This is a genomic window from Flavobacterium sp. (assembly GCF_044377315.1).
Classification (GTDB): Bacteria; Bacteroidota; Bacteroidia; order Flavobacteriales; family Flavobacteriaceae; genus Flavobacterium.
In genome coordinates this window covers 1-57,617 of sequence record NZ_JBILJG010000018.1, presented here as the reverse complement: position 1 = coordinate 57,617, position 57,617 = coordinate 1, and the positions used below count along the sequence as shown (strand labels likewise).

Genomic DNA, 57,617 nt, shown 5'->3' with positions numbered 1-57,617 from the left:
AAACTCTTAAACTCTTAAACTCTTAAACTCTTAAACTCTTAAACTCTTAAACTCTTAAACTCTTAAACTCTTAAACTCTTAAACTCTTAAACTCTTAAACTCTTAAACTAAAAAAATGAAAGCATACATATTTCCAGGTCAAGGTGCACAATTCTCAGGAATGGGCAAAGACTTATATGAAAATTCAGCAGTAGCAAAAGAACTTTTCGAAAAAGCTAATGAAATATTAGGTTTTAGAATTACTGATATTATGTTTGAAGGAACAGCTGAAGAACTGAAAGAAACCAAAGTAACGCAACCTGCAGTCTTTTTACATTCGGTAATTTTAGCTAAAACATTAGAAGATTTTTGTCCAGAAATGGTTGCTGGACATTCATTAGGTGAATTTTCTGCTCTTGTAGCTAATGGAGCTTTATCTTTTGAGGACGGGTTGAGATTGGTTTCACAACGAGCTATTGCTATGCAAAAAGCTTGCGAAATTAAACCTTCAACCATGGCCGCTGTTTTAAATTTAGAAGATAAAATCGTAGAAGATATTTGCGGTTCTATTGATGGTGTTGTGGTGGCTGCCAATTATAACTGCCCAGGTCAATTAGTAATTTCGGGAGAATATAAAGCGGTAGAATTAGCCTGTGAAAAAATGAAAGAAGCCGGAGCAAAACGTGCTTTGATTTTACCTGTTGGTGGAGCTTTTCACTCGCCAATGATGGAGCCAGCAAGAGAAGAATTAGCTGCCGCTATTGAAGCAACCACTTTTTCAACTCCAATTTGTCCGGTTTATCAAAATGTAACAGCAAGCGCAGTCTCGTCACCAGACGAGATTAAGAAAAACCTAATCATTCAATTGACTGCTCCTGTAAAATGGACACAATCGGTTCGACAAATGATTAATGACGGAGCAACAAGTTTTACAGAAGTTGGTCCAGGAAAAGTGTTGGTTGGATTAGTAAATAAAATTGATAAAGAAGTTGAGACGATTTCGGCTTAAATATTGAAGTTATTATTAAAATTTAAAATTTTATTATGAAAAAAATAATCTTATCATTAGCAATTGTCTCTTTACTAATTTCTTGCAAAGAAGAAACTACCGAAAAAGTAAAAGAAGCAACAAAAGCAGTGAGCGCAGACCTAAAACAAGCAACTGATTCTGCAAAAGTAAAAGCAAAAAAAGTCTTAGATTCTACAAAAATGGGTGAAAAAGCAAAAGTTCTCATTATAAAAGGTGCAGAACAAGTTGAAAAAGGCGCTAAAAAAGTACAAGAGACTGTTAAAAAATAATTTTCTTCTAACAGAAACAAAGCCCAAACTCTAGAAGTTTGGGTTTTTTATTTGGAATATAGCATCTATTTCTTTTTGTAATTGATTATAAAAACTCCCAAAATAATCAAAGCTGTTGCAATTATAAAATCAAATGTAATAATTTCATCTAGTACAAGCCATCCTAAAAAGACAGCTATTACTATGTTTATATAATTTAAAATTGAAACTTGAAGAACAGTAACTCTTTTTAGAGCATAGTAATAACAAAAAAAAGCCAAAACCGAACCAAAAACAGCTAGATACAAAACCGCTGAAATACTTCGTAAACTCCAAGTATTAACATCTGTATCAGAAGAAAAAATAAAAGCTAAAACAAATTGAATTAGAGAAGAAATCGAAAATTGGTAAAACAAATTCAGGGCAATATTAGTAGTTTTATGCGTATGTTTTTTGGAATAAACCGTTCCAGCCGACCAACTCAAAATGGCAATACTTAAAAACAACATTCCTGTTTTATAGTTTGGATCTAAAATAGCGTCTAATCCATTTCTGAAAATGAAGACAACTCCAAGAAAACCTAATAAAACGCCAATAAATCCTTTTAATCTAGGTTTTTCAATTCCAAAAAAAATACCTCCAATAAAAATAATCACAGGTGAAAGTGCGCTCATTATTGAAGTCAAACCGCTTGGTAAAGTTTGTTCGGCAATAGTGGTAAAACCGTTAGCAATAACAATCATCAACAAAGAAGGAATCAGTTGGATTTTTAAATTATTCCAACCAATCCAAGACAATTGTTTTTTGTAAAGTAAAATCCCAAGAACAAGCAAGGCTGCAATTCCTTGACGAATAGAAGTAATAAACCAAGGCGGAATGCTCTCAACCGCAACACGAATGCCTAAATAAGTTGTTCCCCAAACTATCCCGACAATTACTAAGGAAAAAATTAATTTTAAATCGGGTTTTTGGTTGGTCATTTAATGATAACTATTTATGAGATTCCTCCGGAATGACAAACTGTTTGCGAATGATTAGAAATAAATACTGACAACTGCGACTGAATAATGAATACTGAAAACTAACATCTAATCTTCTGTTCCCATTTCCAAGCACTTGCCAAACTATCTTCTAATGTTGATTGCGCTTTCCATCCTAATACGTTGTTTGCTTTATCGGTATTGGCATAAGCCGAAGTTATATCGCCTTCTCTTCTACCCACAATTTGGTAATTCAGTTTTTGTTCCGAAACTTTTTCAAAAGCAGTAATCACTTCCAAAACCGAACTTCCTGTTCCAGTTCCAAGATTGAAGGTTTCTACTTTTTCTATGTTTTGCTTATTCAACAAACGTTGCATAGCAATAACATGGGCTTTCGCCAAATCAACAACGTGTATATAATCACGAATTGCGGTTCCGTCTGGAGTTGGATAATCATCTCCATAAACCGAAAGTTTCTCGCGTATTCCAATAGCAGTTTGTGTAATAAAAGGCACTAAATTCTGAGGAATGCCAAGCGGCAATTCTCCAATTTCAGCACTAGGATGAGATCCAATTGGATTAAAATATCTTAATAAAATAGAATTGATATTGGTAACTTTTGCAACATCTTTAATAATTTCTTCGCCTATTTGTTTGGTGTTTCCATATGGTGAAGCTGCAGGTTGCACTGATGCATCTTCTGTAATAGGCATTTTTTCAGCTTGACCGTAAACCGTACATGATGAACTAAAGATAAAATTCGGGTTAGACAATTCTTTCAATTCCTGAAGTACATAAACCAATGCGTTAATATTGTTTTCGTAGTACAATAAAGGATTTTCTACACTTTCTCCAACAGCTTTTGAGGCAGCAAAGTGAATAATTCCAGCAACATCATTATGTTTTTTAAAGAAATTTTGAACCGACGCTTTATCACGTAAATCCATTTTCTCGAAAATTGGTTTTTTACCAGTAATTTTCTCAATTCCATCCAAAACACTTTCAGAAGAATTCGACAAATTATCAATCGCTACTACTTCAAAACCTTCATTTTGCAATTCAACAACGGTATGCGAACCTATAAAACCTAAACCTCCTGTTACTACTATTTTCATATTTATTTAGTTGACAGTCGCAGTCGCAGTTAACAGTTCTGAGACTGAAAACTAAGACTGAAAACTATTAAACGTATTCTAAAACCGAATCTGTTATAAATTTAATTTGCTCATCATCTAATTCGGTGTGCATTGGCAAAGCAATTACTTCTTTGCATAATTGATTGGTTACAGGAAAATCTTCTTCTTTATATCTCGAATCCGCATACGCTTTTTGACTATGCAACGGAATTGGATAATAAATTGCACATGGAATTCCTTTTTCTTGTAAATGTGCTAACAATCCGTCACGCTTACCATTCAAAATTCTGATAACATATTGATGAAAAACATGGCAATCGCAAGTTTCACAAATAGTTGGTGCCCAAATATTTGGATTTATACTTAAAGCCAAACTGTATTTTCTTGCTGCGTCTTGACGTGCCTTGTTGTAAGTATCTAAATGTGGTAATTTAGCTTTCAAAACACCAGCCTGAATACTATCCAAACGCGAGTTCACACCTACTACATCATGGTGGTATCTTTCATACATTCCGTGATTCACAATTCCTCTTAAAATATGAGCTAATTTATCGTCATTGGTAAAAATTGCTCCGCCATCACCATAACAACCTAAATTTTTAGAAGGAAAAAATGATGTTGCACCAACGTGACCAATTGTTCCAACTTTCACTTTAGAGCCATCTTTTGAAGTATAATCCGCTCCAATTGCTTGGGCATTATCTTCAATTACATACAAATTATGTTCGTTTGCAATTTCCATAATTGCATCCATATTGGCAGCACGACCAAACAAATGAACGGGAACAATAGCTTTAGTTCTTGGTGTAATAGCTTTGCGAATTCCTTCCAACGAAATGTTCATATTATTCATATCAACATCTACCAAAACCGGAGTTAATTGCAACAACGCAATCACTTCAACAGTTGCTGCAAAAGTAAAATCAGCAGTAATCACCTCGTCGCCAGGTTTCAAATCCAATCCCATCATGGCAATTTGCAACGCATCGGTTCCATTTGCACACGGAATTACGTGTTTTACACCCAAATATTTTTCTAAATCAGCCTGAAATTGATGAACTAATGGTCCATTTATATAAGTATTATTATCTAAAACTTCCTGAATAGAAATATTTACTTCGTCTTTTATTTTTTCGTATTGACCTTTCAAGTCAACCATTTGTAGTTTTTTCATAAATGTGATATTTCATTTTTTAGTGGTCATTTATGGAATCGCCTTTTATTTAAAGGTGTTTGTTTACAACAAACTTTGTGTTAGTGGCGATTTCATTCTAAAAAAATTTGAGTTACAAAAGTAAACTTTTTCTAGTTATTTGGAGCGAATGGTTCATGATTTTTTGGTTTCCCTTTTCCTGCTTTTCGCTCTACTTCGGTGCCGCTGCAATCAGGGCTAGATAGTTATTGTCTTTTGTAAAATCAGTTTTTCAAAACAACACAATAGCAAAATCTGTAAATATTCGTTCAATCTGTTGCAAAAAATCTTATTTTTACACAACTAAATTTCAACAATGCTTTTTCTATACAATTTAATTATAATTCTCGCTTCACAAGTAATAAAACTATTGGCACTTTTTAGTCCGAAAATGAAACTTTTTGTCAATGGAAGAAAAGAAGTTTTAACAATTTTACAAAGCAAAATCAATCCAAACGACAAAACCATTTGGTTTCATGCAGCATCACTAGGCGAATACGAGCAAGGTTTACCCGTTATTAAAAAAATAAAAGTTCAATATCCAAATCATAAAATTGTTGTAACATTCTTCTCGCCATCGGGTTATGAAGTTCGAAAAAACAACACAGTTGCCGATGCTACGGTTTATTTGCCATTAGACACAAAATCAAATGCAAAAAAATTCATCAAAACCATAAATCCAGAACTCGTTTTCTTTATTAAATATGAATATTGGCCTAATTATTTGAACGAACTGAAAAAACTTCAAATAAAAACCTATTTAATTTCAGGAATTTTCAGAGAAAAACAAGCCTTTTTCAAATGGTATGGCAGATTTTACAGAAACGCTCTTAAAACATTCGACTACTTTTTTGTACAAAACGAAAGCTCCAAAAATCTGATTCAAAGCATAGGATTTACTAATGTAAAAGTTTCAGGCGACACCCGTTTTGACAGAGTAGTTTCCATTTTAGAAAGAGACAATTCATTAGATTTTATTGACCAATTCAAAAATAATAAAACCACCATCGTAATTGGTAGTTCGTGGCCAAAAGACGAAAATTTATTGGTCGATTACATTAATAAATCATCTGACGAAATTAAATTCATCATCGCGCCACACAACATAAAAGCAGAGCAAATTGCAAATCTAAAATCACAAATCACAAAATCAACCGTTTTATTTTCTGAAAAAGAGGAGATTCTGAAACAAGTTCAGAATGACAAATTAGAGGATTTTCAAGTTTTTATCATCGACACCATTGGGATTCTTACCAAAATTTATTCCTATGCCGATATTGCCTACGTTGGTGGCGGATTTGGAAATCCAGGTGTTCATAACATTTTAGAACCAGCAACATTTGGCGTTCCGATTGTAATTGGACCAAATTATTCTCATTTTGCAGAAGCAACTGCTTTGGTTCATCAAGAAGGTTGTATATCAATTACAAACCAAAACGAACTGAATGAAGCATTTGACAATTTAATTTTCAACGAAGACATTCGACACGAAAAAGGGCATATTTGTTCCACTTTTGTTCAAATGAATAAAGGTGCGACGGAAGTTATTTTGAAACATATTTTATAATGACAACCTTCAAACCACTAGATATTAGAGACATTTCAATCATCACTTCTATGATGCAAGATTTCTATGCCATTGACAATTATCCTATCGACATTGAAGTTTCTAAAAAATTATTTCAAGAATTTATTTCCGATGAAAATCTTGGTAAAGCTTTCCTTATTTGTCATTCTGACGAAGGAAGAACCTCAGAATTGGTTGGTTACGTAATTCTAATTTATGTTTTTAGTTTTGAATACAAAGGAAGAATTGCATTTTTAGATGAATTGTACATAAAAGAAAGTTATTGCGGAAAAGGAATTGGAAAACAAACAATTGATTTTATAAAAGAGCAAGCATTAAATCAAAATGTTAAATTGATTTATCTCGAAGTGGAAAACCATAATCAAAACGCACAAAAATTGTATCTTGCCAACGATTTTGAAGTTCACAATCGCAAATTATTAAAACACAAACTATCCTAAAATATGAAATTTATTAAATTACTACTATTACTATTCGTCATTCAAATCCAGGCACAACAAGGCGGCATGTGGATTCCATCGTTACTAAAAGGAATGAACGAAAACGAGATGAAAACACTTGGCATGAAACTTACTGCCGAGCAAATTTATTCTGTAAACAAATCGAGTTTGAAAGATGCCGTTCCACAATTTGATGGCGGTTGTACAGCCGAAGTGATTTCAGACAAAGGTTTGATTTTGACTAATCACCATTGTGGTTATGACAATATTCAAAGCCATTCAACTGTTGAGCACGATTACCTAACCGATGGTTTTTGGGCTTATAAAATGGAAGATGAATTACCAAACAAAGGCGTTGTAGTGAGTTTTGTTGTTCGTATTGAAGATGTTACAACAAAAGTTTTAGAGGGAGTTGCAACCCTAACATCAGAAGCTGAAAAACAAAAGAAAATTCAAGAAAACATTTCTAATTTAAACAAAATACTTCCAAAAGAAGTTTGGCAAGAAAATAGTATTCGTACTTTTTACGATGGAAATCAATATATCCTTTTTGTAACCGAAACATTCAAAGATATCCGATTGGTTGGCGCGCCACCAAGTTCAATTGGAAAATTTGGATCGGATACTGACAATTGGGTTTGGCCAAGGCACACAGGTGATTTCTCTTTGTTTAGAATTTATGCTGATAAAAACAATCGCCCAGCAGAATATTCGACAGAAAACGTTCCTTATAAACCAAAACATTTCTTTCCAATTTCTGCAAAAGGTGTTAAAGAAAATGATTTTACCATGGTAATGGGCTACCCTGGAAGAACGCAAGAATATTTGCCCTCATATGCTGTTGAACAAATTGTAAACGATTTAAATCCAGCTAAAATTGAAGTTCGTGATGCCGCTTTAAAAGTGCAAGATGGTTTTATGCGAAAAGACAACGCTATCAAAATTCAATATGCTTCCAAATATGCTGGAATTGCCAATTATTGGAAAAAATGGATTGGAGAAACTAAAGGTTTGAAAAAATCGAATGCAGTTGCCATCAAACAAAAATTTGAAAAAGACTTCCAAGAAAAAGTCATAAAAGCTGGTAAACAAGCTGAATATGGAAACTTGCTTGCTGATTTTCAAAAAAATTATACAGAAATAAATGACTACGCATTAGCAAGAGATTTGTTTTCAGAAATTGCGTTACGTAACACCGAATTACTTTCAGTTGGATACAAACTATACCAATTAGAGCAAATTTTAACCAACAAAGGCGAACAAGCATTTTGGGACAGAAAAAACAATTTAATAAACGGATTAGGAGATTTTTACAAAGATTTCAGCGCAACAGTTGACGAAAAAGTCTTTGAACAATTAATTGGAATTTACTCTAAAAAATATCCAAAACAATTTTTACCAAGTAATCTAGAAAACGTAGATGCAAAAACTTTAGCAACAAACGTTTATGCCACTTCTAAATTGGTTAGTTATGATAAAATCAAAGAGCTTCTGACTGGTGAAACCAAAGCCGTTTTAGAAAAAATGAATAACGATCCAGGTTTTCAAGTGGTAAAAATGTTGGCTGATAGTTTTACCAAAAATGTAGCTCCAAAATATGACGAAATCAATTTGAAAAATATCGCAACACAAAGAACCTACATGAAAGGAATTTTAGAGTTAAGTCCAAAATCGGCTCGAATTTTTCCTGATGCAAACAGCACTTTACGAGTAACTTATGGAAAAGTAAAAGGTTACAAGCCAAATGATGCAGTGGTATATGAACCAATTACTTACCTAGATGGTGTTATAGAAAAATATATTCCTGGCGATTATGAATTTGATGTTCCTAAAAAACTGATTGATTTGTATAACGCTAAAGATTTTGGAAAATATGCCGATAAAAATGGGAAAATGCCCGTTGCTTTTATAGCTACAAACCACACAACAGGTGGAAACTCAGGAAGTCCAGCTTTAGACGCAAATGGAAATTTAATTGGCTTGAATTTTGATAGAGTTTGGGAGGGTACTATGAGTGATATTTACTATTCTCCAGAAATTTGTAGAAACATTATGGTTGATGCACGTTACATACTGTTTGTAATAGATAAATATGCTGGAGCAAAAAACATCATTAACGAATTGAAAATCATTTACCCAGCCGAAAAGAAAATAATTTCAAAGAAAAAATAAGTTTGGCACGAAGTTTGTAAAGTTTATTTTTGGAATTCAGAGAGAAAAATTTAAAAAAAGTTTAACTAAAAGTTTTTCCGATTAAAAAAATTTATATCTTTGCTCCGAATTAATAATTAACCTTTTATATTAAATTAAGATGAAAAAAGTATTTTTAAGTTTAGCTGTTATCGCTGCATTAACTGTAGTATCTTGTAAACAAGCAGAAGAAGCTCCTGCTGAAGAAGTTGTAACTGAAGAAGTTGCTCCAGTTGCTGAAGAAGTTGTTGCTGATTCTACTACTGTAGTTGCTGACTCTACTGCTACTGCTGCTCCTGCTGCTGAAGAAAAAAAATAATTAGAAATTAATTTCTACTATTTTAAAAACCCTTCCAATTGCGAAGGGTTTTTTTATGTTTAAAACTTTTATTTCTCAATCCAAGCGTTTACTTTTTTCTCCAAAAGCGCTAGTGGCATCACACCTGATTCTAAAACAATTTGATGAAATTTTTTGATGTCAAATTTAGAACCCATTTTTGTTTCAGCTTTTTTACGAAGTTCTAAAATTTTAAGTTGCCCAATTTTATAAGACAACGCTTGCCCAGGAATTGCCATGTAACGTTCAATTTCAGCAATAATACTCAACTCGCTTTCGGCTTCATTATCTAACGAATATTGAATCGCTTGTTCTCTTGTCCAGTTTTTAGAATGTAAACCAGTATCAACAACCAAACGTATTGCACGATGCATTTCGCTCCCTAACATCCCAAAATATTGGTAGGGATCGTTGTATAATCCTAATTCTTTTCCAAGACTTTCTGTATATAATGCCCAACCTTCGCCATAAGCTCCAAACCAATTAAATTTTCTAAAATCAGGTAACGCTTGATTTTCTTGTTGCAACGACATTTGAAAATGATGTCCAGGAATAGCTTCGTGCAAAAACAAATCTTCATCTGCATAAAAATTGTATTTAGTCACATCAGGAATTGGAACATAAAAAGTACCTGGTCGCGAACCATCAGCAGCACCTTGAACATACTCGGCACTTGCCGTTTTTTCTCTAAAAGCTTCCGTTCTTTTTATTTGAAATGCTGTTTTTGGTTGAAGTGAGAAAAGCTTGTCAACATTAGGTTTTATAATTTTATGAATTTTTTCAAAATTGGCGATTGCTTCTTCTGGTTTAGTGAAAGGCATTAACTCTTTTTTATTTCTAACATGGTCAAAAAACTCTTTAATAGTTCCGGTAAAACCAACTTGAGTTTTCACATTTTCCATTTCGGCTTTTAATCTTGCAACTTCTTTCAATCCGAGTTTGTGAATTTCTTCAGATGTCATTTCGGTGGTTGTCCATTGTTTTACATAAGCGGCATATAATTCATTTCCGATAGTCAAACTTCCTATTCCACTTGAGGTTCTTGATGCCGGAATGTATTCTGATTTCAAAAATGCACTCATTTCTTTAAACTTTGGAACTAATTTTTCATTGATAGTCGTAGCATAACTCTTTTTTATTGCTTCTTTTTGCGCTTCAGAAAAAGTTTTAGGCATTGTTTTTATTGAAGAATAAAACAGATTATCTTCAACTTTAGAAGTTACCATGTCGTCAAATTGTGGTGGCAATTTTATAGATAACGATTTTGGTAAAACGATTCCTTTCGCCATTCCTTTTTTCATGTAAACCATTGCAGAATCTATCCAAGTTGCATATAAATTCATTCTTTTTTGGAAATCTTGATAGTCTTTTTCGGTTTTGAATGGTTGTGCACTTTCGCCTGAAGCAAATTGTCCCATGGTAAGGTGTGTTCCCCAAAACTGTTGAATTGGCATTAAGTTAGAAGGTGAATTAAGCAATTGTTTCCCAACAGCTACTTCCCATTTGATAATGTCAAAGCTATTTTTTTCTTCATCTGATAACGTTTCATAATCAACTTTGGAAAGTTCTGTTTCATATTTATCAAAAAATGTAGCTTGTTCTTTTCTGAAACTATCGGTCATTTCAAAAACTAACTGCGCATTGTAATCACTTTGTCCATTAAGCGTTGCATCTAGTGGATTTAAAAGATTTTTTTTGTGAAAATAGGTTTTTGTTAAAGTTGTAAAATCGTTGCTTTTTGATTCTGATTTACATTGAATAAAGAAAAAACTCAAAGAAATTAGAATTCCAAATAAGGTTATTTTTTTCATATTGTTTCTATTTTGAATTATAAAAGTATTGAAATTATCCGTGATAAACTCTTGAAAATACAATTTTACCATCTTTTATTTCTAAAACTTCGGCAACAAGCATGTCTTCCTCGCTTTCAACTTTACGAATATATTCCATAAAAACACGATTTTCATTACCGGTTAATGATGTAACTTTATAATTTAATGTTGGTAATCTATCAAAAGCATCTTGCCACCAATCTCTTAAAGCATTTTTACCCTTTATAAGTCCGTCGGTCTCGGGTTTTCTTATTTTTAATTTTGGACTAAAATGTTCAGCATTATCGTCGTATAATGCAAGTAATTGCTCTAAATTGTGAGCGTTGAAAGCATCAAACCATCGATGCGCGATAAAAAGATTTTTGTTAACTGGCATTTATTTTTTTTTCAAAGAAACAATTATAATGAAAAGCAAAATAGATAAAAATCATAAATTTAAGTTAAGGAAAGAAAAATAGAATCATATTGTTTATTTTTACATATAAAACCACCAAATTATGAACGCAAATAAACTACTTCAACTAGTTGTTATACTTTTTTTTACAATGAATACAAATGCGCAAGAACTGAAAAAATCTTTTTCTACCAATCCTTTTTTTAATTCCTACAATACGCCTTATGACTTGCCCCCTTTTGACTTGATAAAAAACGAGCATTATAAACCCGCGTTTTTAGAAGGGATTAAAGCTAGCGAAATAGAAATCAATGTAATAGCAAGCGATAAAACCAAACCAACTTTTAAAAACACAATTTTAGCACTCGAAAATAGTGGTGAATTACTATCCAAAGTTTCAAGAGTTTTTCACAATTTGAACTCAGCCAATACAAATGATGAAATTCAAAAAATTGCTAAAGAAATTGCTCCTACTACATCAGCACATAACGATAATATCAATTTGAATGAAAAATTATTTGCCAGAGTTAAATCAGTTTGGGATAATCAAAAAACACTCAAATTAAATCAAGAAGATTCCAAGCTTTTGGAAAAAACATATAAAAGATTTGTGCGAAGTGGTGCAAATTTAAATAAAACTGAAAAAGAAAAGCTAAGAGAAATTAACAGCGAGTTATCAAGTTTGACATTAAAATTTGGTCAAAATCTTTTAGCTGAAACCAATAGCTATGAGTTGGTATTATCTGATAAATCTGATTTAAAAGGCTTACCGTCTGAAATTATTGAGCAAGCGGCATCAACTGCAAAAAGCAAAAATAAAGAAGGTAAATGGATTTTCACCTTATCTAATTCGAGTGTTATGCCTTTTTTACAATACAATGATAATAGAGCGTTGAGAGAAGAAATTTGGAGAGCTTATACCAGTCGTTGTAGTAATAAAAATGAATTTGACAATAATGAAATAGCTATTAAAATTGCCAATTTGAGAATGTCAAAAGCGCAATTACTTGGTTATAAATCTCATGCAGAATATGTTCTAGAAGAGTCTATGGCAAAAACACCAGGAAAAGTAATTGATTTTCTAAACCGATTATGGATTCCTGCTTTAGAAAAAGCCAAAGAAGAAGAAGCCGAAATAAAAAAGATTATGGTTGCCGAGGGAATTGCAAACGATGTAAGACCTTCTGATTGGCGATATTATAGCGAAAAAATTAAAAAGGCAAAATTTGATCTTGACGAACAAGAATTGAAGCCTTACTTTAGTCTTGATAATGTTACGCAAGGTGTTTTTATGGTTTGTGATAAATTATATGGTTTACAATTCAAAAAACTTGGGAATGTTCCTGTTTACCATCAAGATGTTACCGCTTGGCAAGTTCTAGAAAAAGACGGCACCTTTTTAGGAATTATTTATATGGATTTTCACCCAAGAGCTTCTAAACGAGGTGGTGCTTGGATGACTTCGTATAAATCGCAAGAAACGGTAAATGAAAAAAGAATTAGTCCGATTGTTTCTATAACATGTAATTTTTCAAAACCAACTGCAACCGCTCCAGCTTTGTTTACCTTTGATGAAGTGCAAACTTATTTTCATGAATTTGGTCATGCCTTGCATGGATTACTGTCAAATGTAACCTACAAAAGCCTTTCTGGCACAAGTGTTCCAAGAGATTTTGTTGAATTACCATCGCAAGTTATGGAAAACTGGGCAGCCGACTCAGAAGTATTAAAAATGTATGCCAAACATTATGTAACAGGCGAACCAATTCCAGATGCATTAATTGCCAAACTTGAAAAAGCTGGAACTTTTGGACAAGGTTTTGAAACTGTTGAATATCTTTCTTCATCTTTATTAGATATGGAATATCATAACGCAACAACTGCTCATTCAGGTTTAGCAGAAGAATTTGAAAAACAAGTGATGCAAAAAATCGGAATGCCTAATTCGATTGTTGCCAGACATAAATCAAATTATTTTAGTCATGTTTTTTCTGGTGGTTATTCGGCTGGATATTATAGTTATATTTGGTCTGGAGTTTTAGATACCGATGCTTTTGATCAGTTTAAGAAAACAAGTTTATTTAATTCCGAAAAATCTAATTCGTTCAGAAAAAATGTACTTGAAAAAGGCGGCACGGAAGATCCAATGGAATTATACAAACGATTTAGAGGAAGCGAACCAAGTATTGAACCGCTATTGAAAAAAAGAGGTTTGGATAAGAAATCCTAGATAAAATAAAATCCCGTTTACATCTCTTGTGAACGGGATTTTTAGATTTTACATATTCTTCAAATTGATAATTTCTTGTTCTGTTAGCAAACGCCAGTTACCACGTGGAAGATTTTTCTTGGTTAAACCTGCAAATGAAACACGGTCAATTTTTAAAACGTCATAATTGAAGTGTTCAAAAATGGAACGTACTACTTTGACATTAGAAGTTCTTAATTTGATTCCGATTTCGGTTTTGGGTTCTTTTTCTATATAACTCACTTCTTCCACTGCAAGTCTGTGATTGTCGATGGTTACGCCACCCGAAATTTTTTCTAAATCTTCGTATTTTAGATTTTTATCTAAAGAAACTTGATAGATTTTAGCCGACTTTTGATTGGGAAGACTAAATTTTCTAATCATATCGGTGTCGTTGGTAAACAACAGCAAACCCGTTGTGTTTTTATCCATACGCCCAACTGGAGCTATTTTAGCATTGGTTGAACCTTTAACTAATTCAAAAACATTTCGGTTTTCACCAAATTCGTCTTCGGCAGTTGTGAAACCTTTTGGTTTGTTTAGCAAAATATATACTTTCTTTTCTGGCGTAATGGTTACACCGTCAAAGTTGACAACATCGGTTAGTTTTACTAGATATCCCATTTCTGTAACAGGAACACCATTTACCTTTACATTTCCTGATTGGATGTAAATATCGGCATCACGACGTGAACACACGCCAGAATTTGCGATGTACTTATTTAGACGGATTTCGTCTTTTTCTTTTAAACGTTTTGGTGCTTGGTTAGGTTTTTTCTCCTTTTTAGCTTCAACTTCTAACTCTGCTTTCGTTTTTGGTTTTGCTTTTTTTGGACCTTGAGCACGTTTTGCCATTGCAGGCTTAGGCTTGTTGGAACTTGGTCTGGAACCACCACGTTTGTTTCCTCCTGAATTATTCATATGTAGAAAATATTTTTTTATTAATGGAATATGGAATATCCATGTGAAATTAAATCATTAAATTGAAACATACAAAACATGGATATTTCATAATACTTAATTTAACTTCTCAATTGAAAAATTTCAATGAGTTTGCAAAGATAGGTTTTATTGTTGAAAGTTGCTTGGTTATTCGACTGCCCTAGCCCAGATAGGAACGGCATCCTTTTCTTGCCTTCTTTAGGCAAGGAAAGATATAGTGGATAGCGGGACACAAGCTCCTAAAGAGCGAACTGACGAAGTAAATAGCTTCAGATTATTACATAATGACACTATAGTCGATAAAGTAACTTTTCGCCATTCCAAAGTACGGATGGATCGATTAGGATTATGCAAAAAACGCCTGCTACGATAATGATTTTGAGTAAATTGTGAAGCTGGTTGTATTCTTCTTTAGTGTTTGATTTTGAGAGTTTTACACCAAATAAAATTAGTAGAATTAGACAGATATAAAAATAAATATCCATGTAACCAACATCGAAAAGATTGACTAAAAAATAGACTGGAATTAGAGTTGAAATTGCTAAAATAATGATGATTTTTTTAGAAACTGATTCGCCGTAAACAATTGGAATTGTGGAATATCCGTTGGCTAAATCACCTTTTAGATTTTCTAAATCTTTTATCATTTCGCGAATGAGAATGATGATAAAAAGAAAAGTTGCATGGGCAAAAATAACTTCGTAAAAGTTTTTATAATACAACAAAATGGCAAAAAATGGCAAAACAGCTAAAAAAGAAGCCATTAGATTTCCAACAAAAGGTTGTTTTTTTATTTTGTGTGAGTAAAACCAAATTAAGAAAATATAAACTGAGAAAAACAGAACGGCTCGCCAAGAAACCAAAAAGGCAATGAAAAATACAATAAAATTTAGGGTAAAATAGACTTGTAATTTGGTTTTTTGGCTAACTAAACGGTCTAATTTGGATTTGTTTGGGCGATTAATTAAATCTTTTTTGCTGTCGTAAAAATTGTTAATGATATAACCAGAAGCAATGGTTAGACTTGAGGCCAAGACGATTATAAAAAGATTAAAATCGAGGATTACGCTAAGTGCTCTTTTTTCGGGCGCTAAGATAAAAATAGCCGATAAGTACTGCGCCAATGCAATTATAGGAATATTGTAGCCTCTAACCACAGAAAACATACTGATAATTTTCAGTAAAGTAAGTTTGGCTTGTCGGTTGAGCATAACGATTTAATTAGAATTGGTAAACAACCTCTAATTTGTAATCTTTGAGTGATTTTTTAGCTTTTTCTAAATCTTCAGTAAAACCTAAAATATAGCCACCGCCACCAGAACCACATAATTTCAAGTAGTAATCGTTAGAATCTATACCTTCTTGCCAAATTCCGTGAAATTGTTCTGGAATCATTGGTTTGAAGTTATTTAGCACTACTTTAGAAAGCTTTTTGGTGTTTGAAAAAAGAGATTTCATATCGCCACCAAGGAAGTTTTCAACACAAGCATCTGTATATTTAATGAATTGTGATTTTAGCATGGTACGGAAACCTTGATCTTTCAAATTTTCCATAAAAATATTGACCATTGGAGCGGTTTCACCAACAATTCCTGAGTCTAACAAGAAAACGGCGCCTTTTCCGTTGGCGCTTTGAGATGGAATTCCGGTTGCTTCGATATTATCTTTTGAATTGATAAGAATTGGAATACTCAAATAACTGTTTAGCGGATCAAGACCAGAACTTTTTCCGTGGAAAAAAGATTCCATTTGAGAGAAAATGGTTTTTAGTTGTAATAATTTTTCTCTTGTAAGATTTTCTAAAACAGTGATTTTATCTTGAGCATATTTATCGTAAATTGCTGCAACTAATGCGCCACTACTACCAACACCATAGCCTTGAGGAATGCTGGAATCGAAATACATTCCGCGTTCAACATCACTTTTTAAAAGCTCTAAATTGAATGTTACTAAAGTTGGTTGTTCGGTTTGTAATTGCTCTAAATAAGCAACAAATCTTCGTAAACTTTGATTTGATTTTATAGCTTCATCAGATGGATTTTCATCAACCTTTAATGCGCCATTGTAAAAATTATAAGGAATAGATAAGCCTTTAGAATCTTTGATAATTCCGTATTCTCCGAAGAGTAATATTTTTGAGTAAAATAATGGTCCTTTCATATATTGTGAACTTATTTTATTTTAGTGACTTTGTTTGGGTTTTGTCTGGTGTCGAAAACCATCAAAACCTTAATTTCATAGTTATCAAAAGTATAAAACAATGATGATTGTTTCGAGATGATACATTTTCTTATTCTATTATTGATTTCAGATTTCGGAAAAAGTTCAGGATTGAACGCTATTAAATTTAAATTTTTATTTAATTTATTTGAAAACTTCATTCTTGAACTTTCACCCCATTTTGCTTCAATAAATTCTAAAACATTTTTAGTATCTTCTTTGGCTAGTGAAGTAATAACAAGTTTTCTCATGATTAAAGATAAGGCTCAATAAATTCTTTAAAATCATGAACATCACCTTCATCTGCTTGTTTTAAAGAAGCCTCTAGAAATTCTTTTTGTTCATTAGTTAATTCTTCCCAAAAATCCGCTTTTTGAGAATTAAAAATTGCTTTTACTTTTTTAATAATCGTAACATCTTCTGTTTGAAGCAATAACTGCGTAAGTGCTATTTTTTCGGCTTGAATATCCATAGTTCAAAATTAGGTTAAAATTTGACTTCCATTCCCTATTTCGTCACAAATATACTGACCATTTTGACAATAGCCAACTAATTCGTTCTTAATAAATTGGAAAACTTTCTCTATTTCGTTTTCGGGATATAAAATATGTACGTTGGCACCAGCATCTAGCGTGAAGCAAACTGGTGTTTTGGTCTCGTTTCTGAACTTCCAAATTTTATTGATTATCTCCAATGTATTGGGTTTCATTAGAATAAAATAAGGCATTGACGTCATCATCATGGCGTGTAATGTCAAGGCTTCACTTTCGACAATTGCGATGAATTCATCTAAATTTCCAGATGCTAAAACGGTTTTTAATTTTGATAAATTTTCATGCGCTTGAGTAAATCGCCTTTCAGCATAAGGATGATTGTGCATTAAATCGTGTCCAACTGTGCTTGAAACTTGTTTTTCGCCTTTGTCAACTAACAAAATGGTATCTTGATAATTCTTGAAATTTGAATGTATAGCTGATGTAAATTCGACTCCAAACAAATCAGAACTTCCTGAAATTTCTTCATGATTTCCCCAAACTACTACGTTTCCTTTTACACTTCTACAAGCACTTCCCGAACCTAATCTTGCCAAAAAAGAGGCTTTTTGATAAAAATAAGCATCGGTCATTTCAGGATATAGTAGCTTTTCTAAACTCATAATACTCATTGCCAAAGCCGCCATTCCAGAAGCAGAAGATGCAATTCCGGAGCTATGCGGAAATGTATTAGACGTATCAATTGTAAAATGATAATCGTTTATGTAGCTGCAATATTTTTCGATACGAAGAAAAAAATGATTGATTTTAGGCACAAATTCTTTTTTATATTCGCCTTCATACAAAATATCGAAAGTAAAATTACCGTCAATAGTTTTCTTGAAATCTACTTTAGTTGTTGTTTTACAATTATTTAAAGTAAAACTTATAGAAGGATTTGCTGGAATTTGGTTTTCTTTTTTGCCCCAATATTTTACAAGAGCAATATTACTTGGCGCGCTCCATTCAAAACTTCCCTTTTCGATAGAAGTTGAGGATAAGTTGGCTATAAAATCTTTTTCTAAAAACATCGATTTGAAAATTTATACAAATATACTTTTTTTGATGGACATGATGTTTACGTTAATTTGTATCTTTGAGAATAATTTAACACTTGTCTATGGAACTTACTAAATATACAAAAATTATCGTAATGGTTGCCACTTGTTTAGCGGTTGGCTATTTTTCGAGCATGGCAACTATGTCGAGTGTAAAAACTTGGTTTCCAACTTTGGTTAAACCTATTTTCAATCCGCCAAGTTGGGTGTTTGCACCTGTTTGGAGTATGTTATATAGTATGATGGCAGTCGCAGCAGGATTGGTTTGGAATCGCTTTGAACATCAAAAAGAAGATGTTAGAAAAGCATTGATTTTCTTTGCTATTCAACTTGCTTTGAATGCTTTGTGGTCTATTTTGTTTTTCGGTTTACGAAATCCATTTTTGGCACTGATAGAAATTGTTTTATTATGGTTGATGATTTATGAAACCTATCTAAAATTTGCTAAAATTGATAAAATTGCAGGTTATTTATTTATTCCTTACATTGCTTGGGTAAGTTTTGCAATGGTACTCAATGGAAGTATTTGGTGGTTGAATAGGTAAGAAATTACAATTGCAAAATTCAATTTCAATTTCAATTTCAATAAAAAAAATTATAAAGAATTCGCCACAATAAATCCACCAGTCCAAGCATTTTGAAAATTAAATCCGCCGGTTATTGCATCAATATTTAAAATTTCACCTGCGAAATATAGATTTTGATGCCGTTTACTTTCCATAGTTTTGAAATTGATTTCTTTTAAATCTATTCCGCCAGCTGTTACAAATTCTTCTTTGAAAGTGCTTTTTCCGTTGACTTGGAATTCGCCATTTGTTAATTGATTTGCTAAAATTGTTAATTGATTTTTAGATAAATCTGCCCATTTAGTTTCTTCCGAAATTTCAGACGCTAAAACTAAACTTTCCCAAAGTCTGTTTGGTAATTCAAAAGAAGATTTTTTAGAAACTGCTTTTTTAGAATGTTCTTGTTTTAGTTCTTTTAGTTTTTCGATTGTTTCTTCAAAAGTTAAATCGTTTAACCAATTGACTTGCAAAACAAATTGATAGTTTTTATCGAATAATTCTCTTGCGCCCCAAGCCGAAAGTCTAAGAATTCCTGGTCCAGACATTCCCCAATGGGTTATCAATAAAGGTCCTGAAGCAGAAAGTTTGGTGTTTTTAACTTTGACAGAAGCCAATGCCGACAAACCCATTAAATCTTTAATACGTTTGTCTTTGATGTTAAAAGTGAACAACGAAGGAACAGCCGGAACAATAGAATGTCCGATTTCAGTAAGCATTTCCCAAATTTTTGGATTACTTCCTGTTGTCATAACTATTTTTTGACAAGAATACGTTTCGTTAGTAGTTTCAACTTTCCAATAATTTTCTCCTTTATATAAAGATTGTACACTTTGACCAGTTAGAATGTCAATTCCTAATTTTTGAGTTGCTATCAAAAAACAATCAATAATGGTTTGCGATGAATCAGAAATGGGAAACATTCTTCCATCTTCTTCAATTTTTAGTTCAACGCCATGTTTTTGAAACCATTCAATTGTATCGCCAGAGCAAAATTGATGGAAAGGTCCACGAAGTTCTTTTTCGCCACGAGGATAAAATTTGACTAAATCATTTGGAATAAAACACGCATGTGTCACATTGCATCGTCCACCACCTGAAATACGAACTTTCTCTAAAACCGATTTACCTCGTTCAAGAATAGCGACTTTAAATTTTGGATTTTTTTCAACAATATTTATTGCCGTAAAAAAACCTGCAGCGCCACCACCAACAATTATAATATCGTATTTTGAATTCATTTTTGTTTTTTAAACCATTAGTTTTTAACCACTATGATATTAAGAATAATTATAAAGATTCTCAACTTTCTTAATGGTTTAAAAAAATTAAATCCTATCTGGAAAATCAGAAATTATTCCATCAACATTTAAAGATTTTACAAAGGTAATGTCTTCTTCCGAATTTACTGTCCAAGGATAAATTTTAAATCCATTTTGATGCATCGCTAGCACATTTTCATCATTCAATAATTTGAAATAGGGATTTATGGAAAAAGCGTTTATTTTTTTAGCGAAGGCTATAGCATTATCTAGAGAATCTTCTGTCAGAACGCCCAAAGCTATTGGTCTGTTCATGGTAGAAATGAATTCTAAAAGTTTCCAATCAAAACTAGATATTTGAAAATGTTCGTACAACCAATTTTTTTCAAAAACATATTTATCAATTAAATAAACCACATTATAAACTAAATGGTCTTTAAGTTCAATGTTTAGTATAACTTGCTTAAAAGCCAAATTTATAACATCTTCAAGTAAAGGAATTCCAAGTTTTTGTAATTCACTTGCTTTATATTGATTAACAAAACCCTTTTTTGTTGTTGTTCTATCAACTGTTTCATCGTGAATTACCATTATTTTATCATCTAAACTCAAATGAACATCGAGTTCGATTATGTCAACTCCTAATTCAATTGCTTTTTGAAACGAAGCTAATGTATTTTCGGCAACATATCCTTTTGCGCCACGATGACCAATTTTTAGCATGTAACAGATTTAAAAAATATTACTTCTTTTTTTCTAACAACAATAGGCTATAATCAGTTTCTATTTGAAGCATTCCATTAACAACTTCACCTGTAGCACCTGAATAAGCATCATATAAAACTGTCCCATTTTCAAAAATAGTTCTCACAGGAATTTGTTTTTTACCAACAGTTGCCTCTAAAACAACTACTACTTCATCTACAAATTCATCTTTTGTATAAGTACGGCTAAAAATATAAGGGTTTGTCGCTACTTGTTTGTGAACTCCTGCTCCAATTGCTGGATGTTTTGCTCTAAATTGACCTAATCTTTGCCAATGATTTAAGAGTTTAAAAGTCGTTTTATTGGTTTTCAAATCCTCCCAATTCATAAACGAACGTAATGTTGCATCGCCTTGAGTTTCTTCAATATCTAGAGAACGAGCCAATTCATCACCGTAATACACTTGCGAAATTCCGGGTGCAAGTAGCAATTTGGTTGCAGATTCAAATGTTTTTTCACGTTTTTTGTCAAATGGCCAACCATCATCATGCGAAGATACATAGTTCATGACTGTTTTACCTTTTAAATCGGCGTTTAAAATATCATGATATTTAGAAAATAAAGGTTCATAATATAACTTAGCTTCATTTCTAAAATCAAAATTGATTAATGCTGTAAAACCATTGTCAAAATAATCTACTTTTTTATCGCCAAAATCATAAATTCTTTTATTTCCAATATTGTAACCATATACTTCACCAACTGTAAAAAATGGGTTATTATCCAATACTTTTTGTGGGTTTTCTGTTTTAAATTCAGCAAAAGCAGCGTCACAAACTTTTTTAAAATCTGCCCAAACATCTTCTGTTGTGTGTTTTGCAGTATCAACGCGGTAACCGTCAATTCCGTAGTCCAAAATATAATCTGAAAGCCATTTCATGATATAATATTTTGGAGCTCTAGGATAACCTGTTTTTTTAAAAAAAGTATCTAGTTCAGCAATTTCTTCTTCATATCGTCCTTCATTTTTCCATTTTTCGATTAAAAAAGGTGGCAACTCAACAGCTTGATTACTTTCGGTTTTTATGTCAGGAAGATTTTCTACCAATGTACAAGCAATCGTATTTTCGTAATTACTGTATTGACATTTTGGTGAAGTCCTAACCCAATCACTAGGATAAACTGCGTCTTCAAGTGTAACTGGCCCAGTATGATTGATTACGGCATCAAGCATAATTCTTATTCCTTTGGCGTGCGCTTTTACAACTAATTCGGCTAAATCTTTTTTGGTTCCAAAATTAGGGTCAAGTGCGCTCCAATCTCTTGTCCAATAGCCGTGAAATCCATAAGAGAAACCGGTTCCTTCGTCAACACCATCGTGAATTTGTTCCACAATTGGTGTCATCCAAATTACATTGATTCCTAAATCGGTAAAATAACCTTCGTCTAATTTTTGAATAACGCCTCGGATATCACCCCCCTCAAAACCACGTAACTTACCAGTCGGTTTGTTTCTGTTGTAGTTGAAATCGTTGGTTTTGTCACCATTGTTAAAACGGTCTGTCAATAGAAAATACACATTAGCACTTTCCCAAACGAAAGGCGTTTTGGTTTGTTTTGAAGCAACTTCTTTAGTTGATTTACAACTTGCGAATAATGCTGTAATTGAAATAATGAATACTAGTTTTTTAATCATGTCTTTACTGTTTTTTTAATTTGGATATTGTTGATTTCATAATGTTTTATTTTCCAAACATAAATTCAATAGGAATATTTATTCGTTTTTGCCAAGATGCTTCAGAATGATTTTCTCCTTCAAACTCAAGGTTTTTATAATTTTCTATTGTGTAACCTTTTGATTTTAAAACCTCATCAACTCTATATTCATACTTTAAATAACTGGCATCAAGTGTTTCTGTTCCGTAATCAAAATAGATTTTGTGATTTTTTGGATCAGGTAAATTTTGCTGCATATAAGTAAAGAAACTTTCAGGAATAGGATTGTTTTCAAAATCACGAAACCCAACCCAATGTGTCGATAAGCATGCAGCTCTTCCAAAAACCTTTGGATATTCACAAATAGCATAGATAGAAATTAATCCGCCCATACTCGAGCCCATAATTCCTGTATGTTTTACATCGGTATAAACCGAATAATTTTTATCAATAAAAGTTTTTAAATCTTTGACTATAAATTTGAGATAATTATCAGAGTTTATTTTTTTGCCATCAAATTGGAATTGAGATTTTTTGGCTTCCAATAGTATTTTTTCTTTTATTTCTTTGGAAAGTGATTCGAAGGGTTTCTTTGGATACAAATCCATTCGACGCAGGTTTGGAATATTCCAGATAGCAACCACAATAATATCTTCAATTTTATTTTCGAAATTTAATTTTGTAATTACTTCATCAACCATCCATTCTTGTTTATTCCAAGTCGTTTTAGCATCGAAAAGCATTTGTCCATCATGCATGTATAAAACGCTGTATTTTTTGTCTTTTGAATAATTAGACGGCAACCAAACATCAACAGTTCTTGGTACAATAAATTTTGTTGGAAAGTTATCAATTCGATTAATAATTCCCTCAAATTTTTCTTTGTCTATGATTTGATAAGTTTCAATTTTGCCTTGCGCAAATGAATATGTTGTAAGCAATAATATGAAAAGTATTCGCTTCATTTTATTTCAATTCCAAAATTAAAACTGATTTTCCTTCAATTTCAATGTCATTTTTTAAATCAAATGATTTGTCAGTAAGGACATCTTTTCCTGATTTATAGTTTTTGATATTTTCTTGAAATCTATTTGTTTTAAATGTTATTAAATCTGGATTGTTGTTAATTACAACCATAACACTTTCAGAATCATTGTGTCTGAAATAAACGTACACATTATTTTCTGGAATGTAGTGGGTAGTTTTTCCTGAATGAATTACTGATTTGGTTTTTCTCCAAGTAAACAATTTTGATGAAAAATCGAAAAATTTCGCTTGTTCTGCAGTTCTTCCTGCTTTTGTGAATGCGTTATTTGCATCGCCATTCCATCCGCCAGGAAAATCTTTTCTAATATCCGCATCGCCCAATTTTTCTTTGTTTCCTGCCATTCCAATTTCTGAACCATAATAAATTTGGGGAATCCCGCGAACAGTTGCAATTAAGGTCATTGCCATTTGGTATTTTTTAAAATCATTTTTATAAATTTCGTTGAAACGTTGCGTGTCGTGATTTTCTGCAAAGACTACTAATTTATTCGGATTAGGATACAAAAAATCGTTGGCAAAATTCTCATAAGCTTTTATCATTCCTTTATCCCAAGAACCACTATCTTCATTAAAAATTGAACTTATGGCGTCATGCAAAGTAAAATCCATAACGCTTGGTAAATAGGAATTGTAGTTTTGAATCGCTCCAATTTTACTATCTTTTTGCCAATAGGCCATTTGCGCTTGATTGTGCATCCAAACTTCACCAACGATGTTAAAATTTGGGTATTCGTCTGTAATAGCTTTGGTCCATTTAGAGATTCCTTCTTTGTCGTTGTATGAATAAGTATCAACTCTAAACCCATCTAAATCAGCATATTCTATCCACCAAATTGCGTTTTGAATTAGGTACTTTAAAACCAAAGGATTCGACTGATTCAAATCTGGCATTGATGGAACAAACCAACCATCCATACAATTTTTAGTATCAATTGCCGAAGCATTAGTGTCAAACTGCGTAGTCATTCTGTAGTTAGATTGCGAATAACCAGGAAATTGATGAATCCAATTGTAGGTTGGTAAATCTTTGTACATCCAATGTTTCCAACCCCAATGATTAGTAACATAATCCATAATATTTTTCATGCCGCGTTTGTGCAATTCGGCACTCAATTTTACATAATCTTGGTTAGTTCCATAACGTGGATCGATTTTGTAAACATCAGATTGACCGTAACCATGATAGGAATGTTTTTCGTCGTTATCTTCGTTTAAAGGTGTTGGCCAAAGTGCCGTTACGCCTAATTCTTTTAAATAATCTAGATTTTTTATAATTCCGTCAATATCGCCACCATGTCTTCCACCAGGAAGTTCGCGATTTTCTTTTTCGGTTACTGATTTATCACTGTCGTTGTTTGGATTTCCATTGGCAAATCTATCTGGCATTATTAAATAAATAACATCAGAAGCATCGTAACTTTTTCGTAAAGCAGAATTTTCTCGTCGTGATTTTAGAGAATAATTTTGAGTGAAAGCTATTTTTTTATTTTTTGAAAAAAAGAATTCAAAATCTTGTGCAACTTCATTTTTAGTATTGATTGTTACGAAAACGTAGTTAGGATTTTCGGTTTTTAAAATGCGTTCTATTACAATTGAATTGGATGTGGTTACATCATACTGTGCAATATTTTTGCCGTAGAACATTATTTGAACTTCAGAAAGATTCATATCACTCCACCAAAAAGGAGGTTCAACTCGGTCAATTTGAGCCAAAGTTGACGTTGATATCAATAGAAAGATAACTAATTTTGTTATTCTCGCAAAGGCGCAAAGGCGCAAAGTTTGTTTAATATAGTCCATTTACTACTCTTTTGATTCCATTTTTTATTAAAGCTTCATTAAAATTTATTAATAAGTCTAACCTTAAATCGGTTACTCTTACATAAGTTAATAACTGTTTCAGATGAACATTTGAAATACTTTCTACAGATTTTATTTCAATTATTGCTTTCTCCTCAACAATCAAGTCAGATCGAAATCCTATATCTAATTGAACATCATCCTAAACTAATGGATAGGTTTTTGTCTTTCTACTTTCAAACCTTTTTTGGTTAGTTCGTGATGTAATATTGCTTCATAAACGCTTTCCAATAAACCAGGGCCAAGTTTTGTGTGAATTTTGCAACTTACATCGACTATTATTTTTGAAAGTACGTTTTCTGTCATAATCTTCGTTTTTTCTAGCAAAGTCGCAGAGGTATAAAGTTTTATTTTCTTGTTATTTATTTTATTAAAAAAGTCGCAAAGTTCATTCTTTGCGACTTTGTGTCTTTGCGAGAAACTATACAGTTACCAAACTATTCGGCTCCACCAAAACTTCTTTTCCGTTGACAAAAACAGTAATTTCTTTACTTCCTTCTAATGAAAATTTAGTTTCATTTTGAAGCACTTCAACTTTTAAAATTTGATTTCTGAAGTTTATTTTAAACGAATAACCTTGCCATTGTGATGGAATTTTTGGTTCAAAATGTAATGTATCGTTTTTAACTCTCATTCCACCAAAACCTTCTACAATACTCATCCATGTTCCAGCCATTGAGGTGATGTGACAGCCTTCTTCTACTTCTTTATTATAATCGTCTAAGTCTAAACGAGAAGTTCTTAGGTAAAAAGTGTAGGCTTGTTCCATTCTATCAAGAGTTGCTGCTTGAATAGAGTGAACGCAAGGTGAAAGCGAACTTTCATGAACAGTAAATGGTTCATAAAAATCGAAATGTTTTTCTAATTGATCTTTGGTAAAATGATCTTCAAAGAAATAGAAACCTTGTAATGTATCGGCTTGCTTAATGTAAGGCGAACGCAAAATTCTATCCCAAGACCATTTTTGGTTAATTGGACGCTGAGTTTTATCTAAATCGTGCACTTTTACCAATTCTTTATCTAAGAAACCATCTTGTTGTAAATAAACTCCGTGTTCTTCAGAATATGGAAAATACATGTTGTCAGCAACATCTTTCCAGTGAGAAATTTCGGCAGAATCAAGATTTACTTTACTCATAATTCGAGCATAATCTAAAGCGTATTCTTTTTCTACTTTATTAATTTGTTCAATTGCATAATCGATACACCATTTGGCTAAATAATTGGTGTAGAAATTATTGTTTACGTTATTTTCATATTCATTTGGACCTGTTACTCCAAGAATCACATATTGATTTCTGTAAGTAGAGTAGGTTGCTCTTTGGTGCCAAAAACGGGCAATTCCGATAAGAACTTCTAATCCTTTTTCAGGAATATAGGAGTAATCTCCAGTAAATCTAAAATAGTTGAAAATAGCAAAAGCAATCGCACCGTTTCTATGAATTTCTTCAAATGTGATTTCCCATTCGTTGTGACATTCTTCGCCATTCATGGTAACCATTGGATACAAAGCAGCTCCGTTTTTGAAACCTAATTTTCCAGCATTTTCAATCGCTTTATCCAATTGATTGTATCGGTACGTCAATAAATTTCTGGCTACTTGTTGGTCTTTGGTTGCCATGTAAAAAGGAATGCAATAAGCTTCTGTATCCCAATAAGTTGAACCGCCGTATTTTTCTCCTGTAAATCCTTTTGGACCAATATTTAATCGAGAATCTTTTCCTAAATACGTTTGATTTAATTGAAAAATATTGAAACGTATTCCTTGTTGTGCTTTTACATCACCTTCAATAGTAATATCGCTCATTTCCCAGATTTTTGCCCAAGCTTGAATCTGACTTTCAACCAAATTGGAGTAACCAATTTTCAAACCTTCAGCAATTACATTTTGAGCAGCAACTTGCGTGTTTTCGTGATTTAATGAAACCGTGTAGCCTCCTAATTTTTGAATGGTAGCAACTTGTTCTCTTTTTACATCAACTTCAAATGAAAATTGAACTTTTTCGTTGTTTTTTTCACTATTTATTGGAAAAGCATTTACGTTTTCTCCATTTATCAAAATAGCATTTTGCATAAAAGTAGTTGCTGTAAAATGCGTTTTGAAAGTTCTAGCAGTTACAAAAGCTTCATTATTTGAATATTGAACGTTTAATGGCTCCCAGAATTTTTCTTCCCAGTTAGCATCTTCGTTTTGGACTCCAGCGTCAATATATGGTTTGAAAACAACTTTAGCATCACCATTTATTGGCGTTATTTCGTAATTGATAACCCCTAATTCGTCTAAATCTAATGAAAGAAAACGAGTAATTTTTACCGAAATATTCAAACCATTTTGCAAAGTAGCTTGAAAAGAACGATAGTAAATACCTTCTTTCATATTCAATTCACGCTTGAAATTAGCAACCGATTGACATTTGGCTAAATCTAAATTTTCGCCATTGATTTCTATGTCAATTCCAATCCAATTTGGAGCGTTTAATACTTTTGCAAAATATTCTGGGTATCCATTTTTCCACCAACCCACTTTTGTTTTATCAGGATAATAAATTCCTGCAATGTAACTTCCTTGAAAAGTTTCACCCGAATAGTGTTCTTCAAAATTGGCACGTTGTCCCATAGCACCGTTGCCGATGCTGAATAAACTTTCAGATGATTTTACCATTTCGGCATCAAATCCTTCTTCTATGATGGACCAATTGTTTGGTTGTATATAATCTTGGTTCATTTTTATTTTAAGTTTAAAAGGTTAGAGGTTTAAAAGTTTAAAAGTTCATTCTTAAACTTTCAAAATCTATTCTCTATGTTCTATTATCTTTTTTCTAGTTTATCAACGATTCAATAAAAGAAACATCAATAAATGTAAAATCTTTAAATATATATTTTGCTTCGTGTAATGTTGTTGCTCCTCCAATTCCGATGCTTGTCATGTTTGCAATATTAGCGGCTTGAACTCCTGCTACTGAATCTTCAAAAACGATTGAATTTTCGTTGGTTGCTCCTAATTTTTTTGCTGCTTGAAGAAATACTTCCGGATCTGGTTTTGCATTGGAAACATCATTTCCGTCAACTATGGCATCAAATAAATTTAGAATTCCTGTTTTTTCTAAAATTGGTCTTGCATTTTTACTTGCAGAACCTAATGCAATTAGCTGCTTTTTATCTTTTAAATAGTGTAATACAGGAAGTACACCAGGTAAAATTTCACTTTCATCAATAGCTACCAAATAAGATAGATACTCTTCGTTTTTTTGAATAAGCCATTTATTTTTGTCTTCTTGAGAAGCTTGAATTCCTCCTAGTTCTAAAATAATATCAAGAGAACGAACGCGGCTAACCCCTTTTAATTCTTCGTTGTGTTCGGGGGTGAATTCGATTCCTAGTTCTTGAGCTAACTTTTGCCACGCCAAAAAATGGTATTTTGCCGTGTCAACAATTACTCCGTCTAGGTCGAATATGAATGCTTTATTTGACATTTATTTTGTATCTGCGTTATCTTTAACTTTAATTACTAAAATTGCTGCGATGATGAAACTGATTCCGCTCATTATTATTGCATAAATAGCATGATCACCGTAAACATATTTTACAAGCGGTCCGCCAATTAATGCGTTAATTATTTGCGGAATTACAATAAAAAAATTAAAAATTCCCATGTAAACTCCCATCTTTTTTGGTTGGATAGAACCTGCCAAAATTGCATATGGCATTGCTAAAATACTTGCCCATGCAAAGCCTACAAGAATCATTGATAAGATTAACGCTTCCTTGTTTGGCATGAAATACATTGAAATTAATCCGATTCCTCCTAAAATTAGTGATAGAGCGTGAGTTTTTCTTCTACCTACTTGTTTTGCAATATAAGGCAATGCAAAAGCTACAATAGCAGAAACTAAATTGTAAACACCAAATATGATTCCAACCCAATCCCCAGCAGATTGGAATTCGGGACTTTTTGTATCATCGATACTTAATCCATATATATGTTGTGCAATTGCAGGAGTTGTAAAAACCCACATTCCAAACAATCCAAACCATGAGAAAAATTGCACCCAACTTAATTGACGCATTGTTTCAGGCATTTTGGCAAAATCAGTAAATATATCAGTTAATTTAGATTCTTTTTCAGACTCATTCATTGCAGCCTGATGCGATTTTTCATCGCTAAATTGAGTTAATTCCTCTGGAGAATATTCTTTAGTTGTAAAAATTGTAACAAGAATACTGCCTACTAAAATCAATGCACCAATAATAAAAGAATAAATTAAATTTTGTGGGATTGCAGAAGTTTCAGTTGCTAAATTACTAACTCCAAACCAATTGTTTAATACATATGGCAACCAAGAACCAATTACGGCACCAATACCAATTAATGCTGTTTGTACACTAAAACCTAATGTATGTTGATCAGCTCTAAGATTGTCACCAACTAAGGCTCTGAATGGCTCCATGGCAACATTAAAAGATGCATCCATAATCATTAACATTCCGGCACCAACCCAAAGAGCAGGCATAAAGGCAATGAATATTTCAGCTTGTGGCATTAAGATTAATCCGATTGAAGCAAGTAAAGCTCCTGCAAGAAAATAGGGTTTTCTTCTACCAAATCTTCCCCAAGTATTATCACTGTAATGACCAATTATTGGCTGAACAATTAATCCCATCAAGGGAGCAATTATCCAAAACCATGATAACTCATGAACATCAGCACCAAAAATTTGAAGAATTCTGCTAGCATTAGCATTCTGTAGGGCAAAACCCATTTGAATTCCTAGAAATCCGAAACTCATGTTCCAAATTTGCCAGAAACTTAACTTACGCTTTTCCATTATCGTAATTTATTGATTAATAAAACGATAAGCGCGATGCTTATCAAAACTTATTTTTTGTTTTCGAAGTAAAATATAAGCTTGATAATTGGTGTAAATATAGAAAAAGAATTTAGAATTTAGAATTTAGAATTTAGAATTTACTTTAAACGGTCAACGAAAACGTTTTCTTGTTGATAAAAATATTTTTCATGTAGTTGATTCTCTTTCTACAAGTTCTGTTTCGATAACTTCAGTTTTGTATTGTTCTTCATATTCTTCCTCTTCAATATCGAGGCGTTCAATTAGCATTTTGGCTGCTTTCTCTCCCATTTTTACACCGTTTTGGCTAACAGTTGTAATAGATGGTGATGAATATTTAGAAATAATTCCGTCTGTAAAACCTATAACCGATATGTCATTTGGAACGTTTTTGCCAAGCCTTGCCGCAACTTTAATAGCGGTTACCGCAAAAATTTCATTTACCGCAAATATGGCGTCTAAATCATTATTTTGGATAAGATTTTCAATATTAGATTCAAAGTTATCGGTGTCTTCAATTTTTATAATTAAATTTTCGTCAACTTTTAAATCGTTTGATTTTAAGGCTTTAATATAACCTTCAGTTCTAAGTTTTCCAACGCTAACATAATCAACAGTTGAAATAAGACCTATTTTTTTAAATCCCTTATCAATTAAAAATTGAGTAGCATTGTAAGCTGCCAAACTATCATCAATAATAACTTTATCGCACAAAATATCGTTCGTTATTCGATCAAACATTACAACAGGCATTCCTTGATTTATCACTTCCGAAATATGATGAAAATCTTTCTTTTGTTGTGTTTCTTTAGACAAAGACATGATAAAACCGTCGATGCTTCCATTAGCTAACATTTCCATGTTAATTACTTCTTTATCAAATGATTCGTCAGATAAACAAACAATTACATTATAACCGTTTTCATTAGCCACATGCTCAATTCCGCTAATAACGGTTGCGAAAAAATGATGGATAATTTCTGGAATAATGATGCAAATTGTTTTAGATTTTCTGTTCTTTAAACTTAATGCTATATTATTAGGTTTGTAGTTGTATAATTTAGCAAAGGCTTGCACTTTTTGACGCGTATCTTCGCTAATTTCTAAACTATTTCTCAGTGATTTTGAAACAGTTGAAATAGAAACATCAAGTTCTCTTGCAATTTGTTTTAAGGTAACTTTTCTTCTCATATAAAAAAGGATAATTTATGAATTTTTAATAAAGATAGATTTAATATTTGGGTATAGCAATTATACCACAAAAATAGTTAGAATTTGAGAAACTTTTCAACACGAAAACGTTTTCGGCTCTACATTATTTTAAATGTTATTTTTTTATAACTGTTTTTTAACTATTTTTAACGTTCGAAGTAAAGTATACGCAAATAAAAACAAATTAAAAACTTAAACAAAATGTATGAAGAATATCTAGAAAAATCAATTTTAAAAATAATTTTTTAGATGTTTTTTTTCAAAAATCAAATTCAATTTAGTATGAAAACAATTTATAAAAAGTTGTTACTATTGTTGGTAATTCTTCCGTTTAGCGTTCTGGCTCAGAGTGGTTTAAGTGGGATTGTGACTGATAAAACTACCAAACAACCATTACCTGGTGTTAATGTAGTAATTCAGGGTTCAAGTACAGGAACCCAAACAGATTTTGACGGTAAATTTCAATTACCAAAAATAAATGTAGGAGATAAAATTTTAGTATCCTATTTAGGGTACAAAAATCAAACAATTGCTTACAATTCTCAAAAAGAAATAACAATAGCTCTAGAAGAAGAATCTAACCAATTACAAGAAGTTGTAGTTCAGGTAGGTTATGGTAGTGTTAAGAAAAAAGATGCTACTGGGTCGGTGGATATTGTTTCTTCCAAAGAATTTAATAAAGGAGCTATTATATCTGCTGATCAATTACTTATTGGAAAAGCTGCTGGGGTTAGAATTACCAATAATGGTGGCTCACCAGATTCTGCTCCAAATATAAGAATTAGAGGCGGTTCATCTCTTAATGCTAGTAACAATCCTTTAATAGTAATTGATAATATTCCAATTAGCAATGATAATCCTGCTGGTGTAAGCAATCCTTTAAATCTAATCAATCCTAACGATATTGAGAGTTTTTCAATATTAAAAGATGCCTCTGCAACAGCAATTTATGGATCTAGAGCTTCAAACGGGGTTATTATAATTACTACAAAAAAAGGGACAAAAGGAGGAGTACAGTATAATTATAGTTCAATATTTACATCTGGAAAAGTTGGAAAAAAAATAAATGTTATGGATGGTACTGAATTTACAAGATTCATTCAAGAATACCACCCAGATTACACAAATCTTTTAGGAGTTGATGATCCAAGTACAACTGATTTAGATAACCCAAGTACAAGTGATGTTATTGAAGGTAGAATATTATCAAATACAGATTGGCAAGACGCTATATACAGAAACTCATTTTCAACCGACCATAATTTTAGCGCAAGAGCTAACTTATATGGTAAAATTCCTTTCAGAGCGTCACTTGGCTATAACAATAGTGAAGGAATTGTTAAAGCTAATGATTATGAAAGATTTAGTTACTCTTTAAAACTTACTCCTACTATTTTAGATGATCATTTAAAAATTGACATTAATGCAAAAGGTATTTTATCCGATAAAAATGCTGTTGATGAAGGTGGCGCATTGGGTGGCTCTATAGTTATGGATCCAACAAAGCCAATATATGATTACAGTCCAACAAATAGATTTGGAAATTACTATCAAGACATTTTACCGCAATCATATGGAACAGTAAGTAATAATCCTTTTGCTTCTATAAATGGTCAAGGAAACCCATTAGCATTATTGGAACAAAGAGCTCGTCCAGAAAGATCATTACGATTTTTAGGAAATATTGAGTTTGATTATAAAATGCACTTTTTGCCAGAACTTAGAGCGGTAATTAATCTTGGTTTGGATGCTTCACAGGCAAAAATTAGAGAGGTCTTTACTGATAATTCTATTGCTACCTATAGACAGAACCAAAATGATTCTAATTATAATACAAATTATGTTTTTAATCCTGGCTTAAATTATCTTGAAAATCAAACTATTACAAACACAACTTGGGATTCGTATTTAATGTATTCTAAAAACTTGGATGGTTTTGTTAATAAATTTGATGTACAAGCTGGCTATACTTATCAAAATTTTAAAAACGATGGAAATAGAGAACGATATAGATATAATGATCTTTCAGGCTTAAGAGAGGTTGAGCCAAATGATAATAATCCTAACAACAGATATTATAATGTTTTGAATCTACAATCATTTTTTGGTAGAACAAATATTGATTTTGCTGGTAAATATTTAGTAACAGTATCATTAAGAGCAGATGCATCTTCATTATTTTTAGCAAACAAAAGATGGGGTTACTTTCCTGCAGCAGCAGTTGCTTGGAAGTTGAAAGAAGAAAGCTTCTTAAAAAATAGCAAAATCATGAATGACTTAAAATTGAGATTAGGTTACGGACAAACAGGTCAGCAAGACATTACTTCTGTATTTGGTTTTTATCCTTCAACACCTTTGTTTACTTTAGGGAGCAATACAAGTCAATATCTAGAGGGCGTTAACTTATATTCAGCAAAAGCTTATAATCCAAATTTAACTTGGGAAAAAACAACAACTTATAATATTGGATTAGATTTTGACTTGTTTAAAAACAATTTTGTTTCGGGTGCTTTTGACATTTATAAAAGAGATACTCGTGATTTATTAGCATTAACCCCAATACCTCCAGGACAAGGTTTAATTAATCAATTTGTTCAAAATGTTGCTCAAACTGAGAGTAAAGGTTTTGAGTTAAATTTAAATATAAAACCAATTCAATCTGATAATTTAAATTTAGAGTTTAATTCTAACATTTCATATAACTACACCGAAGTTACAGATCTTGGAAGTACTCTAACATCAATTTCTGCAGGTGGAAATTTACCAATACAAACTGGAGTTGGTATAGCATATCACACTGTAGGTTATCAACCGGGATCAGCATGGCTTTTTGAGCAAGTTTATGGTTCAGACGGAAGGCCAATAATTGGTGCTTTTGTTGACAGAAATGGTGATAATCAAATTGATAATGATGATAGATACCATAAAGCATTAGCTCCAAATTGGACTTATGGTTTTGGATTTAATTTTAATTACAAAAATTGGGATTTAAGTTCAAGCTTTAGAGGTCAATTAGGTGGTCAAGTTTATAACGCTTCATTAATAAAATCAGGGTGGATTGACAGAGCAAAACCTGTAAACAATAATAGCTTATCAAATGTCATCAATTTTTATGACAATACTGCAGACCCAAATTTTGTTACTATTAATGGAAATATACCTTATTCAGATTATTTTCTTAATGATGCAACTTTTTTAAGATGCGAAAACATTATACTTGGTTACAAATTTAATAAGTTCTATAAATCTTCATCTTTAAGATTGTATGGCGCAATAAATAATGCTTTTATTCTTACAAAATATAAAGGCCAAGATCCAGAAAATTTTGGTTCAATTGATAATAATTTTTATCCAAGACCAAAGATGTACTCATTAGGATTAAATTTAGATTTTTAAAAAAATGAAAATGAAAAAAATAAAATTATTCGGATTATGTGTTTTGTTCTTTACAAATTTTTCATGTACTGATGATTTAAACACAGCACCTATAACTGATTTAACTCTTGAACAGCTACTACAACAAGACCCAAATGCTGTTTCTGGAATTCTTTCAAAACTATATGGTTCATATGCTTTATCAGGCCCGGATGGCCCTGGTAGTTCAGATATTAGTGGTGACGATGCTGGAGAATCTCCTTTTTTAAGAGGTATTATAAACCTTCAAGATTTTACTGCAGATGGAATGAAAAATCGATGGGGTGATGACGGATTAGACCAATTAACAACAACCTCTCTTTGGGATGAAAATAATAAGTTCTTTAGATATTTATACAATAGAATTTATTATACAATTCCACAATGTAATAATTTATTATTAGTATTAGAAAATGTTAATGTTAACAACAAAGAACAAGTTGTTGCCGAAGTTCGTTTTTTAAGAGCATTAGCCTATTACTATTTAATAGATTGCTTTGGAAAAGGCGTTTTGGCTACAGAAGTAAATTATGGGCAATCTAATCCTTTGCCAGAAAAAAACAGACAAGAATTGTTTGGGTATGTTGAGGCAGAATTATTAGCAATTGAAAATGCATTACCTAATACAAATAGTTATGGTAGAGCAAATAAATCTGCAGCAAGAATGTTATTAGCTAAACTATACTTGAATGCACAAGTTTATACTGGTTCAGCTAGGTATAATGATGCCTTAACATATATTAGCAAAGTTATCAATGAAGGAGGATATTCTTTAGATCCTAACTTTGTTCATGTTTTTTCTGGTGACAATAATAATTCACCTGAAATTATTTATCCCCTTATAGCTGATCCATTGGCAAGTCAAAGTTTCGGAAATACAACTTATCTTGTAAATGGTAGCTTGAGTTCTGACACAATGACAATTGCTGATTTTGGCGCAAAACAAGGTTGGGGTGGACATAGAGCTACAAAAGCATGGTACAGTTTGTTTGGAAATTTAAGTTCTTCAACAGACATTAGAGCTAGTTTATTTTGGACAACTGGTCATAATTATGAAATGAACGATTATAAAAAATGGATTGATGGTTACCCATGTGTTAAGTTTAGAAACAAGAATTTTTCCTCATCATCAATTCTAACTGATTTTTCAAATACAGATTTTCCATTATTTCGTCTAGCTGATGCCTATCTAATGTATGCTGAATGTTTTGTTAGAGGCGGTGGCGGAAGTCAAAATGACGCTTTACTATACGTAAATAACATCAGAAACAGGTCGAATGCAACTCCAATAAATATAAGTCAACTAACTCTTGATTTTATTTTAGATGAAAGAGCAAGAGAACTAAATTTTGAAGGACACAGAAGAACTGATTTAATACGTTTTGGAAAATTTACTGGTGGAACCTATTTATGGCCTTGGAAAGGAAATGTAAAAGACGGAGTTTCAATTCCTACCCATTATAATCTGTTTCCTATTCCTTTACGTGCATTGCAAGCAAATCCAAATTTAACTCAAAACCCAGGTTATAATTAATAGATTAAATTAATTTTATATGAAAAATATAATTAAAACAATATTCTTTGCATTTCTTATAATTACAATAAGTTCATGTGAAAATGACAAAGTAACTGCAGTGGCTAATGGTTTTGAACTTAGAAAAGACTCTAGTGTTTCAACCCCAACAATTTTGACAGAATCATTAAATACTTCAACTTTTACAAAGTTAGAATGGGATAAATCAAATAACGGAGTAACAACTGCCTCTAACTATAAATTAGTTATTTTTGATCACGATAATGACCCAAATTTAGAAGATGGTATAGAATATGTAACTTCAAATTTGATAGAAAACCCAAGTTCTTTAAACTCAACAATTAATGTTAAGGAATTTAATGATTTAATAAATCTGTTACCTAAATTCAAATGTAGTCAAATGAAAATTGACATAAGAATTAAATCAACATTAGGTTTAGGTGATGTAAACCCATTGGTTCAATATTCAAATCCTATAACTTATTCAGTAACTGGATATCCGAAATCATTACCATTATTAGCGTTTGTAAAAGATGTAAATAGTACAAATGTTTCTACAGAACCAAAATTAGCTGCCTCTGCTGCAGGTGTAAACACTAACTACGAGGGTTATATGTTTTTACAGCCAGGAAGCTATAAATTCTACAAACCAGACGCATGTGGTGACTTTACAGGAGCACCTGCCTATGGTGGAGCTACAGGAACGATAAACACAGATGCTTCTGCGCCTAGTATTGTTGTAACAACAGCAGGTCATTATATTGTAAAAGCAAATCTTGCCTTAAACACATATTCTTTAAGTCAATTTACAACATTTGGTGTTTTTGGCCTAGCTACTAGGGCAACTTTATCTGGTAATCAAGTACCTATGGATTATGATGCGCCAAATAAAATATGGAAGTTGACCGTTGATTTAAGAAAAGGATATAAATTCAAATTTAAATCAAACCTATGGACTGGCGCATTAGTAGTGCCCGCATTACCAAATCCTCCTTATGCACCTGGAACAGCTACATCAGCAGTTTCTATTTTAGGTAAAATCGTTGATGGACAATTAGAAGAAAATAGTGTAGCTGCTTCTGGAGAAATTACAGTTCCGGGATCAGCAACTGATAACACAAGACAAAAATATTATATTGAACTAAATGTAAGCAATCCAAGAAAATATACTTACAAAATGACGGCTGTAAATTAATACTATTAACAAACAAAAAATTAAAGGCTGTTCTATGCAGTTCTTTTTATCTTAAATTTATCATTATGAAAAAAAATGTTTTAGCACTAATAAGCTGTTTACTATCCCTAGTTGGATTTTCACAACAAGTGACAATTTCTCCTTCAACTTTTGATGTAACAAATCCAATAACTATTACTGTTTCATTTGCAAGTCCAACCTGTAATGGGATGGGAACAAATCCTGCAAAAGTATATATGCATTCTGGTATTGGAACTGACTCAAATGCATGGGGAATGTCAGTTATTGGAAACTGGGGAATAGACAATAATATTGGATTAATGACCAACAATGGCAATGGAACATGGAGTATTACAATAACACCAAGCGTTTATTATAATCTAAATGCTACTCAACAAGCTGGCGCAAGCAAAATGGGAATGGTTTTTAGAAACGCAACGGGTACGCAAACATTAAAATTAGCACCAAGTTGCGGTGACTTTATTTTCAATGTTGGTGCTTTTCAATCAACTCTAAATACACCTACTTTAAATAGTACCACAATTATTGCTTCTGGAGGAAGTAGAACGGTTGCTGCTTCAAATACTAATGGAAATGCTAATTATAATTTGAAAGCAAATGGTATTAGTATTAATGAAGTTTCTGATGTTTCAAGTTATTCTTTTACTCACACTGGCATTAATTCTAATCAAAATTATGAGTTAGAAATTACGCAAGGAACATCCATTCAAACCAAAAAGTTTTCAGTTATTGTGACACCAACAATTACTAATCAACCAATTCCTTCTGGAAAAATTGATGGTATTAATTATGACCCAAATGATACTTCAAAAGCAGTATTAGTTTTAGATGCACCAGGAAAAGACTACGTTTATGTTGCAGGAAGTTTCAATAATTGGCAACCTAACAATTCATATGCCATGAGAAAAGATGTTTCATCATCAAAATTTTGGCTTGAACTTACAGGTTTAACTCCAGGAGTTGATTACACTTATCAATATTGGGTTGTGGATAATACACCTGTTGCAAATTCACCTGTATTGGTTAAAACAGCTGATCCCTACTCTACTCTAGTATTATCTTCATTTGATGACCCGTGGATTAATCCTTTAGTTTATCCAAATTTACCTGCATTTCCAACAGCTTCTGGACAAGAAAGAGAAGTTACGGTTTTAAAAACAGGACAAACCCCATATCCTTGGAGTACGGCAACTACAAATTTTGTAAAACCAGATAAGGACAAATTGGTTGTTTATGAAGTGCTAGTAAGAGATTTTGATTCGAATAGAAGCTATCAAGATTTAATCAATAAAATAGATTATTTCAAAAATTTGAAAATTAATGCAATTCATTTAATGCCAGTAATGGAGTTTGAAGGAAATGAAAGTTGGGGTTATAACACCGCATTTCATTTAGCAAATGACAAAGCTTATGGACCTGCAGAAAAATTAAAAGAATTTATAGATTTATGCCATCAAAATGGAATAGCTGTAATACTTGATGTTGCATTAAATCATGCTTTTGGAAGAAATCCTATGAATAGAATGTGGATGAGCGATGCAGATGGTGATGGTTGGGGCGGACCTTCTTCAGATAGTCCTTATTTTAATGTAATTCCAACTCATAGTTACAATGTTGGAAGTGATTTTAATCACCAACAGCAAAGAACCAAAAACTATGTAAGAAGAACAGTTAAACACTGGATTGAAGAATATAAAATTGATGGTTTTAGATGGGATTTAACCAAAGGATTTACTCAAAATTGTCAAAGTGGCGATGTGTGTACTAACGCCTACCAACAAGACAGGGTTGATGTTCTTAAAGAATATGCAGATTATTGTTGGAGCCTTGATCCTACTCATTTAATAATTTTTGAACACCTAGGAATGGACTCAGAAGAACAACAATGGGCTAATCATAGAATAAACGAAAACCCAAGTAAAGGAATTATGATGTGGGGTAAAATGACCGACCAATACAATCAGTTATCAATGGGTTTCAATTCAAATAACGATATAACAAGAATGGGGAATGTTGCTAGAGGTTTTCAAGGAAAAAGACTTATTGGTTATCCAGAAAGCCATGATGAAGAAAGATTAATGTACAAAAATCTTCAATTTGGGAATAATACCAATGCTTCACATAACGTAAGAAATTTAAATACTGCCTTATCAAGAATGTCAGCAATTGGTGCTGTATCTCTATTAGTTCCAGGCCCAAAAATGATATGGCATTTTGGAGCTTTAGGATGGGATTTATCAATTTTTACATGTAGTAATGGCTCAGTAAATAGTCCATCTGATGCAACACCGGGAGATTGTAAATTAGACAATAAACCGCAACCGCAATGGGCAAGCAATTGGTTAGGAAATACCAATAGAGTAAAAATATATAATGATTGGGCTAAGATGAATGAACTAAAAATTAACAATCCTGTTTTTAGTAAAGAGTATTCTATAAACTCTGGCACAACATTGGAACCTAAAATTTACATTTTTGATAATAATGCTCCTATTTCTTCTCTAAAAAATGTTGTTGTGTTAACTAATTTTAATGTAAATTCAATTAATGTTACACCAAACTTTCCTTATACAGGAACATGGTATAACCTTATGGACAATACGCCAATAAATGTAACAAGCACAACTGGTCCAATAAATATTGAGGCTGGAGGATTTAGAGTTTATGGAAATCAACTCCCTAACCTATCCAATAATGAGTTTGAACCATTAAGTAAAGTAACGTTAGCACCAAATCCTACATCTTCTTATTTTACAATAAATAGTGATGTAACAAAAGTTGAAATTTTTTCATTAACAGGACAGTTAGTAAAAACCTTCGAAAATAAATTAGAAAATGACTCTTATGATATTTCAAATTTAAATAAAGGAGTTTATTTAGTTAGAATAGTTAACGAACAATTAAATTCAAAAACGTTGAAATTAATAAAACAATAAATTTTATTTTAATTAAATTAAAAATGGCTTTCTCTAAAAAAGAGAAAGCCATTTTTTTAGCTATTACAATACCCGTCAAACACTTGCAAAATTTCTCATAAAATTAAAAAAATTACAAATCTAATCGTAATAATACATAATCTTATTTGTACTTTTGCACACCAAATAGAAAACACTATTTATCAAAGTAAAAATTGGAACAAACCGCTAACTTTTCTTTTAAAAATATTTTCAACGATTTTAAAGCAATCACTAAGGCTGGACTTGCTATTAGTGTTTTGTTTTCATCGATTGCTGGTTATCTATTAGGATTTGATGAGGAACACCCATTTAGTTGGTCAATTTTAGCAATATTAACTATTGGTGGTTATTGTATGGTTGGAGCTTCAAACGCTTTCAATCAAGTTATAGAAAAAGACCTCGACGCCCTGATGGACAGAACAAAAAATCGTCCAATTCCAGCAAAGAGAATGTCGCCTAATAAAGCATTGATAATAGCTAGTTTGTTAACAATTATAGGGGTAACTCTATTATATATAATCAATCCAAAGTCAGCAATGTTTGGTGCGATTTCAATTTTTCTTTACACAAGCATTTATACACCTTTAAAGACCGTTACACCATTATCGGTTTTTGTTGGAGCATTCCCTGGTGCAATCCCATTTATGTTAGGTTGGGTTGCCGCAACTGGAGAATTTGGTATTGAAGCCGGAACCCTTTTTTTAATTCAGTTTTTTTGGCAATTTCCTCATTTTTGGGCAATAGGATGGTTTTTATATGAAGATTATGAAAAAGCTGGGTTCTTTATGTTACCATCTGGTAAAAAAGATAAATCTACGGCAACACAAATAATTTTATATACATTTTGGCTATTAGTAGCTTCGCTTTTACCTGTTTTGGGTTACACAGGTAAATTACACATATCAATTATTTCAGCATTTGTTGTATTTTTGCTAGGATTATGGATGCTTTTTTATGCGGCTAAGCTATATCAAAACAGAACACCAAAAGCAGCAAGAACATTAATGTTAGTGAGTGTTTTCTATATAAGTTTATTACAAATAGTATATATAGTTGACAAATTTTTAAGATACTAAATAGTTATTTATGAATACTAAAATGACCAAACAAGAACACAAACAAAGAAGTGACAAATCATACAAATTATTGTTGCTTTTTGCCATGTTAAGTATGACGATGATGTTTGCCGGACTTACAAGTGCTTTTGTTGTAAGTAAATCAAGAGCTGATTGGTTGAAGGATTTTCAAATGCCAAGTTCTTTCCTTATTAGTACAATTGTTATTATTGCTTGTAGTGTTACATTTTATTTTGCTCAAAAAGCAATCAAAAATGATAATCGTAAACTAACAACTCAAATGCTTTTAGCTACTTTAGGCTTGGGAGTTGTTTTTATTATCTTTCAATTTAAAGGATTTGATCAACTAATTCAAATGGGCTATTTTTTCACCGGAAGTCAAAGTAACATTACCACAACTTTTTTATATGTTGTAGCTTTATTGCACTTGGCACATCTTTTTGGTGGCATAATTTCACTTTTAATTATAATTTATAATCATTTTAAACAAAAATACAATTCGAGTCAAACCATTGGTATTGAGCTTGGTGCGATGTATTGGCACTTTCTTGATTTATTGTGGGTGTATTTGTTTTTGTTTTTATTTTTCTTTAAATAGAAAAAAATGTAAATTTGGGAACTTTTTAACTAATAATTTATATGGGAGCGACAGTTACTACTGCAAACACTAACGAAAAAACTTGGAGCGGAGGGAACGAACCGATGGGAGCAAGTTATGGCAAATTGATGATGTGGTTTTTCATCTTATCAGATGCTTTAACCTTCTCGGGATTCTTGGCAGCTTATGGTTTTTCTAGATTTAAATTTATTGAAACTTGGCCATTAGCAGATGAAGTGTTTACACACTTCCCATTCATGCATGGTGTTTCAGCACCAATGTACTATGTGGCGTTGATGACTTTTATACTTATCTTTTCTTCTGTTACAATGGTACTTGCTGTTGATGCAGGTCATCAAATGAAAAAAGACAAAGTAGCAATTTACATGTTTTTAACCATTATTGGCGGCTTAATATTCGTAGGTTCTCAAGCTTGGGAATGGAAAAATTTTATTAAAGGCGAATACGGAGCAATTGAAACCAAAGGAGGAAGTTTACTTCAATTTGTTGACAAAACAGGAAAAAGAGTAGCACTATCTGAATTTGCTGCAACATTACCAGAAGATAGAACACAACTTACAGGAAGTAGAGCAACTTGGTTTATGAATGAAGGTTCTTTGCCAACTTATTCTGTTGCCGAAGTACAAGCAGGATTCAAAGCGCATCCTGAACTTTTAGTAAGAACTGAAACAATTAGTAATGGTGATGAAGCAACTTTAAAAGATACAAAAATTGAACAAACACTAACTAAGAAAAAACACAAAACTGTATTAACAAGAGCAGAATCTGAAGCACGTTTAGCCACTGCTCATTATGTAGTTGAAGGTGCAAACCTTACTAGAAATGAATATGGAAGCAAGTTATTTGCCGATTTCTTTTTCTTTATAACAGGGTTTCACGGTTTTCACGTATTTTCGGGTGTTATCATTAATATTATTATTTTCTTCAATGTTCTATTAGGAACGTACGAAAAAAGAAGAAGTTACGAAATGGTTGAAAAAGTTGGACTTTATTGGCACTTTGTCGATTTAGTATGGGTTTTCGTTTTTACATTCTTCTATTTAGTTTAATCATATAAAGTTTATTATTATGTCTCACGAACACGTTTCTAATACAAAAAGAATTTGGCAAGTATTTGGCTGGTTGTCATTAATAACTATTATTGAAGTAGCATTTGGTATTGTTAAACCAGATGCGTTATTCATGACCAATTTTTTAGGAATGAATTTACTTAACTGGTTATTCATTATTCTTACTTTAGTAAAAGCCTATTACATCGTTTGGGCTTTCATGCACATGGAAGGCGAAACTTCAAGTTTAAGATGGTCAGTTGTTGGAACAGTAATTTTTCTTGTAGTGTATTTATTGTTCATACTTCTTACTGAAGCAGATTACATCTATGGTATTTTCAAAAATTCTACAATTAAATGGAATTTTTAACAAGATATTAATTGTTTTTAAAGGTACGTTTGCGTACCTTTTTTTATTTTTGTATGTTTAATTAAATAAGCTTTTTTAAATGAAAAAAAACATAGTCCTTTTTATCCTTTTTATTCTTCCTATTGTGGCTTATTTGTTTTTTGCAACTGGCATAAACTCATTCATGACTTTGCCTGTATTAACAAAAAATGTAAATGAACTTGACAATTGGAAATCCCTAAATGATGAAAAAGTTGTTCTAAAAGATAAAATAACGATTCTGGGTTTTGGCGGAAATTTTATTTTGAATCAAAAAGGAACTTATTTTAATTTGAATCAAAAAATTTACGACAAAAACAAAGCGTTCAAAGATTTTCAATTTGTAACAATTATGCCTTTAGGATCAGAAACTCAAGTTGAAGAATTGGTTTCAAAATTAAAAGCATTAAATACTGTTGATAATTGGCATTTTGTTTTTGCTACTCCTGGTGAAATTCAAAAATATTATTTATCTCTAAAAATTAAAGAGGCTATTCAGACCGATTTGAGTGCAAAAAAAGTTTTTATAATTGACAAAAAATTAAATCTTAGAGGAAGAAAAGCTAAAACGTTTGTAGGAAGCAATAAAGACGACTATAAAGAAGGATATGATGCAGCTTCACCATCTGATTTATATAATGAAATGGCAGATGATGTAAAAGTTATTCTTGCTGAATATCGCTTAGCATTGAAACGAAATAACTCAAAAAGACAAATTTAAATTATGCTAAAAAACAAATCATATATCTGGATTTCGTTTATCGTTTTAATTTTTGGAATTATTGTTGTTCCAGAGATAATCAATCGTTTTAAAAATAATCAAGTTGTTGAAGGAGATCGATTAGACGCTGTAGATAACAAGGGTACTTCAAACACTAACTTGATTGAAATTGGTCCAGCACCAAAATTTGAATTAACCAATCAAGACAATAAGAAAATTTCAAACAAAGAATATTTAGGTAAAGTATATGTTTTGGAGTTTTTCTTTTCAACTTGCCCAACTATTTGTCCGAAAATGAATAAAAGTATGATGGAAATTCAAAATAAATTCTTTGGAAACCCAAACTTTGGAATTGTATCTATAACTATCAATCCCGAAACCGATACAGCTGAAGTTTTAAAAAAACACGCACAAGATTTGGGTGTAAAATCATCCAATTGGCATTTTCTAACTGGTGATAAAACGTATATTTTTGAATTAGCAAATAAAGGTTTTAATTTGTATGCTGGAGAAAACAATAAAGTTTCTGGCGGATTTGAACATTCAGGTTTGTTTGCATTAATAGACAAAAAAGGAAACATTCGTTGCCGAAATGATGCCTACGGAAATCCAATTTTATATTACGACGGATTAGACAAAAACGGCGTAAAAGCCATTCAACAAGATATAGCAATTTTACTAAGAGAATAACAATGGAAGAAAATAAAAATTTAGAAAAAAAGTTTAGTTTACCAATTATAATCGTATCCGTCTTAATTCCAATAGTGGTAGCATTATTGCTTACGGTTAGATTAAAAGATTTTGGAATCAATGTTGAGCCACTTCCTTTTTTACCGCCAATTTACGCTGTTATCAACGCGATTACAGCTGTAGTATTAATAGTTGGGGTTTGGGCTATCAAAAACGGTAAAAGAAAATTACACCAACAGTTAATGAAAACTGCAATAGCTTTATCACTAGCTTTTTTAGTATTATATATTGCGTATCACTTAACAACTGAAGCCACAAAATTTGGTGGAGAAGGAATGATTAGATATGTTTATTTTTTCTTGCTAGTAACACATATTTTATTATCAATTGCTGTTGTGCCATTGGTTTTGATAACCTACGTAAGAGCATTATCTGAACGATTTGATAAACATAAAAAAATAGCTAAAATCACATTTCCAATTTGGTTATACGTGGCAATTTCGGGGGTAGTCGTTTACTTTATGATTGCACCTTACTATGTATAAAAAAGTTGCAAATTGGAAGTTGAAAGTTGGAAGTAGTAAAAAGTTTTTTATACTTATTGCCTACTACCTATTCCCTATTGTCTCATCTGCACAATGCGCTATGTGTAGAGCTTCTTTGCAAGGTGATCAAAATGTAGCAAAAGCTGAAGCTGTAAACGACGGAATTGTTTACCTAATGATTATTCCATACGTTTTAGTAGGCGCTATTGGCTATTATATTTTTAGAATGTATAAGAAGAAAGACAACTAATAGCTACTTCAATCCATCAACACTAACATTCACATCACCATTGAATTTGACAAACGCTATAATTGCTTTGTTAGTTAATTGGATTTTTTGAAATTTTATATCGTCAATACTTCCATTGATGAAAACACCTGGCATTGGTGAGTAATTTTTTAGATATTGCATCATGCTTTGTTTGCCTTCATCCAAATTCTGTTTGATAGAATAACGACAACTTTCTTGAATTTTCTTTATTACAAAACCTTGAACAAGCCAGTTAGCAGTTCGCATCAACCTACTTTTGGTATCTAAAACATACTCTAATTGGTCAAAATAAATTTCTTTAGTAGCTTCATTATATTTTGGAAATCCAGACAAATAAATCATTCCATTTACGCTTCCTAAAACATCGAGTGCAATAATCATTTTGCCGTCTTTATGCCAAATAACAACATTTTGAACTTTAATTTTTTTGCTTCCCGAACCAAATTCTTGTCCAGCAAAATTCTTGGTCATTATAGCCGAAGCATCTTTATAAGTTGAAACCGCAACAATGTTTGCAGTGATTTTGTCGGGCATTTTCGCAACAGGTTTCAAAACAATATGATTTCTATCAAACTTAGAAACAGGTTTTTGATTTACTAAGGTTTCAATATTACATTTCAATCCCATTTCAAAAGCAATCGTTTCTTTTACAATTTTAGAATCGGTTGTGTACAATTCAATTGGAACTACTCGAAGCCAAGTATTGTATGTTTCATTCATTTGAAAAGGTGTACAAATTTTTTCAAGAGCATCTAAAACTTGTGGTTTAAAATCCATTGACTCTTCAATAGATTCGTCTATGCTTTTTTCTATTTTAGAACGAAATAATTTTATAGCAGGATTAATTAGATATGTAATCGGAACCGCTTTCCCTAAAACCGTTACGGTTGGACTTTCATTCCAATCAAAAGATTTAAGTTCGGTTTTGGTCGAAAGTTTCCAGTTGGTCAATTTTACATCACTCAACAATGTTATTACTCCGTTAAGGTTAAACTCTTTTACATTATATAAATCGACACCTAATTTATTAGTGCCAATTCTGTATTTAATAGCCGCTTTTAAGGGCAAAACGGTTTTAATTTTACCAACGGTTTCAGGGTCATTTACAATTGAAATGGGTGCTTGTTTCCAAATTTTAATTTCTAAATCGTCATCTTCAATATTGGTGTCTTCATAAATTAAACCTGCTAACAATTTATTGATTTGATTTTCTATATCTTTTAGTTTTATCGAAATGGGCATATCTATAAAAGAAGGCACATTGTCATACAACAATGGTGTTGCGTCGTTAGGTTCGGGTTGTAAGGCATCTATTTTTTGAGTTGAAGAACAACCAAAAAAGAATATTGTTATTGCAATAACTGACAAGATAAAAGAAATTTTTCCAAACATTTGTGCACCTTTTTGTCTGTAAAAATAGTCAATCAAAAATTATTCTGTGCTATTTGTAACATTTTAGTTAATACGATGTCTTATTGGTAGCAAAATTTTGTTAAAATTACTATTTGAAACCATGTAAAAATAAAATTTGTGTGTTACCTTTGCTTAATACAGTTTAGAAAGTTTATGAAAAAAACTAGTTTTATAATCGCTTTACTTTTTGTTTTGACTTCACATGCGCAAAACAAAAAATGGACGCTCGAAGAATGTGTAAATTATGCACTAGAAAATAATATTTCTATCAAACTTTCCGATTTAGAATCGAAATCTGCAGCTATTGAAAAAAGTAGTGCTTTTGGAAATTTTCTGCCATCGGTTAATGCCAACACTTCTCATTCTTGGAATATTGGTTTGAATCAAAACATCACGACTGGTTTACTCGAAAATCAAACTACACAATTTACTTCTGCTGGATTAACTGCTGGCGTTACCATTTATAACGGTTTACAAAATCAAAATCGTCTTCGAAGAGCCAATCTTTCAATAATTGCGGCACAATACCAACTTTCTAAAATGAAAGATGATGTTTCGTTAAATGTTGCAAATGCTTTTTTGCAAATTCTTTTCAATAAAGAAAATCTAAATGTACTAAAAATACAATTAGCAAACGACCAAAAATTACTAGCAAGAACTGAAGCATTAGTAGAGGCTGGTTCAATACCAAGAGGCGATTTGTTTGATAGCAAAGCCACCATTGCAGCCGATGAACAAAAGATTGTAGTTGCAGAAAATCAGTTATTGATTTCAAAATTGAGTTTGGCACAATTACTTCAATTAAAAGAGTTTCAAACTTTTGATATAGAAGATGAAAATTATCAAGCTTTGGAAAGCGAAGTGATGATGCAAACACCTGATGCCATTTTGCAAAAAGCAAGAGAAAACCGAAACGAACTAAAAATTGCTAGAACTAATGTTGATATCGCCGAAAAAGATATAAAGATTTCAAAAGGTGCTTATCAACCAACTTTGGAAGGATTTTATAGTCTGAATTCGAGAGTAGGTTATTTTGATCGAATAATTGGATTTTTACCTGATACAGCCAACCCAACATCTCCAATTGGGTTTGTTGACGGTACAAATCAAATAGTATTACAACCAAATTTTAAAACAGTTTTAGGAAATCCGCTACCCTTTTTTGATCAATTGAGTGATAATAAAGGACATAATTTTGGTATTCAATTGCGAGTTCCAATATTCAATGGTTTTGCCACAAAAAATAATGTTGAAAGAAGCAAAGTTGCATTAGAACGTTCTAAAATTAACTTGTCTCAAACCGAATTAGATTTGGAAAGAGCGGTTTATACTGCTGTAACTGATGCAAAAGGCGCCTTCAACACGATGCAATCGGCAATTGTTACAATGGAAGCAAGAGAATTAGCTTTTAATTATGCCAAAGAGAGATATGCCGTTGGAATGATGAATGCTTTAGACTACAATCAAGCACAATTGTTGTATGCTAACGCACAATCGGAAGTTTTGAGAACCAAATATGATTATATATTCAGAACCAAAATTGTGGAATTTTATTTTGGTTTACCCATAACAAAAAAATAATTTATGAAAAATTACATTTTAGAAAATAAAACAATTTTAATTGCTGCATGTAAAAGTTTCTTTGTTGGTATGTTAGTCGGTTTTACAATTAAATATTTTAGAAGTATTGAATTAGCTCCTTTTATTGCAGGTTTTTCAGGTATGATTTATGGAATTTATGATTTTAAAAATAGTTTAAAAAAACAATAAGATGTCAAAAAAAGTAATCTATTTCATCGTTGGAGCTGTAGTTTTAATAGCAGTTTTATTAGGACTTTCTAAAGCCGGAATTATCGGAAATAAGGATAAAGGTATTGAAGTTGACGTTTCAAAAGCAGATGAAATCACTATAATTGAAACCGTTTCTGCAACTGGAAAAATTCAACCAGAAATTGAAGTTAAAATTTCATCGGAAGTTTCTGGAGAAATTATTGCTTTGCCTGTAAAAGAAGGGCAAGTTGTAAAAAAAGGAGATTTATTGGTAAAAATAAATCCCGATTTATATACTTCTGGTTATAATAGAACTGTTGCAGGATTATCACAAACAAAAGCAGGTTTGAATCAAGCAGATGCTACTTTTAAAGAAGCTAAAGCTAATTATGAAAGAAACAAAACGCTTTTTGAAAAAGGAATTATTTCAAAATCTGAATGGGATAGAGCTGTTTCTACTTTTGAAACGGCACAAGCTTCAAAACAATCGGCTTATTATAATGTACAGAGTGCATCTGCAACGGTAAATGAAGCCAAAGACAATCTTGGAAGAACAACAATTTATGCGCCTGCAGATGGAACCATTTCGATGCTAAATGTGGAATTGGGCGAAAGAGTTTTGGGAACGCAACAAATGACCGGAACTGAAATTCTGCGTGTTGCGAACCTAAACAATATGGAAGTCGAAGTTGATGTAAATGAAAATGATATTGTAAAAATTAACGTTGGTGATGAAGCCAAAGTTGAAGTTGACGCCTATTTAAAAAAAGAATTCAAGGGAATTGTTACCAGTATTTCTAACTCAGCAAGCTCGGCATTAACAGCAGATCAAGTAACCAATTTCAAAGTAAAAATTAGAATTTTGAAAGAATCGTATCAAGATTTGCTAGAGGGCAAACCTGATACTTACTCGCCATTTAGACCAGGAATGACCGCAACCGTTGATATTATTACTAAACGAAAAGAGAAAGTTATTGGTGTTCCAATTAGTTCGGTTGTAGTAAAATCAGACACAACAGCAGTTAAGAAATTTGAAATGGAAGATTCTGAAGAAGAGAAAATTAAACCAAAAAGTGATAAAAAATACGAATGTGTATTTGTAAAAGTAGGCGATAAAGCCAAAATAAGAATCGTGAAAACAGGCATTCAAGACGATACTAATATAGAAATTACTAGTGGATTGAAAAAAGGAGATGTTGTAATTATTGGACCTTATACAACAGTTTCCAAAGATTTAAATTCGGGCGATAAAGTAGTAATTTCGGGCGGAAAATCTGATGAAAAAAAGAGTGGTGTTCAAATTACGGTAAACTAATTTTTTAATTACTTTTAAAAAAAAAAACATATTTTGTACATTTTAAATATAGAAACTGCTACTAAAAACTGTTCGGTAGCACTTGCCAAAAACGGAGAAACTATTCTTTGCAAAGAAATTTCAGAATTAGGCTATTCACATGCCGAAAAATTGCATGTTTTTATTGAAGAAATTTGCAAAGAAAGCTCAATTCAGCTAAAAGATTTACATGCTATTGCTGTGAGTAAAGGACCAGGTTCATACACTGGTTTGCGCATTGGCGTTTCGGCCGCAAAAGGGTTATGTTTTGCACTCGATATTCCGTTAATTTCAGTTGACACATTGGCCGTTTTAGCATCACAAGCTCAGTTAATCGCCAAGGAAAACGATTTAATTATACCAATGATTGATGCCCGAAGAATGGAAGTTTACAGTGCGATTTTCAATAATAAATTAGAAAAAATAAGAGAAATTGAAGCACAAATTATCGATGAAAATTCGTTTACTTCAATAGAAAACACTGTTTATTTTGTTGGTGATTCTTCTGAAAAAGCTAAAGCAGTTTTGACAAAATCAAATTTTATTTTTTTAGAAGAAATCGTTTATCCATCTGCAAAAGATATGAGTGCGATTTCGATTCAAAAATTCTTGAACAAAGATTTTGAAGATGTTGCTTATTTTGAACCTTTTTATTTAAAAGATTTTTTGATTACAACTTCTAAGAAATAGTTAGAAACTTGCAATAAAATCTATAATTTTCATCAAATCACTTTCGGAATCAAAATTGATTTTATTTTCTTTTAGGAAAGTTTCAATTACTTCTTTTTTATCAGGGAAAAGTTTAACAAATCCTTTTTTATTTTCTGGAAATTCAGAAGTTCCTTTTTCTTTATTTTTTAAGAAAAAAGTATCATCCATTTTTATATACTTTGCTGGCATATTGACTTCCATACTAGTTTTGGCAATTTTTTCTTCAACATACTGAATACTTTCTTTTTTGAAAAGTGCAAATCCGTTGTTTTCTTTTAGATTTTGCAAATAGCCATAAAAAAGTTTATTTTTAGAATTTGTATAAGCAACCAATTGAAACTTTTTATTGGTTTCTGGAAATACTATTGTTCCAAAATCTTCAATTTTATCTAAAATTAAAGTGTCTTTTTGTGCCGATATAAATTCAAACTCATCATTGAAAACATTATATCGCATGAAGTTTTTTTGCTCAACAGTACCAACTTTTGCTTGTGAAAACATTTTTTGAGTATAAGGCGAGCCAACTATCTTGGTTTTTAAATTACTGTTATATTTAGTAGCTTTTATAGGCAATTGAGCATGCAAATTCAATTGAACTACTAAAAAAACAAACAATACTATTTTAAAATTCTTCATATTTACAATTTATTTGTTTCAACAACAATTGGTTTAATTTCAATTTCTGCTTTGTCTAACTCCGCTTTAGCACACTCAAGAATATAACTACAAACATAAGGAAAATCTTCATTTTTTGACCAAGCTCTAATTCCAATTTTTATTGCTTGATCGGTTAACTCTTTAACAATTACTATTGGCTTGGGTTCGTCAAGAATTTTAGGTTCAGATTCGAATATAGTTTCTATAATATCTTTAACCTTTTTAATATTTGTTGTGTAGTCTAGAGAGATATTCAAATCTGTTCTTCTAGTTTTCAATTTAGAATAATTTATAATTGTTCCATTGGACAAAGCACCATTTGGAACAAAAATAATCTGATTATTTGGCGTTACCAGTTGTGTAACAAATATTTGAATATCAACAACTTCTCCAGTAACACCTTGTGCTTCAATAACATCTCCAAGTTTGAATGGTTTGAATAAAATAATAAGCATTCCGCCTGCAAAATTAGATAATGATCCTTGCAATGAAAGTCCAACTGCCAAACCAGCAGCACCCAAAATAGCCACAAATGAAGACGATTCAACTCCAAGTTTAGAAATTACCGCAATGAAAAGCACTACTCGTAATCCCCAAAAAATGATATCAGTTAAAAACTCAACTAATGTTGGTTCGATTTGTCTTTTAAACATTATTTTTCTAGCAACTTTGACAATAATCCTAATGGCCCAAGTTCCGACAATAAGTAATAATATTGCTGCTATTAACTTGGGAGAATAGTCTAAAAGGATTTTGATAAATGAATCTTTATAGCTTTCAAAAGCAGAGATTTCGTTTTTAAGTTCCATATTTTTTTGAAAAAAGTTGTTTAAAAAAACCTTCCCAAATAATAAGGAAGGTTCAATAATTTTGGGCTAAAATACTAATTTTTTTTATCAAAAATATTATCCGTTTATAGCTTCTACCACAATATCTTTATCATTAAGCATATCTTTTAGCATGTTTTCAATACCGCTTTTCAATGTAAAAGTAGAAGATGGACACCCATTGCATGCACCTTGAAGCACGACTTTTACTCTTTTTTCAGTTTCATCATAAGAATCAAAAAGAATATTTCCGCCATCGGCTTGAACAGCTGGTTTTACATATTCTTCGAGAATATTAATGATTTGTTGCGAAGTTGTGTCTAACGAATCAAAGTTTTTAAGTTGTTGTTTATCTGTTTTAGGATTTTCAAAAACATAATTTTCATCAAGAATTGTTCCGCCATTTTCAATATATCCTTTTATAAAAGTACGAAGTTCTAGTGTTATTTCGTTCCAATCATACAAATCATATTTGGTTACCGAAATATAATTTTCGTCCATAAAAATTTCTTTTACATACGGAAATCCGAATAAATCTTTTGCCAACGGAGAAAGTGAAGTTTCATCAATGTTTTTGAATTCTGCAGCCGTTTTTGTGATTAATTTATTAACTACAAATTTCAAAGTTGCAGGATTTGGAGTGGTCTCGCCATAAACAGTAATTGGCTGTTTTTTGGGAGCATTTTCATCTACAATCACTATTTTTCCACCTTTATTTACATAGTCTTCAATTTGTTCGGCAACAGCATCTTGTACATCTTCCCATTCTACAATGCTAAAACGTTCAACGGCAATAAAATTTCCAGAGATGTAAACTGTTTTTACAAATGGCAAATAAAATAATTGCTGTGCCAAAGGAGAATTTTTAGCTTCATCTATGTTTTTAAATTCAAAATTTTGATTTTCAGCAATGAAATCAGGGAATTCAAACTTAATGATTGTAGGGTTTTGAGTGCCTTTTATATTGATTTTTATCATTTTGGTTTAATTTTCTGCAAATTTAACAAAGTTATTTTAAGTGATTGTTTATATTTGGGCAATTAATATTTAATTAACGTTAATGTTATGATTAAAAGACTAATTCTGCTGTTTTTTCTGGTATCGTGCTCGTTTTCATATTCGCAACTAGTAATTCAAACAACTTACACACCTGAACAACTAGTTCAACAATTTTTGGTTGGAACTGGTATTACGGCTTCAAATGTGTCATTTAATGGCGCACCAAACGTTGTGTTACCAAGAGACCAAGCGGCAAGGTTTTTGACAAATGGCGGAATTACAACCGCTATTGGAATAAAAGAAGGTGTTTTGCTAACTACTGGTCAATCAACATTAGCTTATGGCCCTAATAATGCCGCAGGATCATCGCTTCAATCAGCATTTGCTCCAACCCCTGACCCAGATTTACAAATGATTGCTACACAACCAATACAAAAAGGATCTATTTTAGAATTTGATTTTGTAGCTCAAGGAAAAGAGGTAAGTTTCGATTTTGTTTTTGCCTCAGAAGAATATGACGAATACTCAACCTCCGCATTTAATGATGTGTTTGGTTTTTTTATAAGTGGTCCAGGAATTACTGGTCCATTTACGAACAATGCAAAAAATATAGCTTTATTACCTTCATCAACTACTGGTAATTTTGCTGTAACTATGAATAATGTAAATAATGGCGCTGCAAACAACGGTCCTTGCACAAACTGCCAATATTACACGCACAACAACACTAATGATGTTCAATATGATGGATTTACCAAGGTTTTAACTGCAAAATCAGCTATTCAATGTGGTCAAACCTACCATATTAAATTAGCAGTTTCTAATGTTTCTGATAATGGTTGGGATTCGGCAGTATTTATAAAAAAATTCAGTATTACACCATTAGAGTTAACTGATAGTGAATTAAGTACTAGTGGTGATTTACAAGTATGTCCAAGCAGAGGAGATATTACAATTACTTCTGGCATTCCTGCTGCAGGCAATACGTTTGTTTGGTATTTTAACAATGTTTTACTTCCGTTAGAAACAGGTCCAAATTTAACAACAGGCATACCAGGCACCTACAAATTAGAAGTGTTTACAAATCCTGGTAATTGCCTTTTTGCAACAGATACTTTTACATTTGATTATGCAGCAACAATTCCATATACAGAACCTCTTGATATTACACTTTGTACAACATCAGCTGGACCCTACACATTTGCCTCTATAGATCAAACTACTTTAGTTTCATCAACATTACCAGATGCAAACGATTATCTCATTAGTTATTACGATTCAAGTGAGGCAGAAGCAAAAAATGGTTCTAACGTGGGACTTTTATCAGATCCCGATTTAGTAAACTATCAAGTAAATGCCGCAGACTTACCTAAAGATATATGGATACGTATAGAATCAACAATAAGTGGTTGTGTGGAGACTCCTAAGTTTACTTTGGGTGTTTCAAGTCCAACAGGTACTTTTTCGTATGCATCGCCTTTAAGTAATATTACTAGCACGCCACAATTACCAGCACCAATTAATTTGACTACTGGAGGAGTATATTCAGCCGTTCCTAATCCGCCTTCGGCTAATGTTCTTGCCATTAATTCTACCACTGGTGCTGTAACACCAAACACTAGTAATGTTGGTATATATACTGTTAGCTATTTTATTGCTGCTACTCCAGTTTGCCCTCCGTATGAAACTTTTGCAACCGTAGAAATTGTTGATGCTGGCTGTAGTAATCCTATAAATCCAGGACCAATTTGTGAAGGACAAAGTTTTAATCTAAATGGAACTCCACTAACAGGTGCCCACCACTATGGTTGGACAGGACCAGGTTACACTTCAAATCAGTTAAATAATCCTAGTGTTCCTTATCCAACTGGAGGAACTACTCCACTTGTTTATATTCTTACAGCTTATGATGCTCTTAATAATGTGATTTGTTTTAGAGATATGTCAATTACAGTTAATCCAACGCCTGCTATTGTCATTACAAACCCTGCTGCGGTATGCTTCCCTGCTACTGTGGATATTACTACAACGGCTATCACTGCTGGTAGTACCAATCTTGGAACTCTTTCGTATTGGACTAATGCGGCGGCAACGACTCCTTTAACTAATCCCAATGCAATCTCTACTAGTGGTACTTATTATATTAAAAGTACAAATGGAAGTTGTAGTGATGTTAAACCTGTTGCTGTAACTATTAATGCAACTCCTGTAGTAACAATTGTAAATCCGCCATCGGTTTGTACCCCTACAACTGTAAATATTACAGCTAACACCGTTATTACTGGAAATACCGCAAGTGGCACATTGTCGTATTGGACGGATATTGCTGCAACTATTCCTTTAACAAATCCTACTACTGTAGCTGTTAGCGGAACTTATTACATTAAAAGCACAAACGGAAACTGTTTTGATATAGAACCTGTTACGGTTACCATTGTAAATACGCCTGCTATTGTCATTACAAACCCTGCTGCGGTATGTTTTCCTGCAACTGTAGATATTACTACAACGGCTATCACTGCCGGTAGCACTAATCTTGGAACTCTTTCGTATTGGACTAATGCGGCGGCAACGACTCCTTTAACTAATCCCAATGCAATCTCTACTAGCGGTACTTATTATATTAAAAGTACAAATGGAAGTTGTAGTGATGTTAAACCTGTAATAGTAACTATTAATGCAACTCCTGTAGTAACAATTGTAAATCCGCCATCGGTTTGTACCCCTACAACTGTAAATATTACAGCTAACACCGTTATTACTGGAAATACTGCTAGTGGCACACTCTCTTATTGGACGGATGCTGCTGCAACTATTCCTTTAACAAATCCTACTACTGTAGCCGTTAGCGGAACTTATTACATTAAAAGCACAAACGGAAACTGTTTTGATATAGAACCTGTTACGGTTACCATTGTAAATACGCCTGCTATTGTCATTACAAACCCTGCTGCGGTATGTTTTCCTGCAACTGTAGATATTACTACAACGGCTATCACTGCTGGTAGTACCAATCTTGGAACTCTTTCGTATTGGACTAATGCGGCGGCAACGACTCCTTTAACAAATTCTACTGCTGTGACTACTAGCGGTACCTATTTTATTAAAAGCACAAATGGAAGTTGTAGTGATGTTAAACCTGTAATAGTAACTATTAATGCAACTCCTGTAGTAACAATTGTAAATCCGCCATCGGTTTGTACTCCTACAACTGTAAATATTACAGCCAACACCGTTATTACTGGAAATACTGCTAGTGGTACATTGTCGTATTGGACGGATGCTGCTGCAACTATTCCTTTAACAAATCCTACTACTGTAGCTGTTAGCGGAACTTATTACATTAAAAGCACAAACGGAAACTGTTTTGATATAGAACCTGTTACGGTTACCATTGTAAATACGCCTGCTATTGTCATTACAAACCCTGCTGCGGTATGTTTTCCTGCAACTGTAGATATTACTACAACGGCTATCACTGCTGGTAGTACCAATCTTGGAACTCTTTCGTATTGGACTAATGCGGCGGCAACGACTCCTTTAACAAACTCTACTGCTGTATCTACTAGCGGTACCTATTTTATTAAAAGTACAAATGGAAGTTGTAGTGATGTTAAACCTGTAATAGTAACTATTAATGCAACTCCTGTAGTAACGATTGTAAATCCACCTTCGGTTTGTACTCCTACAACTGTAAATATTACAGCCAACACCGTTATTACTGGAAATACTGCTAGTGGTACATTGTCGTATTGGACGGATATTGCTGCAACTATTCCTTTAACAAATCCTACTACTGTAGCTGTTAGCGGAACTTATTACATTAAAAGCACAAACGGAAACTGTTTTGATATAGAACCTGTTACGG

At 32.2% G+C, this 57,617-nt stretch carries 51 protein-coding genes; 25 read left to right on the top strand and 26 right to left on the bottom strand.

Annotation, left to right across the window (positions count from 1 at the left end):
* Positions 1 to 115: 115 nt before the first annotated feature.
* Together fabD and ACIQ66_RS07300 are read left to right on the top strand one after the other, a co-directional pair.
* Positions 116 to 988 carry an ACP S-malonyltransferase gene (gene fabD, locus ACIQ66_RS07305; protein WP_396212138.1) on the top strand — a complete coding sequence of 291 codons (873 nt, stop codon included), beginning with the start codon at positions 116 to 118 and terminating at the stop codon, positions 986 to 988.
* A 35-nt stretch (positions 989 to 1,023) separates the two neighbouring features.
* A complete protein-coding gene (locus ACIQ66_RS07300) occupies positions 1,024 to 1,278 on the top strand; it encodes a hypothetical protein (RefSeq protein WP_396212137.1) in 255 nt (84 codons plus the stop codon).
* A 65-nt stretch (positions 1,279 to 1,343) separates the two neighbouring features.
* Here ACIQ66_RS07300 and ACIQ66_RS07295 read toward each other — a convergent pair whose 3' ends face one another.
* The 3 genes from ACIQ66_RS07295 to ACIQ66_RS07285 all read right to left on the bottom strand — a co-directional run bounded on the left by ACIQ66_RS07295 (position 1,344) and on the right by ACIQ66_RS07285 (position 4,547).
* Positions 1,344 to 2,237, bottom strand: a complete 894-nt coding sequence (locus ACIQ66_RS07295; RefSeq protein WP_396212136.1) for a DMT family transporter — start codon at positions 2,235 to 2,237, stop codon at positions 1,344 to 1,346.
* A gap of 101 nt (positions 2,238 to 2,338) precedes the next feature.
* Entirely contained in the window at positions 2,339 to 3,352 is a 1,014-nt protein-coding gene (gene galE / locus ACIQ66_RS07290) for a UDP-glucose 4-epimerase GalE (RefSeq protein WP_396212135.1), read from the bottom strand.
* 67 nt (positions 3,353 to 3,419) lie between these two features.
* Positions 3,420 to 4,547: a DegT/DnrJ/EryC1/StrS family aminotransferase gene (locus tag ACIQ66_RS07285; RefSeq protein WP_396212134.1), complete on the bottom strand. Its 1,128-nt coding sequence runs from the start codon at positions 4,545 to 4,547 to the stop codon at positions 3,420 to 3,422.
* 334 nt (positions 4,548 to 4,881) lie between these two features.
* Between ACIQ66_RS07285 and ACIQ66_RS07280 the strand changes: the two genes are divergently transcribed.
* The 4 genes from ACIQ66_RS07280 to ACIQ66_RS07265 all read left to right on the top strand — a co-directional run bounded on the left by ACIQ66_RS07280 (position 4,882) and on the right by ACIQ66_RS07265 (position 9,102).
* Positions 4,882 to 6,132, top strand: coding sequence for a 3-deoxy-D-manno-octulosonic acid transferase (locus ACIQ66_RS07280; RefSeq protein ID WP_396212133.1), 1,251 nt, complete (start codon positions 4,882 to 4,884; stop codon positions 6,130 to 6,132).
* Positions 6,132 to 6,593, top strand: a complete 462-nt coding sequence (locus tag ACIQ66_RS07275) for a GNAT family N-acetyltransferase (RefSeq protein WP_396212132.1) — start codon at positions 6,132 to 6,134, stop codon at positions 6,591 to 6,593. Before ACIQ66_RS07280 ends, ACIQ66_RS07275 begins: the two co-directional genes overlap by 1 nt.
* A 3-nt stretch (positions 6,594 to 6,596) precedes the next feature.
* A complete protein-coding gene (locus ACIQ66_RS07270; RefSeq protein ID WP_396212131.1) occupies positions 6,597 to 8,765 on the top strand; it encodes a S46 family peptidase in 2,169 nt (722 codons plus the stop codon).
* Positions 8,766 to 8,904: 139 nt separating this feature from the next.
* Positions 8,905 to 9,102, top strand: a complete 198-nt coding sequence (locus tag ACIQ66_RS07265; RefSeq protein ID WP_396212130.1) for a hypothetical protein — start codon at positions 8,905 to 8,907, stop codon at positions 9,100 to 9,102.
* A 68-nt stretch (positions 9,103 to 9,170) separates the two neighbouring features.
* On the opposite strand, the gene ACIQ66_RS07260 is transcribed toward ACIQ66_RS07265, so the two are convergent.
* On the bottom strand, positions 9,171 to 10,931 hold the full coding sequence (locus ACIQ66_RS07260) for a DUF885 domain-containing protein (protein WP_396212129.1): 1,761 nt from the start codon (positions 10,929 to 10,931) through the stop codon (positions 9,171 to 9,173).
* Positions 10,932 to 10,965: 34 nt separating this feature from the next.
* A complete protein-coding gene (locus ACIQ66_RS07255; protein WP_396212128.1) occupies positions 10,966 to 11,328 on the bottom strand; it encodes a nuclear transport factor 2 family protein in 363 nt (120 codons plus the stop codon).
* 121 nt (positions 11,329 to 11,449) lie between these two features.
* Here ACIQ66_RS07255 and ACIQ66_RS07250 point away from each other — a divergent pair, with 121 nt between their 5' ends.
* Positions 11,450 to 13,576, top strand: coding sequence for a M3 family metallopeptidase (locus ACIQ66_RS07250; RefSeq protein WP_396212127.1), 2,127 nt, complete (start codon positions 11,450 to 11,452; stop codon positions 13,574 to 13,576).
* 48 nt (positions 13,577 to 13,624) lie between these two features.
* On the opposite strand, the gene ACIQ66_RS07245 is transcribed toward ACIQ66_RS07250, so the two are convergent.
* From ACIQ66_RS07245 to ACIQ66_RS07220, 6 genes are all read right to left on the bottom strand, one after another.
* A complete protein-coding gene (locus ACIQ66_RS07245; protein WP_396212126.1) occupies positions 13,625 to 14,515 on the bottom strand; it encodes a pseudouridine synthase in 891 nt (296 codons plus the stop codon).
* A gap of 311 nt (positions 14,516 to 14,826) precedes the next feature.
* The gene (locus ACIQ66_RS07240; protein ID WP_396212125.1) at positions 14,827 to 15,747 is read right to left on the bottom strand and encodes a geranylgeranylglycerol-phosphate geranylgeranyltransferase; all 921 of its coding nucleotides are present in this window, start codon (positions 15,745 to 15,747) and stop codon (positions 14,827 to 14,829) included.
* A 10-nt stretch (positions 15,748 to 15,757) separates the two neighbouring features.
* Entirely contained in the window at positions 15,758 to 16,696 is a 939-nt protein-coding gene (locus ACIQ66_RS07235) for a mevalonate kinase (protein ID WP_396212124.1), read from the bottom strand.
* An 11-nt stretch (positions 16,697 to 16,707) separates the two neighbouring features.
* Positions 16,708 to 17,007: a type II toxin-antitoxin system RelE/ParE family toxin gene (locus ACIQ66_RS07230; RefSeq protein ID WP_396212123.1), complete on the bottom strand. Its 300-nt coding sequence runs from the start codon at positions 17,005 to 17,007 to the stop codon at positions 16,708 to 16,710.
* A gap of 2 nt (positions 17,008 to 17,009) precedes the next feature.
* A complete protein-coding gene (locus ACIQ66_RS07225) occupies positions 17,010 to 17,228 on the bottom strand; it encodes a hypothetical protein (protein ID WP_396212122.1) in 219 nt (72 codons plus the stop codon).
* Positions 17,229 to 17,237: 9 nt separating this feature from the next.
* The gene (locus ACIQ66_RS07220) at positions 17,238 to 18,320 is read right to left on the bottom strand and encodes a diphosphomevalonate/mevalonate 3,5-bisphosphate decarboxylase family protein (RefSeq protein ID WP_396212121.1); all 1,083 of its coding nucleotides are present in this window, start codon (positions 18,318 to 18,320) and stop codon (positions 17,238 to 17,240) included.
* An 89-nt stretch (positions 18,321 to 18,409) separates the two neighbouring features.
* Here ACIQ66_RS07220 and ACIQ66_RS07215 point away from each other — a divergent pair, with 89 nt between their 5' ends.
* Positions 18,410 to 18,892, top strand: coding sequence for a TspO/MBR family protein (locus ACIQ66_RS07215; RefSeq protein ID WP_396212120.1), 483 nt, complete (start codon positions 18,410 to 18,412; stop codon positions 18,890 to 18,892).
* Between the two features lie 50 nt (positions 18,893 to 18,942).
* Here ACIQ66_RS07215 and ACIQ66_RS07210 read toward each other — a convergent pair whose 3' ends face one another.
* The 11 genes from ACIQ66_RS07210 to ACIQ66_RS07160 form a co-directional block, all read right to left on the bottom strand.
* Positions 18,943 to 20,151 carry an NAD(P)/FAD-dependent oxidoreductase gene (locus ACIQ66_RS07210; RefSeq protein WP_396212119.1) on the bottom strand — a complete coding sequence of 403 codons (1,209 nt, stop codon included), beginning with the start codon at positions 20,149 to 20,151 and terminating at the stop codon, positions 18,943 to 18,945.
* 87 nt (positions 20,152 to 20,238) lie between these two features.
* The gene (locus ACIQ66_RS07205; protein ID WP_396212118.1) at positions 20,239 to 20,895 is read right to left on the bottom strand and encodes a glycerophosphodiester phosphodiesterase; all 657 of its coding nucleotides are present in this window, start codon (positions 20,893 to 20,895) and stop codon (positions 20,239 to 20,241) included.
* 19 nt (positions 20,896 to 20,914) lie between these two features.
* On the bottom strand, positions 20,915 to 22,573 hold the full coding sequence (locus tag ACIQ66_RS07200; RefSeq protein WP_396212117.1) for an alpha-amylase family glycosyl hydrolase: 1,659 nt from the start codon (positions 22,571 to 22,573) through the stop codon (positions 20,915 to 20,917).
* 46 nt (positions 22,574 to 22,619) lie between these two features.
* On the bottom strand, positions 22,620 to 23,558 hold the full coding sequence (locus ACIQ66_RS07195; protein ID WP_396212116.1) for an alpha/beta hydrolase: 939 nt from the start codon (positions 23,556 to 23,558) through the stop codon (positions 22,620 to 22,622).
* A 1-nt stretch (position 23,559) separates the two neighbouring features.
* Positions 23,560 to 25,440: a glycoside hydrolase family 13 protein gene (locus ACIQ66_RS07190; protein ID WP_396212115.1), complete on the bottom strand. Its 1,881-nt coding sequence runs from the start codon at positions 25,438 to 25,440 to the stop codon at positions 23,560 to 23,562.
* A complete protein-coding gene (locus tag ACIQ66_RS07185) occupies positions 25,427 to 25,606 on the bottom strand; it encodes a GxxExxY protein (RefSeq protein WP_396212114.1) in 180 nt (59 codons plus the stop codon). The genes ACIQ66_RS07190 and ACIQ66_RS07185 overlap by 14 nt, the downstream gene beginning before the upstream one ends.
* A gap of 41 nt (positions 25,607 to 25,647) precedes the next feature.
* Positions 25,648 to 25,806 (bottom strand): GxxExxY protein, encoded by a 159-nt coding sequence (locus tag ACIQ66_RS07180; RefSeq protein WP_396212113.1) that lies wholly within the window; start codon positions 25,804 to 25,806, stop codon positions 25,648 to 25,650.
* 115 nt (positions 25,807 to 25,921) lie between these two features.
* On the bottom strand, positions 25,922 to 28,225 hold the full coding sequence (locus ACIQ66_RS07175) for a glycoside hydrolase family 65 protein (protein ID WP_396212112.1): 2,304 nt from the start codon (positions 28,223 to 28,225) through the stop codon (positions 25,922 to 25,924).
* 94 nt (positions 28,226 to 28,319) lie between these two features.
* Positions 28,320 to 28,973: a beta-phosphoglucomutase gene (gene pgmB, locus ACIQ66_RS07170; RefSeq protein ID WP_396212111.1), complete on the bottom strand. Its 654-nt coding sequence runs from the start codon at positions 28,971 to 28,973 to the stop codon at positions 28,320 to 28,322.
* Complete coding sequence (locus tag ACIQ66_RS07165) at positions 28,974 to 30,326, bottom strand: MFS transporter (RefSeq protein WP_396212110.1); 1,353 nt, start codon at positions 30,324 to 30,326, stop codon at positions 28,974 to 28,976.
* A 189-nt stretch (positions 30,327 to 30,515) separates the two neighbouring features.
* Complete coding sequence (locus tag ACIQ66_RS07160) at positions 30,516 to 31,538, bottom strand: LacI family DNA-binding transcriptional regulator (RefSeq protein WP_396212109.1); 1,023 nt, start codon at positions 31,536 to 31,538, stop codon at positions 30,516 to 30,518.
* Positions 31,539 to 31,841: 303 nt separating this feature from the next.
* On the opposite strand from ACIQ66_RS07160, the gene ACIQ66_RS07155 reads away from it, so the two are divergent.
* From ACIQ66_RS07155 to ACIQ66_RS07100, 12 genes are all read left to right on the top strand, one after another.
* Positions 31,842 to 34,955, top strand: a complete 3,114-nt coding sequence (locus tag ACIQ66_RS07155) for a SusC/RagA family TonB-linked outer membrane protein (RefSeq protein WP_396212108.1) — start codon at positions 31,842 to 31,844, stop codon at positions 34,953 to 34,955.
* A 10-nt stretch (positions 34,956 to 34,965) separates the two neighbouring features.
* Entirely contained in the window at positions 34,966 to 36,507 is a 1,542-nt protein-coding gene (locus ACIQ66_RS07150; RefSeq protein ID WP_396212107.1) for a RagB/SusD family nutrient uptake outer membrane protein, read from the top strand.
* A gap of 19 nt (positions 36,508 to 36,526) precedes the next feature.
* Positions 36,527 to 37,702, top strand: coding sequence for a hypothetical protein (locus ACIQ66_RS07145; protein ID WP_396212106.1), 1,176 nt, complete (start codon positions 36,527 to 36,529; stop codon positions 37,700 to 37,702).
* Positions 37,703 to 37,767: 65 nt separating this feature from the next.
* Positions 37,768 to 40,659, top strand: coding sequence for an alpha-amylase family glycosyl hydrolase (locus ACIQ66_RS07140; protein WP_396212105.1), 2,892 nt, complete (start codon positions 37,768 to 37,770; stop codon positions 40,657 to 40,659).
* A 194-nt stretch (positions 40,660 to 40,853) separates the two neighbouring features.
* Positions 40,854 to 41,756 carry a heme o synthase gene (gene cyoE / locus ACIQ66_RS07135; RefSeq protein WP_396212104.1) on the top strand — a complete coding sequence of 301 codons (903 nt, stop codon included), beginning with the start codon at positions 40,854 to 40,856 and terminating at the stop codon, positions 41,754 to 41,756.
* Between the two features lie 10 nt (positions 41,757 to 41,766).
* Positions 41,767 to 42,354, top strand: coding sequence for a heme-copper oxidase subunit III (locus ACIQ66_RS07130; RefSeq protein ID WP_396212103.1), 588 nt, complete (start codon positions 41,767 to 41,769; stop codon positions 42,352 to 42,354).
* 41 nt (positions 42,355 to 42,395) lie between these two features.
* The gene (locus tag ACIQ66_RS07125) at positions 42,396 to 43,424 is read left to right on the top strand and encodes a cytochrome c oxidase subunit 3 (protein WP_396212102.1); all 1,029 of its coding nucleotides are present in this window, start codon (positions 42,396 to 42,398) and stop codon (positions 43,422 to 43,424) included.
* Positions 43,425 to 43,443: 19 nt separating this feature from the next.
* Positions 43,444 to 43,794 (top strand): cytochrome C oxidase subunit IV family protein, encoded by a 351-nt coding sequence (locus ACIQ66_RS07120; protein WP_396212101.1) that lies wholly within the window; start codon positions 43,444 to 43,446, stop codon positions 43,792 to 43,794.
* A 79-nt stretch (positions 43,795 to 43,873) separates the two neighbouring features.
* A complete protein-coding gene (locus tag ACIQ66_RS07115) occupies positions 43,874 to 44,533 on the top strand; it encodes a hypothetical protein (RefSeq protein WP_396212100.1) in 660 nt (219 codons plus the stop codon).
* Between the two features lie 3 nt (positions 44,534 to 44,536).
* Complete coding sequence (locus tag ACIQ66_RS07110; RefSeq protein WP_396212099.1) at positions 44,537 to 45,223, top strand: SCO family protein; 687 nt, start codon at positions 44,537 to 44,539, stop codon at positions 45,221 to 45,223.
* 2 nt (positions 45,224 to 45,225) lie between these two features.
* Positions 45,226 to 45,768 (top strand): DUF420 domain-containing protein, encoded by a 543-nt coding sequence (locus ACIQ66_RS07105; RefSeq protein WP_396212098.1) that lies wholly within the window; start codon positions 45,226 to 45,228, stop codon positions 45,766 to 45,768.
* Positions 45,761 to 46,018, top strand: a complete 258-nt coding sequence (locus ACIQ66_RS07100; RefSeq protein ID WP_396212097.1) for a hypothetical protein — start codon at positions 45,761 to 45,763, stop codon at positions 46,016 to 46,018. Before ACIQ66_RS07105 ends, ACIQ66_RS07100 begins: the two co-directional genes overlap by 8 nt.
* Before the next feature lie 3 nt (positions 46,019 to 46,021).
* Here the strand turns inward: ACIQ66_RS07100 and ACIQ66_RS07095 are convergent, their stop codons facing one another.
* The gene (locus tag ACIQ66_RS07095) at positions 46,022 to 47,431 is read right to left on the bottom strand and encodes a DUF4403 family protein (RefSeq protein WP_396212096.1); all 1,410 of its coding nucleotides are present in this window, start codon (positions 47,429 to 47,431) and stop codon (positions 46,022 to 46,024) included.
* 174 nt (positions 47,432 to 47,605) lie between these two features.
* Here ACIQ66_RS07095 and ACIQ66_RS07090 point away from each other — a divergent pair, with 174 nt between their 5' ends.
* From ACIQ66_RS07090 to tsaB, 4 genes are read left to right on the top strand one after another with little or no spacing between them, the layout of a single operon-like run.
* Positions 47,606 to 49,033, top strand: a complete 1,428-nt coding sequence (locus ACIQ66_RS07090; RefSeq protein ID WP_396212095.1) for a TolC family protein — start codon at positions 47,606 to 47,608, stop codon at positions 49,031 to 49,033.
* A 3-nt stretch (positions 49,034 to 49,036) separates the two neighbouring features.
* On the top strand, positions 49,037 to 49,222 hold the full coding sequence (locus tag ACIQ66_RS07085) for a hypothetical protein (RefSeq protein ID WP_396212094.1): 186 nt from the start codon (positions 49,037 to 49,039) through the stop codon (positions 49,220 to 49,222).
* A gap of 1 nt (position 49,223) precedes the next feature.
* On the top strand, positions 49,224 to 50,537 hold the full coding sequence (locus tag ACIQ66_RS07080) for an efflux RND transporter periplasmic adaptor subunit (RefSeq protein ID WP_396212093.1): 1,314 nt from the start codon (positions 49,224 to 49,226) through the stop codon (positions 50,535 to 50,537).
* A gap of 30 nt (positions 50,538 to 50,567) precedes the next feature.
* Entirely contained in the window at positions 50,568 to 51,245 is a 678-nt protein-coding gene (gene tsaB / locus ACIQ66_RS07075; RefSeq protein WP_396212139.1) for a tRNA (adenosine(37)-N6)-threonylcarbamoyltransferase complex dimerization subunit type 1 TsaB, read from the top strand.
* Here the strand turns inward: tsaB and ACIQ66_RS07070 are convergent, their stop codons facing one another.
* The 3 genes from ACIQ66_RS07070 to ACIQ66_RS07060 all read right to left on the bottom strand — a co-directional run bounded on the left by ACIQ66_RS07070 (position 51,246) and on the right by ACIQ66_RS07060 (position 53,728).
* Positions 51,246 to 51,902 (bottom strand): hypothetical protein, encoded by a 657-nt coding sequence (locus ACIQ66_RS07070; RefSeq protein ID WP_396212092.1) that lies wholly within the window; start codon positions 51,900 to 51,902, stop codon positions 51,246 to 51,248.
* 2 nt (positions 51,903 to 51,904) lie between these two features.
* On the bottom strand, positions 51,905 to 52,732 hold the full coding sequence (locus ACIQ66_RS07065; protein ID WP_396212091.1) for a mechanosensitive ion channel family protein: 828 nt from the start codon (positions 52,730 to 52,732) through the stop codon (positions 51,905 to 51,907).
* A gap of 96 nt (positions 52,733 to 52,828) precedes the next feature.
* A complete protein-coding gene (locus tag ACIQ66_RS07060) occupies positions 52,829 to 53,728 on the bottom strand; it encodes a NifU family protein (protein ID WP_396212090.1) in 900 nt (299 codons plus the stop codon).
* Between the two features lie 87 nt (positions 53,729 to 53,815).
* Here ACIQ66_RS07060 and ACIQ66_RS07055 point away from each other — a divergent pair.
* A partial coding sequence (locus ACIQ66_RS07055) for a choice-of-anchor L domain-containing protein (protein ID WP_396212089.1) occupies positions 53,816 to 57,617 on the top strand: 3,802 nt, incomplete at its 3' end.

What these genes read in the sequence shown, in the direction of transcription:
- fabD (WP_396212138.1), top strand. Translation starts at nt 116, where the DNA reads ATGAAAGCATACATATTTCCAGGTCAAGGTGCACAATTCTCAGGAATG.
- ACIQ66_RS07300 (WP_396212137.1), top strand. Translation starts at nt 1,024, where the DNA reads ATGAAAAAAATAATCTTATCATTAGCAATTGTCTCTTTACTAATTTCT.
- ACIQ66_RS07295 (WP_396212136.1), bottom strand. Translation starts at nt 2,237, where the DNA reads ATGACCAACCAAAAACCCGATTTAAAATTAATTTTTTCCTTAGTAATT.
- galE (WP_396212135.1), bottom strand. Translation starts at nt 3,352, where the DNA reads ATGAAAATAGTAGTAACAGGAGGTTTAGGTTTTATAGGTTCGCATACC.
- ACIQ66_RS07285 (WP_396212134.1), bottom strand. Translation starts at nt 4,547, where the DNA reads ATGAAAAAACTACAAATGGTTGACTTGAAAGGTCAATACGAAAAAATA.
- ACIQ66_RS07280 (WP_396212133.1), top strand. Translation starts at nt 4,882, where the DNA reads ATGCTTTTTCTATACAATTTAATTATAATTCTCGCTTCACAAGTAATA.
- ACIQ66_RS07275 (WP_396212132.1), top strand. Translation starts at nt 6,132, where the DNA reads ATGACAACCTTCAAACCACTAGATATTAGAGACATTTCAATCATCACT.
- ACIQ66_RS07270 (WP_396212131.1), top strand. Translation starts at nt 6,597, where the DNA reads ATGAAATTTATTAAATTACTACTATTACTATTCGTCATTCAAATCCAG.
- ACIQ66_RS07265 (WP_396212130.1), top strand. Translation starts at nt 8,905, where the DNA reads ATGAAAAAAGTATTTTTAAGTTTAGCTGTTATCGCTGCATTAACTGTA.
- ACIQ66_RS07260 (WP_396212129.1), bottom strand. Translation starts at nt 10,931, where the DNA reads ATGAAAAAAATAACCTTATTTGGAATTCTAATTTCTTTGAGTTTTTTC.
- ACIQ66_RS07255 (WP_396212128.1), bottom strand. Translation starts at nt 11,328, where the DNA reads ATGCCAGTTAACAAAAATCTTTTTATCGCGCATCGATGGTTTGATGCT.
- ACIQ66_RS07250 (WP_396212127.1), top strand. Translation starts at nt 11,450, where the DNA reads ATGAACGCAAATAAACTACTTCAACTAGTTGTTATACTTTTTTTTACA.
- ACIQ66_RS07245 (WP_396212126.1), bottom strand. Translation starts at nt 14,515, where the DNA reads ATGAATAATTCAGGAGGAAACAAACGTGGTGGTTCCAGACCAAGTTCC.
- ACIQ66_RS07240 (WP_396212125.1), bottom strand. Translation starts at nt 15,747, where the DNA reads ATGCTCAACCGACAAGCCAAACTTACTTTACTGAAAATTATCAGTATG.
- ACIQ66_RS07235 (WP_396212124.1), bottom strand. Translation starts at nt 16,696, where the DNA reads ATGAAAGGACCATTATTTTACTCAAAAATATTACTCTTCGGAGAATAC.
- ACIQ66_RS07230 (WP_396212123.1), bottom strand. Translation starts at nt 17,007, where the DNA reads ATGAGAAAACTTGTTATTACTTCACTAGCCAAAGAAGATACTAAAAAT.
- ACIQ66_RS07225 (WP_396212122.1), bottom strand. Translation starts at nt 17,228, where the DNA reads ATGGATATTCAAGCCGAAAAAATAGCACTTACGCAGTTATTGCTTCAA.
- ACIQ66_RS07220 (WP_396212121.1), bottom strand. Translation starts at nt 18,320, where the DNA reads ATGTTTTTAGAAAAAGATTTTATAGCCAACTTATCCTCAACTTCTATC.
- ACIQ66_RS07215 (WP_396212120.1), top strand. Translation starts at nt 18,410, where the DNA reads ATGGAACTTACTAAATATACAAAAATTATCGTAATGGTTGCCACTTGT.
- ACIQ66_RS07210 (WP_396212119.1), bottom strand. Translation starts at nt 20,151, where the DNA reads ATGAATTCAAAATACGATATTATAATTGTTGGTGGTGGCGCTGCAGGT.
- ACIQ66_RS07205 (WP_396212118.1), bottom strand. Translation starts at nt 20,895, where the DNA reads ATGCTAAAAATTGGTCATCGTGGCGCAAAAGGATATGTTGCCGAAAAT.
- ACIQ66_RS07200 (WP_396212117.1), bottom strand. Translation starts at nt 22,573, where the DNA reads ATGATTAAAAAACTAGTATTCATTATTTCAATTACAGCATTATTCGCA.
- ACIQ66_RS07195 (WP_396212116.1), bottom strand. Translation starts at nt 23,558, where the DNA reads ATGAAGCGAATACTTTTCATATTATTGCTTACAACATATTCATTTGCG.
- ACIQ66_RS07190 (WP_396212115.1), bottom strand. Translation starts at nt 25,440, where the DNA reads ATGGACTATATTAAACAAACTTTGCGCCTTTGCGCCTTTGCGAGAATA.
- ACIQ66_RS07180 (WP_396212113.1), bottom strand. Translation starts at nt 25,806, where the DNA reads ATGACAGAAAACGTACTTTCAAAAATAATAGTCGATGTAAGTTGCAAA.
- ACIQ66_RS07175 (WP_396212112.1), bottom strand. Translation starts at nt 28,225, where the DNA reads ATGAACCAAGATTATATACAACCAAACAATTGGTCCATCATAGAAGAA.
- pgmB (WP_396212111.1), bottom strand. Translation starts at nt 28,973, where the DNA reads ATGTCAAATAAAGCATTCATATTCGACCTAGACGGAGTAATTGTTGAC.
- ACIQ66_RS07165 (WP_396212110.1), bottom strand. Translation starts at nt 30,326, where the DNA reads ATGGAAAAGCGTAAGTTAAGTTTCTGGCAAATTTGGAACATGAGTTTC.
- ACIQ66_RS07160 (WP_396212109.1), bottom strand. Translation starts at nt 31,538, where the DNA reads ATGAGAAGAAAAGTTACCTTAAAACAAATTGCAAGAGAACTTGATGTT.
- ACIQ66_RS07155 (WP_396212108.1), top strand. Translation starts at nt 31,842, where the DNA reads ATGAAAACAATTTATAAAAAGTTGTTACTATTGTTGGTAATTCTTCCG.
- ACIQ66_RS07150 (WP_396212107.1), top strand. Translation starts at nt 34,966, where the DNA reads ATGAAAAAAATAAAATTATTCGGATTATGTGTTTTGTTCTTTACAAAT.
- ACIQ66_RS07145 (WP_396212106.1), top strand. Translation starts at nt 36,527, where the DNA reads ATGAAAAATATAATTAAAACAATATTCTTTGCATTTCTTATAATTACA.
- ACIQ66_RS07140 (WP_396212105.1), top strand. Translation starts at nt 37,768, where the DNA reads ATGAAAAAAAATGTTTTAGCACTAATAAGCTGTTTACTATCCCTAGTT.
- ACIQ66_RS07130 (WP_396212103.1), top strand. Translation starts at nt 41,767, where the DNA reads ATGAATACTAAAATGACCAAACAAGAACACAAACAAAGAAGTGACAAA.
- ACIQ66_RS07125 (WP_396212102.1), top strand. Translation starts at nt 42,396, where the DNA reads ATGGGAGCGACAGTTACTACTGCAAACACTAACGAAAAAACTTGGAGC.
- ACIQ66_RS07120 (WP_396212101.1), top strand. Translation starts at nt 43,444, where the DNA reads ATGTCTCACGAACACGTTTCTAATACAAAAAGAATTTGGCAAGTATTT.
- ACIQ66_RS07115 (WP_396212100.1), top strand. Translation starts at nt 43,874, where the DNA reads ATGAAAAAAAACATAGTCCTTTTTATCCTTTTTATTCTTCCTATTGTG.
- ACIQ66_RS07110 (WP_396212099.1), top strand. Translation starts at nt 44,537, where the DNA reads ATGCTAAAAAACAAATCATATATCTGGATTTCGTTTATCGTTTTAATT.
- ACIQ66_RS07105 (WP_396212098.1), top strand. Translation starts at nt 45,226, where the DNA reads ATGGAAGAAAATAAAAATTTAGAAAAAAAGTTTAGTTTACCAATTATA.
- ACIQ66_RS07100 (WP_396212097.1), top strand. Translation starts at nt 45,761, where the DNA reads ATGTATAAAAAAGTTGCAAATTGGAAGTTGAAAGTTGGAAGTAGTAAA.
- ACIQ66_RS07095 (WP_396212096.1), bottom strand. Translation starts at nt 47,431, where the DNA reads ATGTTTGGAAAAATTTCTTTTATCTTGTCAGTTATTGCAATAACAATA.
- ACIQ66_RS07090 (WP_396212095.1), top strand. Translation starts at nt 47,606, where the DNA reads ATGAAAAAAACTAGTTTTATAATCGCTTTACTTTTTGTTTTGACTTCA.
- ACIQ66_RS07085 (WP_396212094.1), top strand. Translation starts at nt 49,037, where the DNA reads ATGAAAAATTACATTTTAGAAAATAAAACAATTTTAATTGCTGCATGT.
- ACIQ66_RS07080 (WP_396212093.1), top strand. Translation starts at nt 49,224, where the DNA reads ATGTCAAAAAAAGTAATCTATTTCATCGTTGGAGCTGTAGTTTTAATA.
- ACIQ66_RS07070 (WP_396212092.1), bottom strand. Translation starts at nt 51,902, where the DNA reads ATGAAGAATTTTAAAATAGTATTGTTTGTTTTTTTAGTAGTTCAATTG.
- ACIQ66_RS07065 (WP_396212091.1), bottom strand. Translation starts at nt 52,732, where the DNA reads ATGGAACTTAAAAACGAAATCTCTGCTTTTGAAAGCTATAAAGATTCA.
- ACIQ66_RS07060 (WP_396212090.1), bottom strand. Translation starts at nt 53,728, where the DNA reads ATGATAAAAATCAATATAAAAGGCACTCAAAACCCTACAATCATTAAG.